Below are 57671 nucleotides of genomic sequence, written 5' to 3'. Positions count from 1 at the left end.
CCCCCGAGAAGCGCTGGAGCATGCCAAGACCAAGGTCCTGATGGGCCATTTCACGTCCGCGGAAACGCAACGTAACCTTGACCTTATCGCCACCGCCAAGAAACTTCTGCGCAGCACGCAGTTTGACGTTGTAGTCGTGGATATCGATGTTCGGACGGAGTTTGATCTCCTTGACCTCGATAACCTTCTGTTTCTTTTTGGCTTCGTTCTGCTTCTTGCTTTGTTCGTACTTGAACTTTCCGTAGTCGATCAGCTTGCACACTGGCGGCTCGGCATTCGGAGCGACTTCGACAAGATCGAGTCCGATTTCCGCTGCCATTTCAATGCCTTCACGCACCGTTATCGGGTCGGACATATTGCCTTCAGCGTCAACAACACAGATGGAACGGGCTTTGATATCCTCATTGACGCGCGGACCTTCCTTGGTCGGCTGCATCGGTTTGCGTGGTCGTGCTATGGATAATCTCCTATGGTAATCAAACAAATCGGTCAGAAACAGAAACAAGGAAAAACGCACTGCTTCAAACAGTGATTTCCTTGCGACCTCACCTAGCATATCCGTGTGCGTTCAGAAAGCAATGTTTTTAGGCAATTACGCGGGGCGCAAAGCGCCAATTTCCGCGCCTTTGTCCCAAAGCCCCGAGACAGGGCTTAACTTGGATTTTCTAATCGGTCAGATCCAGTCGCCGACGAACTTCATCCATCACCCGATTCACGGTCAACTGACGCAAATCACCTTCGCGCACAATGCTTACCGCATTTTTTCCAAGGCCACGCGGCGCGCTGAGCTTGGGATCCGATTCGCGTGAGAACAAAACAATGGACGGCGCACCGGCAGCCGCTGCGATATGCATAGGCCCGGTATCGTTACCGATTGCCAGAACCGAACGCGCAGCAAGGGCTGCGATATCGAGAAACCCGGTTCTGCCCATCAAATTGCGCGCCTTCGGGCACATTTGATCGATCTTGCTTAGAACATCGGCTTCGCTTTCTGTGCCAATCAGCACGGGGGTCAGGCGATAGTCCGCAAGTTTTTTGGCCAACAGCCCGAACCGTTCCGCCGTCCAGCGCTTTGCCGGGCGATGCGGCGCCCCCCCTGGACATATCAAGACAAACGGGCTTCGAATACCAAACCGTTCCAGATCAATGTCGGGTCCACTCAGGGACGGCAACGGAACATTGGCAATACCTGCATCCGCTAGCTGTTCTGCCATTCGATCAATCGAATGCATGCTATCACGTTGCGGGTTGGCATGCGGGTGTGAACAACCTCTGGCTATGCCGGACCATTCCGGCTTTGGCCCCGGCCAGAACAGTTTGTAATAAAATCCACTGCGATCTGATGTCTGCAGATCATAGACACGGTTGAACTTGCCATTGCGCAGAAAACGGCGAAGGGCCAGAATTTCGCGAGGCTGGCTTAGCTTTGGGCGACGATCAATGGCAATAGAATCAAAAAAACCGCTGGCCCGAATCAGATCGATATAAGGCCGTGTGGTCAGGACCGTAATATGGGCATCGGGATGCGCGTCACGAATCGCAGCAAATGGTCCCATCGCCAAAACAACATCGCCAAGGGCAGAAAGCTTGATGACGAGAATTCGTTCGCGCTCGGAGTCGGCAGGGTCGGAAAGATTATTTTTGACAGTTTCCGAGATTTGAAAATCCGATCCGGTTTCACTTTTTTGGGTGCTCATGCAGCGTTCCTGTTTATCCGCTTGAGCGCCTTGGCATAGACATTCAGCGTACGTACGGCCATCTGTTCCAATGAGTACTCGTCAATTACGTGCTTGCGTCCCTTTGCCGCCAACTTCGCACGTTTTTCGGGCGTCAGGCTCAACACCTGAATAAGGGCACGAGACAGTTGTTCAACTTCATTCGGGCTGACGAGCCAACCGGTTTCCCCCGGAAGAACCGTTTCCATCGCCCCGCCATGCGCGGTTGAAATTACAGGACGCCCCATTGCTTGCGCCTCAGATGGAATCCGCCCAAAAGCTTCGGGCTGGATTGACGGGCATGCAACAACATCCGCCAGCATGTAGGCTGCGGGCATGTCATTGCAGTGATCAACAATATGGACGACATCTTCCAGTCCCAGCCTGCGGGTAATCTGCAAAACCTCTTCACGATATCCGGTGCGACCCTGATCCGATCCGACGATGAGGCAACGTACTTTTCGATGTCCCAATTTTTCAAGAACCGCTGGCAACGCACGAATAAGAAAACCATGCCCTTTCCAGCGCGTGATGCGACCTGGCAACATGATGACGTATTCTTCGCCATTCAAACGCCACTGGGTTGACAGCGTGATCAAACGTTCCTGACTGACATTTTCCGGATTGAAAAGATCAACATTGGTACCGCGCGGAACAATGTTCAGGCGGTCAGGCTCGACCTTGTAATATTTATCGATGTGATTGGCGATATGCTTGGAAATTGCGATCACCTGATCACCCATGGTCATGATCGCGTTATAGCGACGCTTGAATGGGTTGGTATATCCTGAATAGGTGCCGTGGAACGTTGTAACGAACGGAATACCGGTTTTGCGCGCGGCGAAATAAGCACTCCAGGCCGGCGCACGCGAGCGCGCATGAATGATATCCACACCTTCGTCGTGAATCAGCTTCACAAGCGCATCGATATTCCGACGCATGATCAGAATATTTTTCGATTTGAGCGGCAGATTGATGTGCTGTGCGCCAAAGCGATCCAGTTCACGCTCAAGCCGCCCACCTTGCGATGCGACGAGTGCCTTACCGCCCCCATCAACGATGGCGCGGGCGATATCAACGGTGCCACGTTCGACACCACCGGCGTCAAGTTCTGGCAATACCTGTAAAATGACGGCAGGTCGATAGTCCCCGCCTTGCGCTTGGGGCTCTGATCGATAGACTGTTTCTGTCATTATTTCTGACGTGCTCATGCAACTCCAACCACAAACACCCAAGGACTTATGCCCCGGATGACACATGACCTGCCAACGCAACTGCCCAATAAGCCCACATATCTCAACCGGCCGGACGGCTTAAAAATCGCATACCATCACGTGCCGGGCAAGCGATCTAAGGCACAGGCCCCTGATATTCCGGGCGTCATGTTCCTTGGCGGTTTCATGTCGGACATGACCGGCACAAAAGCAACCCACCTTGAGGAACACTGCATTCGGCAGGGGGTGGCTTATACCCGCTTTGATTATTCCGGTCACGGACAATCGTCGGGTAAATTCGCCGACGGCACGATCGGACACTGGGCAAGCGATGCCGTTGCCATTCTTGATGAAATTGCCACTGGCCCGCAGATTCTTGTTGGATCTTCCATGGGCGGCTGGATCATGCTTTTGGCGGCCCTTGCACGCACGGAACGTGTTGCGGGTCTGATAGGCATTGCCGCCGCACCTGATTTCACCGAAGACCTGATGTGGACGCAGTTCAGTGAAGAACAGAAAAAAATCATCATGGAACAAGGCGCCTTGATTGAGCCAACCGAATATGGCGACGATCCCTATACCATCACGCGCGCGCTGATCGAAGACGGTCGCAAACAGCTTTTGTTGCGCAAACCCATTGAACTTGGCTGTCCGGTCCGGTTGGTTCAGGGAATGAAAGATCCGGATGTGCCATGGCAAACCGCCATCCGCCTGACAGAAGCATTGGCCACAGATGATGTCCGTGTGGATTTGATCAAAACGGGTGACCACCGCCTGTCAGAGCCTGATCAGTTGGATGTGATCACCAAGCATATTGATGAGCTCATTTCAAAGACAGTGGCATAGACCGCTGTCTTTGACGGGCATTTTCGAGTAAAGGACGATCAGGCCAAAATGACCTGATCGTCCTTTACTTTGACAGCCACCGGTTCAAGCATGTCACCTGTACATGGGCCAGAAACGCATTCACCATCCTCGATGCGAAAACGTGCACCATGGGTGGAGCAAATGATTTCATCGCCAAAGTCACTAATGAATTCGTCAGGCTCCATATCCAGTGGCACGCCGATATGCGGACAACTGTTGACGTAGCCAAAAACATCCTCACCGCTACGCACGATAAAAATGCCAGTCCCACCAAGATTAAGCCCCTTGGCGCCGGTCGCATCAAGATCGCTTAGCGCACAAAGGACTGTGCCTGCTGCTGGAAGGTCGCTCATGGATCAACCCCACCTATCTCGCAGATTGCCGCCCATGACGCATCGTCAATCGGCATGACTGACAAGCGCGATTGTTTTAGCAAAGACAGGTCCGAAAACCGTGGGTCAGCCTTGATATCGGCAAGCGTAACCGGCGAGATCAAGGGTTTGACCGTCTTGAAATCAACCTGAACAAACTTGCCTTTTTCATCGGTCGGATCGGGATAATATTCCCGCACCACTTCAACAATGCCGACAATGCGTTTTTCATTCACCGAATGATAAAAGAACGCCTTGTCACCGATCTTCATGGTGCGAAGATTCTTCGCTGCCTGATGGTTGCGTACACCATCCCAGCCCTCGACCCCCTTCTTGACCTGATCGTCCCACGACCAGCTTCCCGGTTCGGTTTTGACCAGCCAGTATGCCATGGATCAGAAGACCTTCTTGAACGGGCGAATAACGACGGACTCAAACAGACCGGCCTTGGCATAGGGGTCATTGGCCGCAAATTCGCGGGCATCTTCGATTGCATCAAATTCGATGATGAAAACCGATCCGTTCATACCTTCCATATCGGGATCAAGAGTCGGGCCCGCCGCAACAATACGGTCGGTAAAGTCACCCTTGATATAGGCCAGATGGTCGTCACGGTTGGCTTTGCGGACATGAAGGTGACCGGGCTTGTCAACACAGCGGATGTAGAAATGCATGAACTGTTTCCTGCTTCTTTATGAGATCAATATTCATAAAGTGACAGAAGGGCAGCCCATTCTCAAGCCGAACCCGTTTGCAAATTGCAGCGAAGGCTGACCTCAGTTGGCGTTTTCAAGTTCATCGCGGAATGGTCGCTGTAACAACGCATTGATGCTACCGCGCAGATCAGCCCCATGGTTGGCAACCTGATCAACGGCCGAACAGATCGGCATCTCAATTCCGTATCTTTCGGCAACTGCCGTGATTGAGGCCGCTGTATGAACGCCTTCTGTCACCGAGCGACGCTCGCCAAGGATATCTTCAGATTTCCGTCCTTCGCCCAAGGCAACGCCAAAGGTGTAATTACGTGAAAGTGTCCCGGTGCAGGTCAGGGTCAGATCACCAAGTCCGGCTAACCCCATCATCGTTTCAACCCGTCCGCCCATGGCAACCGCCAAACGCGACATTTCGGCAATACCGCGCGTAATCAGGGCCGCACGCGCATTATCGCCAAGCTTCAAACCCGCAACCACCCCACTTGCAATCGCCAAAACGTTCTTGATCGCACCAGCGACCTCAACACCAGCCACATCGGTGCTGAAATAGGGCCGGAATTCCGGCGTGCCGATCAACTCCACCAGACGCTTACCCAAAACGCGGTCTTCGCAGGCCAGGGTGATCGCGGCCGGTAATCCGACAGCAACCTCCTGCGCAAATGTTGGCCCTGACAGAACTGCAACCGGCACATCACCAAGGGTTTCCGTAACCACCTGCGCCATCAGCGCACCTGTTTTCTTCTCGATACCCTTACAGCAAATCACGGCTGGAAGTGTATTTGGCCAATGCGCGGCAAGCTTGGTCAGTGTTTCACGCAGGTGCTGGGCCGGTGTCACCAGAAGGACCGCATCAGAGTCACGCAACCCCTCGTAATGGATGGTTGCCCTTAGGGCACCGGGCAGATCGACACCCGGCAGATAAAGATCATTTTGACCATTTACGTTAATCCGGTCCGCAAGGTCAGCGTTGCGCAAGATGAGCTCAACATCTTCCCCGGCCCGGACGGCCTGCAAGGCCAGAGCCGTCCCCCAGGCACCACCGCCAACAACTGTAATGCGCTTTCTCATAATTCTATTCCGGCAAAAATGAAGTCGTTTCGGATATCAGGCACGCCAAAACAGGGAACAATTACGCCTTAACCCCGGCCCCCGGACGTTTGGGTGCTTCGGGATCAAGCGGCCAACGTGGACGTGGCTTGAAATCAAGGTCATCACGTTCGCCCAATCGGAACCGTTCCAGACCCGCCCATGCAATCATCGCGGCGTTATCCGTACAAAGCTCAAGCGGCGGCGCAACAAGTTGCATGCCCGCCTGATCGGTGAGTTCCACCAACCGTCCGCGCAGATACTTGTTTGCAGCAACCCCTCCGGCAAGCACAAGCGTCTTGCCCTGTGGATAGTCGCGCATGAATTCAAACACCGCATTGCGCGCCCGATCAATCAGAGTATCGCCCACCGCCCGCTGGAAAGAGGCCGCCAGATCAGCTTTGACCTCTTCAGTCTGTTGTTCGACAGGGAAGCCATCCATATAGGTCCGAACAGCGGTCTTGAGCCCCGAAAAAGAAAAGTCACAACCCGGCCGCCCGCGCAACGGGCGCGGCAAGCCAAACCGGTTCGGATCGCCCTTGGCCGCAATCTTTTCAAGGGCCGGTCCACCGGGGTAGCCCAGCCCCATCATCTTGGCAGTTTTATCAAATGCCTCGCCGACCGCGTCATCAATGGTGGTGCCGATACGCTTGTATTTGCCGACACCCTCGACAATCAGCACCTGACAGTGCCCGCCAGACACCAGCAACAACAAATAGGGGAATGCAACGTCGTCGGTCAGCCGAACAGTCAGTGCGTGACCTTCAAGATGATTGACGGCAAGAAAGGGTTTTTGCGCGGCAAAGGCAATCGCCTTGGCAGTCATGGTGCCAACCATCACACCGCCAATCAGCCCCGGCCCCCCAGTGCAGGCAACAGCATCAAGGTCATCAAAATCAACACCGGCATCATCCATGGCCTCGGCCACCAGACGATCAAGATGTTCAAGATGGGCGCGCGCGGCAATTTCCGGTACGACCCCGCCATACGGACGATGATCATCAAGCTGGGACAAAACACGGTTTGCCAGAATTTCGCGCTTGTCATTAACGACAGCGGCGGCGGTTTCATCACAGCTGGTTTCGATACCCAGAACGATCATAATTTTGATCCGCTTAAGCAGGTCAGGAGAAAGACCCGACAATCCGTTTTTGATTTCACGTATAGGCTTGGCGATGATGTAGCGGAAACTTTCTGTGCTTTCCACCCCCGACCCACGCATTTGCCATATGCAGTTATCGCGTTTGGGACGACATGCGCCAATTAATACGTCACGACTTAGATCAATGCCGCCATTATCCGACGGCCTAAAATCACTTAAAATTCGTTGCGTTTTTCACGGCGACAAAGGCATGCGCAGACCTTGTTTTTAAAGAGCTTTGAGACTAAGACTTCATTCATGACAGATACAGCAAAACTTCGCATCGGCACCCGTGGTTCCCCCTTGGCCCTGGCTCAGGCGCATGAGGTGCGTGACAAACTGGCAAACGCCCACCCGGAACTTGCAGAAGACGGCGCGATTGCCATCACCGTGATCACCACCACCGGTGACAAGGTTCAGGATCGGGCCCTGTCTGAAATCGGCGGGAAAGGGCTGTTCACAAAGGAAATCGATGACGCGCTGCTGGGTGGCGAGATCGACCTTGCTGTTCACAGCATGAAGGATGTCCCGACCGTTCTGCCGGACGGCATGATTCTGCCAACCATTCTGCCACGTGAAGATGTCCGCGATGCGTTTATTTCCCTGAAATACAAAAGTTTTGCTGAAATGCCTGCCGGATCTGTCATCGGGTCTGCCAGCCTGCGCCGTCAGGCCATGATCCTGAACAAGTTCCCGGACCTCAAAGTCGTAACCTTCCGTGGCAATGTGCAAACGCGCCTGCGCAAACTGCGCGAAGAACAGGTTGATGCCACCTTGCTGGCCATGGCTGGCTTGAACCGTTTGGGCCAACCTGAAATCGCCACCGCACCGATTGCCGAAAACGACATGTTGCCTGCCGTTGCGCAGGGTGCAATTGGCATCACCATCCGCGACGGCGATGTGCAAAGCAAAAACTGGATTTCCGTTCTTCACTGCGAAACATCTGCTGTTCGCGTGGTTGCAGAACGCGCAGCGCTCAAGGCACTTGATGGGTCATGCCGCACCCCGATTGCCGCACTGGCAGAATTTCAGGATGATGGCGATCTGCGCTTGCGCGTGGCGATTGTTCGCCCTGATGGAAGTGAGCGCCTTGATACCGAACGCATGATCAACAATCCCGATATCGCATCCGCGACTGCTGCCGGAACCGATGCCGGGAATGAGCTGAAAGAACGTGGCGGTCCGGATTTCATTACCGACTGATTTGCCAACTGACAGGAACGCAGATGGGATCCTTGGTTTTAAATACCCGGCCCGACACCGACTCTGCCGACCTATTGGCGGAGCTTAACCGGCGCGGTTATCGCCATCTGTCTGCCCCAATGCTGCATATCGTCCTACCGGATCAGAGAATTTCAGTTGATACCTCAAGGTATCAGGCGCTGGTCTTTACCTCGGCAAACGGGGTGCGGGCGTTTGCCAAACTGTCTGATGACCGGACTTTGCCGGCCTTTTGCGTTGGTGATGCAACAGCACGGACGTGCAAGAGCTACGGGTTCAGAGAAATCCTTTCCGCCAACGGCGACATTCAGGACCTTGCGGCACTTATTCGCAAAAAATCTGATCCGAAGGCCGGAACCATATTCCATCCGGCAGCCCGTAAAACAGCCGGGGACCTTGGCCAGATGCTTTTGGTAGACGGCTATCAGGTAGATCGTCAAACCGTTTACGAGGCCAAGGAATGCGACACGTTTCCCAAAGATGTCATGCACGCAATACACCAGCATCATATTGATGCGGTTTTATTTTTCTCTCCCCGCACTGCGGAAACCTTTGGTAAGCTTGTCCATAGCTATAAGCTGGAGAAAGAATTAGCCGGGACGGATGCAATTTGCCTTAGCCAGGCCGTGCAATCGAAGATATCCGACCTTACATGGCATAGAACGCACGTTGCATCTCAGCCGACACAAGAATACCTTCTTTCTTTATTAGATCAGTCCCTATCGTGATGGCTTTCAATCGCCTACCGCCGTTTTGGGAACAACCGCAAACTGCAATGGTTCGATCGTGAAAACACCAGAAACGCCAAAATCCAATGCTTCCGCAAAATCGGCCGACACCAAAAAATCGACCGATACCATTTCCGTTGACAGCAAGGGGAATGCGAACTCGGGCCCGAAAAAGGCTGAGGCCGGCAGTTCTGCCAAATCCAGTGTCCCGAATACCGGAACAGGCACATCAGCCAAGGACAGCGTTGCTTCTGGCAAAGCTGGAAAACCCGGCGCAGGTGCTTCGACAACGGGTACAACAGATCGGTCCAAATCTGGCGACAAACCTGTCGATGACAAAGCATCATCTGGCGCGGCAACATCAGGCACATCGGGCAAGCGCAAAGGCAGCGGCGGCAAGGCCCTGCTGTTGTTTGTGATCATCATCGTTGGTGCCTTGGCCGCCGGTTGGTTAACTCGCGCAATCTGGTGGCGCGATGCGGAACCGGTCCTCACACAATATGTACCCGACGACATTCTGGCTGAAATTGCGCCTGATGGTTATGGGCCGGACACGACCCCGGCTGAGGACATCACCGTTACCAATACGCCAACCCAATCCGAATCCACCAACAGCACCGGCATTCCGGAACCAAGCGAAGACGTTCCCATGGCTGAGATGGATGACGGCGAGGTGGCAACCGAAGACATGTTGCCAAACGTATCTGACGACGCCAACACTGACACCATGACGAATGCAGACCCCCTTCCGGATGGCTCTGTGGTTATGGATCCGGATCTGACAGAACGTCTGTCGCGTTTGGAAGGAACAATCGATGCCCTGCGCGAACGTCTGAATAACGAGCGCGGGGATACGCTTAACAATACAGTTGCGCGCCGCATGGCGGAAATCGAAACCCGCACCGCACCGATTGAAGAACTCGCCCGCGTTGAAAGCGAACTGGCGGGTGTTGCCAATGAAATGCGTGAATTGTCTGCCCGCCTGTCGACCATGGAAGAAGAAGTGCGCGCAACCAGTGGCCTTCGTGTTGAAAGCCGTGGTCAGGCAATTGCCATGGCAGTTACGATCCTGCGCGATGCCCTGCAGCGCGGCGGACCGTTCGTTATTGCCCTTAATCAGCTTGAACGCAGTGCCGGTGATGATGAAGTAATCGCCGAGCAAATCAAAACCCTTAAGCCGCTTGCCGACCAAGGTGCACCGACCATCGAAAAATTGCGTCAGTCCTTCCCGGTCATGGCGCAAGAAGCCGTTGCAGCAGCAACCGACGATCATTCGGGCAGTGTCCTTGACGCAACATGGGCGAACATCAAAAAGCTGGTGCCGGTCCGGCGCGTTGATGCCGCAGGCGAAGAGTCACTCGAAGGTCGTTTGGTTCTGGCTGAAAACGCGCTTGCCCAAGATGACCTTGATGCTGCCGTCGCAGCCCTTCAGGGGATCGAAGGTGATCACGCGGCGGCAGCTGTAAGTGACTGGCTGCGTGCTGCAGAAAACCGTCAGACGCTTAACACCTCGATTGCGACGCTGAGTTCACATGCCATTAGCATTCTGACCGGCACGGAGGGCAGCCAATGATCCGCCTGCTGACGTTTGTCCTTATAACCGCCGCGCTGGTTTTCTGTACCGTATGGTTTGCCAATAATCCCGGCAACATGACGATTGTCTGGCTGGGCTATCGCTTTGATGGCTCAATCGGGATGGTCGCTTTGGGATTACTGGCCCTGACCGCTGTTCTGGTGCTGGTGTGGCGTGGCTGGACGATCATTGCCAATTCACCGGGTTGGCTTGGACGCCTTTTGGGCAGTCGCCGACGCAAAAAAGGCCAGCAGGCCCTGACCATGGGTTTGCTGGAATTGGCGTCAGGTGACGTGCGTCAGGCACTTAAACATACCCGTGCCGTGGACCGCTATCTAGAAGATGACACGCTAACACGTCTTTTGACGGCACAGGCGGCAGAGCTTGACGGCAACAATGAAGCCGCCAAGCGCCAGTTTGAAGCCATGCTGGAAAAACCCGATTCGGCCTTCTTCGGTTTGCGCGGTCTTTTACAACTGGCATTAAAGTCCGATGATCGCGAAGCTGCACTTGAGTATGCTGAACGTGCGCACCGTCTGCGTCCGCGCAACCCGTCGGTGATTGTCACCCTGTTTGACTTATTGTTGACGTCCAAACGCTGGGACCGTGCGCTTGGGCTTTTGGTGGATGCGCAAAAGGCATCTGTATTTGGCGAAAAGGAACTGACGCATCGCCGTGCCCTTCTGATCACGGCCAAGGCAGAAGACGCCATTGCATCGGGTGAGAATGCCGAAGCAATCAAACTTCTGCGCAAGGCATTGAATGCCGAACCGGACTTCACCGGGGCGGCTGTTTTGCTGGCGGGACTTTATCGCGATCTGAAGCAGGACAGCAAGGCGTGCGACGTTGTCATCCAAAGCTGGCGTACAGTCCCGTCTGCCGCACTTGGGTCGATCTTCCGTGAAACATTGACCGGAGATGCGCTGGCACAGGTGAAATCGGTTGAAAAGCTGGTTGCCAACAACCCAGATCACGTCGAAAGCCAGATCGTTTTGGCCGAAGCCGCCCTTGAGGCCGACCTTTGGGGCATGGCACGCAGCAACCTTGAAAAGGCCATGGCGACCAAGGCAGAAGCACGCCATTACCGTCTTATGGCCGATCTTGCGCTGCGCGAACATCAGGATGGAGCCAAGGCCCGTGAGTTGCTGATCAAGGCAAGTCACGCCAACCCGGACCCTGACTGGCGTTGTGGTGCCTGCGGGACAGAAACAGATCGTTGGGTGGTTTCCTGCCCATCCTGCCATTCCTTTGGCAGTGTCGAATGGCGTGCGCCGCTACGCATTCATCAGGATGAAACGGTTCCACCAAAACCCGATGCCGAGAAACCAGCTTCCAAAGAACCCGCTGCTATCAAGCAGGAAGGCACGGTCATCGAACATGACAAGGATGCAGATGCATCCGATGATGTGACGAACCATCCGAAAGCCGCAAGCCAACCGGCTGTCTAGCGGCTTTCCCATCATCAATTAAAAGAAAAACCCCGCAAGGTGACCTTGCGGGGTTTTTCTTTTGGCAGGATGAAAATCCGCCTAGTGGCGGAAGTGACGCATGCCGGTAAAGACCATGGCAATGTTGTTTTCATCGGCAGCAGCAATGACTTCCTCGTCACGCATGGAACCACCCGGCTGGATCACCGCTGTTGCCCCGGCCTTGACCGCGGCCAGAAGACCATCTGCAAACGGGAAGAACGCATCTGACGACACAACAGCACCTTGTGTCCGCAGCTCGGCTTCACCAGCATTTTTGCCTGCTTCTTCGGCCTTCCATGCTGCAATACGCGAGCTGTCAACGCGGCTCATCTGACCAGCACCAACACCGACGGTTTTACCGTCTTTGACATAGACGATGGCGTTTGATTTGACGTGCTTGCCAACGCGGAAGGCAAACAGAAGGTCATCAAGCTCTGCTTCAGACGGCTTGCGCTTGGTGACGACTTTAAGCTCTTCGCGCTTCACACGACCGGCATCGCGATTCTGCAGCAGATACCCACCAGCCAGCGAACGCAGGGTCATGTCTTCGCCCTCTGGTTCGGCCATGCCACCGGTGACCAGAAGACGCAGATTTTTCTTCGCAGCAAGAACTTCCTTGGCGGCATAATCTGCATCCGGGCAAATCACGACTTCAGCAAACAACTTGGCAATTTCCTCGGCGGTTGCTTTATCAAGTGTGCGGTTGACCGCAATGATGCCACCGAATGCCGATACCGGATCACACGACAATGCCTTGTGATAGGCATCAATCAGGCTTTCTCCTTCGGCAACGCCACACGGGTTGGCATGCTTGATGATGGCAACAGCCGGCTTTTCATCGAACTCTGAAACCAGTTCGAACGCAGCATCAGTGTCGTTCAGATTGTTAAACGACAGTTCCTTACCCTGAAGCTGGGTCGCGGTGGCCACACCGGGGCGGTTCTTGCCGTTGGTATAGAAGGCGGCCTGCTGATGGGGGTTTTCACCATAACGAAGCGTCTGTTTCAATTCGGCTGAAACATTCAAGCGCTGCGGGAAGGTTTCACCAAGTTCGCCTGCAAACCAGCTTGAAATTGCCGAGTCATAGGCCCCGGTACGGGCGAACGCCTTGGCAGCGAGAACACGGCGGGTTTCGGCGGTGGTGGCGCCACCATTGTCATTCATCTCGGCAACGACGCGGTCGTAATCAGACGGATCGACAATGACAGTGACCGATTCATGGTTCTTTGCCGCCGAACGGATCATGCTTGGCCCACCGATATCGATATTTTCGATGCAGGTGTCAAAATCGGCACCCTTGGCAACGGTTTCCTCAAACGGATAAAGGTTCACACACACCAGATCGATCGGGGAAATGTCGTTATCTTCCATCGCCTGCATATGGCTGGAAAGAGAACGGCGGCCCAGAAGGCCGCCGTGAATTTTCGGATGAAGAGTCTTGACACGACCGTCCATGATTTCGGGAAAACCGGTGTGGTCGGCAACTTCCTTGACCGGCACGCCAGCGGCTTCAATCGCCTTGGCAGAACCGCCAGTCGAGAGGATTTCAACACCCTGAGCGTGAAGGGATTTGGCAAATTCTACCAGACCGGTCTTGTCGGAAACGGAAATAAGCGCGCGCGCAATACGAGCAGTCATTGGGTTCGCTTTCATGCATCAATGTGATGAAGATTACGGACCCATTGATGATATATCGGCCCACAAAATCAGGAATGCGCATGGCTGCTCGTGCATGCGAAATGACAGTGTTGCGGGCAAACCGGCCTTAACACGCGATCGGAAAACAACGCATCCAATCCGGGCCGACACATGATCAATGAGTCCGAACCATGTTTCGCGCGGAGCTTTAGCATGTGCAGCGCAAAATGTGGACCCCGAATTCTTGCATGGCGGCTTTTACAATCAGGGTAATTGATGCAAAACACGTGACACAGAACAGGGTACCCCTGCGCCCCCCTGTTCCGTCACTGCCGGTTTTCATCAGGCAACTTGCTTGCGAATGCCCAACGCCTGATAAGAAGCTTCGAGGGAGGCGGCCTCAAGCTCTGCATACAGGCTGAGTTCATTGGCGACTTTGGCCCCCAGGCACTTCTCAAACACGTCCTGATTGGCGTGTTCGGAATAGTTTTTCTGTCCGTCACTGCCAAGGTTTGACTGAAAAATGCCCGCAGCACTCACCGGCAGGAAATCTTCATAGATGATTGGCTCGGCCCGCAAATATCCCTGATCCACCAGTTCATCGACAGACGTCGACAGGCCGCCTTTTTGCGCCGCCGCCAGGCCAGCATCCGTCACACGATAGCGAAAGAACGCCAGCTTCTCGACCCGGAGCGTTTCATAATCATCGGGGAAGGCTTTGAAACGCTCCGTCAGTTCGGTGTCATAGTCGCACGCGTTTGATCCATCGGCATTGATCTGCACCGCATGACGTACCGACGACAAAAGCGTGTCGTAAAGCTTGCGGCCTTCTGACGTCAAAGCAATGCCACGTTGCTCAATCTCACCAAAGCGTGCGGTATGGGTGCCGACTGTTTCGCCTGAATGATCACCAGCAAATTCGACCCTTTCCTCAAGCGCCTTGAAGCTGGTCTGTCGCAGAAGGATCGGACAGTTGCGTGTCGGTGGGCCTTCCACAACGGCTTTGGGTGAAATGCCACGTTTTGGCATCTCACGCTGCACGGCATCGATATCAAGGGTACGCGGCGTCAAATGGTTGATGTGGGGGCCCTTAAAGCACACAACATCGGCAATCAGGCGATGGGCATCATGGAGCTTGTTATAGGTTTCAAGCGATACCGTTGCGCTACTATGCCAACGGAATGTTTCAAGTGCCTCAGCCACGAACTGCGCCGCCTGATCACGCGTTAGACCGCCATTATCTTCTGCCACAGAAATCAGCTTGATCGCATTGGCGGTAAAGATTTCGCGTTGGGCCAAAATCTGTTCGGCCTGATCGCGAAGCTCTTTATCCTCAATCAATTCAAGCCGCAGAAGCGAGGTGAAAACCCGAAACGGATTGCGCTTGAGCGCCGCGTCATCAATCGGACGGAAGGCAGTTGAATGGACCGGCACCCCCGCAACGGACAGATCATAATATCCAACCGGATGCATGCCCATCACCGCAAACAGGCGGCGTATGTTAAAAAGTTCCTCGGGCTTGCCCAACCGGATCGCGCCGTGGCGTTCAAGGTCTATCCGTTCCATTTCTCCACGATCAGCAAGGCTTTCTGCCAACGCACTGTCGGCGGTCAATTTATGCTGATTTACCTCGGAAACCAGTTCCATCAGCGTGCCGTATTGCGGCACCTCCGCGCGATACATCTCAGACATTGCGCCGGAAAACATAGAACGGATTTCATCAGGATGGACAAAGGCGTCTGCCGACATGGTGGTCTCCAAAAGACGGGATCCATTTGAACCTGCGGAATGTTCCTGCCGAACAAGATCATTCCAATTCATCACTCTGAAGGCACCATATTTCGCGATTTTTCCAGTGACAAACGACAATTCGGCACAACTTCATTCCATGAAAGAATGAAGTTTCACTGCAATTTTCAATTGTGGGATTTCCGACGAAAATGGTGCTTACGCGGAGCCGCCAGCAGCTTTATCCAAATCCGTTACCACAGCACTGCCGGGGGCATCCGTTGCCCCATCTGCAAAGATTGATTTTACGCCAATCTCGGGCGGCTGGAATTCCGGCACCAATTGACTGATCAAATCAAGGGTCTTGTGCGTGTCGCGACCAGAGGCACTTTCATCAAGGGCCGCGAATACCTGACGGATTTTTTCATAATCCACCACCCGTGGGGCTGCCAGCATCACACCATCGGTATCTGTGGGAACGGGTGGCTCGGAATCGTGGAACAACTCTTCATAAAGTTTCTCGCCCGGACGCAATCCGGTAACCTTGATCTCGACATCCTTGTCCGGCTGAAGACCTGACAGCAGGATCATCTGACGAGCCAGATCAACGATTTTGACCGGCCGTCCCATATCAAGAACAAAGATTTTGCCACCATCCGTCACACCATGCCGCCCGAGTTCTGCTGACTGCAGAACAAGTTCAACCGCTTCGGCAATGGTCATGAAATACCGGGTGATATCCTGATGGGTCACCGTAAGCGGCCCGCCTTCTTCAAGCTGACGCTTAAACAGTGGCACCACCGATCCGGTTGATCCCAGAACGTTGCCAAACCGCACTGTCACGAACCGGGTTGGGCCACGTTGATCGGCAGGCAAGGTTTCCAGTGCCTGACAATAGCATTCTGCCAGACGTTTTGACGCACCCATCACATTTGCCGGGTTCACCGCCTTGTCGGTTGAAATCAGAACCATGGTGCCAACCCCGGCCTCCCGGCAGGCTTCAGCAACATTTCGCGTGCCAAGTGTATTTGTCAGGATGCCTTCATTGGGATTGTGTTCAACCAATGGAACATGTTTGTAGGCCGCGGCATGGAAAACGATTTCCGGGGCATGGCGACCAAACACCTGACCGATCCGGGTACGATCCCGAACATCGCCAAGAATACTGTCGCGCGCGATATCGGGATATTTTTCCGCCATCTCCATATCAATGGCATAAAGCTGGTATTCGCCAGCATCGACCAACGTCAGGCTGAGTGGGCCATAAGATGCGATCTGGCGCACCAATTCCGACCCGATAGACCCCCCGGCACCGGTCACCAGAACCCGCTTACCGGCGATCATCTGACGTACGCGCTCACGATCAAGGCGGGCCTGTGGTCGACCAAGCAAATCTTCAATCGCCACCGGGCGAATTTGCAACGGATCGGCAAGGCCTTCGCGCAGGTCACCCAGTTTCGGCAACCGGGCAAGCGTCATGCCATAACGATCGGCAATTTCCACCCACTTGGCGTTGTCTTCATGGCGCAAGGCATCGCCGCTCAGCACAAGACGACGCGGTAAACCATACCGGCTCTTTTCCAGCTTCTTGATGACATCTTCAAGCTGATCCACCGTGGCGAGCACGTCAACACCGTGCATGTTGCGCCCAACCCGCCCCTGAGTCAGCGATACGATGCCAATAACCCTAAAAGGCGTATCAGCAGACCGTTCTGTTTCACGGATGAAAGCTTCGGCCTCATCCCCCGCCCCAATCAACAGAACCGGCAACCGCGTCGTTCCCTGGCGAACAAGCGCACGGGCAGTCGATTTATCCTTGGCAATCCTGTAGGTCAGTCGCGATCCACCCAACATCGCCATCAACAGGAACCATTGAATGATCGGTGCCGAACGCGGCATCCAGTCAAGACGTGTGGTTAAAAACAACACGATAAACAGAGCAGCAACTGCAACCGAGACCGCCTTGGCAATGCGGATAACGTCATTAAGCGACGCATAGCGCCAGATGCCACGATAAAGCCCGAAGTACCAGAATGATACTGCTGCAATCAGGGTAAAAATCGCTGCCGAGAAGATGATATTATCCAGCGAATAATAGGCCACACCGTCGCCAACCCGCAGATATAACGCCAGCGGGAAGGAAAGGGCAGCCATGAGAATGTCATGGGCAAAGGCAATGTGGCTTCGCTGAATTAATCGCAGCATGCGGTCCCTTACCGGCAGTTTTCTGTTTTTATAAGGATATATCCACTTTGCGAAAGACGGATAGGGCTTTCTTTTCGCCCTCCGCCCCCGTCAAGTCAAGCAAAGCCGATTGATGGGATAGGGATCACGCGTTTGGTGCGCGCCCAACCGGCATACGCACCATCATCCCGACAAGCCCCAGAACAACAAACAGGGCCGCAACAACACGCATCCAATCGGGCGTATCATTCTGGGCAAAACAGATCGCGATCAAAATCATGTTGCTGATCAGGATCATGATCGAAACCCGCGCATGGGAAAATCCGCGCTGGATCGCCAGTTGATAGAAATGCTCGCGATGGGCCTGCCAGATTTTTTCACGTCTCAGGGCGCGTTTGATCAGGGTGAAGCTTGCATCAAACAGATAATAAGACGGCAGGATAAGTGCGATGGCCCACGCCCCTTCTGATGCGACCTTAAGCAACAACCAACCCAAGATAAAGCCAAGCGGAACGGACCCGACATCCCCCAAAAACAGCTTCGCCGGATGCCAGTTCCAGATCAGAAATCCGATCATGATCGCAAGAATGCCAAGCCCAATGTAGCCAAGGCCAATAAATTGCGGCAATGGCACGAAAAGCGCCAAAATGAATATGCCAAGCCCGATGGACCCGGCTTCTACCCCGGAAATGCCGTCAATTCCATCCATGAAATTGAACAGATTGATGAACCAGACCCAAGCGATCACCACCAGAACATGATCCAGCCAGATCGGCACAATTCCGCCCAAAACGGGTTTATCCAGGGCAAGCACGCCGATCATCACAGCAACAAATTGCAGGGCAAAACGTTTGGCTGCAGGCAGGTCATGACGATCATCAAGCCAGCTTAACAAACCAAGCCCGCCTGCAGCCGCCAACATCAACCAGGGACCGATAGAGGTCACACCGGTAAAGGCAAAAACAACTGCGATCAGCACAATCAAAAGCGGTGTAATCGCAAGACCACCCCCGCGCGGGGTTGGTACGGCATGGCTGGAACGATGATTGGGCGTATCAAGGATCGCCTTGCGCCGCAGATAATTCAGCACACCCCAAGTCAGCAACATCGAGCTGACAAGAAAGATGCTTGCAAAGGTCGCAAGTCCGGCAAAAGTCATCGTTGGGTTGTCCCTGTCACCTGCCCCGGTCAAATCTGGACTGTCTGGATTAGCCGGGTGACAACACTATCGCAAGGCTTTTCAACCTGTGAAAAACGTACTTTCACCCCATAGATCGCCTCACAAACAAGGCAGCCATGCCATTGAAACAAACGCTTGATGCTTTACAGTTTGATGTGCTGCGCTTAACTACAGCACATAACTCGAAACTGGAGATACCCTTTTGACAGAACGTCGGTCCCGTCCGCAGCAACGCAATGCTCCCCGCAAACAGCAGGTAGAAGCACCCGATCCGCGTATGCTGGCGCTGAAAACGTTGCAGGAATTGCGCGGTGGTGAAGTGACGCTGGATGAACTTCTGTCAAAGCATGGCTATGGTCTGCCGTCTTTGGATCGCAACTTTCTGCGCCAGTTGCTTGGCACCACGCTTCGCCATCTGGGCGAAATCGATGCGGTCCTTGCCCCGCGATATCAACCGCCACAGGATCGGGTTGCCGCGCGCCTGACCAACATCATTCGTCTGGGTGTCGCACAATTGTTTTTCATGGACACGTCAGATTACGGTGCGGTTGACAGCACCGTGAACCTGACCCGTGATGCCGGGCTTCATAAATATGTGAAGCTTGTGAACGCGGTGCTGCGTGGCTTGCAACGCGACGGCTTTGAATGGCCCGAAGGTGTCGAAGACTGGCAGCTTAACATTCCGGCATGGCTGCGTGGATCGTGGAAAAAGGCCTATGGCGCTGAAATCGCCCAAGGCATTGCCGAAGCCAGCCTTGGACACGCTATGCTGGATCTGTCGATCAAGGGTCGCAATCAGGCTGCCGACTGGTCAGAAAAGATGGATGGTCTTGTCCTGCCGACCGGATCGGTCCGGCTTGAACCAGGCCGTCGTATCCGTGATCTTCCAGGATACAAGGATGGCGACTGGTGGGTACAGGATGCGGCTGCGGCCATTCCGGCAACGCTGTTTTCGAACTACAAAGACAAAACCATCTATGACCTTTGTGCCGCGCCGGGCGGCAAAACAATGCAACTGGCCGCCCTTGGCGCCAGTGCAATTGCCGTCGACAAATCCGAAGGCCGTCTGAAACGCGTTTTTGAAAATCTTGAACGTGTGTCACTTGGTGCAGCTGTTGTTACCGGCGATGCCACCGATCTGGCCCCCGACACCCCGCGTGCCGATGCGGTCCTGCTTGATGCGCCCTGTTCAGCCACAGGCACCATTCGCCGTCATCCCGACATCCTGCTGCGTCAGAATGACAAGCTGATGCGGTCGCTTCTGCCGATCCAGACCAAGCTGCTTAATCAAGCAGACAAGCTTTTGAATGTTGGTGGCGAGCTGATCTATTGCACCTGTTCGCTGCAACCCGAAGAGGGCGAACATCAGGTCAAATCGTTCCTTGCCAATCATCCAAACTACGAACGCAAAGCCATCACCGCCGATGAACTTGGCGGCTGGAGCGAGGCGATCAATGATGCAGGTGAATTGCGCATTCTGCCGATCCATATGGAAGAATACGGTGGAATGGATGGCTTTTTCTGCGCCCGGCTTGTCAAAACGTCCTGATTACGCACACACTACCGTACATCGTTAACGCAACAAGGCTGCCATGCTGCCCATCCGGGTGACAGGGTGGGCATTTTGCGCTATGAGAGCTGCAAATTTCCCGTATCCCGCATTGCTTCAGGACCGATGAGCATGACCACGTCGAACATTAAAATCGCACCTTCGATCCTTTCGGCCGATTTCGCCCAGCTTGGCGTTGATGTCCGCGCTGTTGACGCAGCCGGCGCTGACTATATCCACATTGATGTGATGGACGGCCATTATGTACCCAACATCACCATCGGCCCGGATGTGGTAAAGGCGCTCCGCCCGCATAGCGACAAGGTGTTTGACGTCCATCTGATGATTGCGCCCGTCGATCCTTATATCGAGGCCTTTGCCAATGCCGGTTCGGATATCATCACCATCCATGCCGAAGCTGGTCCGCACCTGCATCGCTCGTTGCAACTGATCAAGTCGCTTGGCAAAAAGGCTGGCGTGTCGCTGAACCCATCAACCCCGGAAAGTGTCATTGAATATGTCATGGACATGGTCGATCTGGTTCTGGTCATGACCGTGAACCCGGGCTTTGGTGGCCAGAAATTCATTCCAAGCCAGCTTGAGAAAATCAAACGTATCCGCAAAATGATCGACGCTACGGGGCGCGATATCGATCTTGAAGTCGATGGCGGCGTAAACCCGGAAATCGCCCCGCAGGTGATCGAAGCCGGTGCCAATGTTCTGGTTGCCGGTTCCGCCACCTTCAAAGGCGGTCCGGGCGAATATGCCAACAACATCAAGGCCATTCGCGGCGCATAATCTGCTTTCAAAGTAGCATCAAAGATTTATCGGGGTCGGAACCATCACACGGTTCCGACCCCGATTGCATTTTGAACACATTCAAACCATTGCCGGAACTGTTTGATAAATTTTTTCTATCGCCTCATTAGGTATGCATACTTGACCTAATTTCGGTTCTGGCAAATAGATGCCTGCATGAACAAACATTTCATCGGAAAAAAATCGTCAGCCGCCGGTGGCTGGGGTGCGCTGAAAAGTTGCGGCAAACAATTGCTGCAAAGCGGCAGCCCCCTGAGCGGTGCACGTACGATGCTTAAGGCAAACCAGCCTGACGGTTTTGACTGCCCGGGTTGCGCATGGGGCGATCCCGAGCACGGATCATCATTCGAATTCTGTGAAAACGGCGTCAAAGCCGTTTCCTGGGAAGCGACCGAAAAACGTGCGACCCCCGCCTTTTTCGCCAATAACACCGTCGACGAACTTGCCAAGCTTAGCGATTACGAGCTGGAATTGAACGGCCGCATCACCCATCCGATGCGCTATGACCGGCAAAGCGACACCTATCAGCCGGTTGCGTGGGAAGATGCTTTTGCCGAAATCGGTAACATCCTTGCGGGGCTAAATACCCCCGACGAGGCCGAATTTTATACATCGGGCCGCGCCAGCAACGAGGCCGCCTACCTTTATCAGTTGTTTGTCCGTATTTTTGGCACGAACAATTTCCCTGATTGTTCAAACATGTGCCACGAAGCCAGTGGCGTTGGTCTGCGACAGTCCATCGGTGTTGGCAAGGGTACGGTTCTACTGGAAGATTTCGAAAAGGCCGATGCCATTTTCGTCCTGGGGCAGAACCCGGGCACCAACCATCCCCGGATGCTGGGTGATTTGCGCCGCGCGGCACTTCGAGGTGCCAAAATCGTTGTCTTCAACCCGGTCAAGGAACGCGGGCTTGAACGTTTTTCCGATCCCCAGGAAAAACTTGAAATGCTGCAAGGCGGATCCACCGAAATCGCCAGCCACTATTTCCAGCCTTGCCTGGGCGGCGATATGGCCGCCATCCGCGGCATGAGCAAAGTGGTCTTTGCCGCCGATGACGCGGCACTGTCCAATGGGCAGCCATCGGTTCTTGACCATGACTTCCTTGAAAAACATTGCGATGGACTGACCCAATACCGCGCCGTGGTCGATGCCACCAGCTGGTCGGAAATTGAAGACCAGTCCGGCCTAACCCGACAGGAAATCGAACAGGCCGCAAATGTCTATTTGTCTGCCGAACGTGTCATTTGTACGTGGGCGATGGGCATTACCCAGCATCTTCATTCTGTACCGACCATCCGCGAAATCGCCAATTTCATGTTCCTGCGCGGCAATATCGGGCGACCCGGTGCCGGTTTGTGCCCGGTACGCGGACATTCCAATGTGCAGGGCGATCGCACCGTCGGGATTAATGAACAACCGTCCAAAGCTTTCCTTGATGCTTTGGAAAAGGAATTCGGCTTCACGGCCCCGCGCAAGCCAGGCCACAATGTTCTGGGCGCAATCGGGGCGATGCTTGATGGCAGTGCCAAGGCCTTTATCGGACTGGGCGGCAATTTCGCCCGTGCAACGCCCGATAGCGCACTTGTCGAAAAGGCAATGAAGAACCTTAAGCTGACAGTTCACATCGCGACCAAGCCCAACCATTCGCACCTTATGCCCGGTGAAACGGCCTTTATCCTGCCTTGTCTCGGCCGGACCGAGATTGACCTTAATTCCCACGGACAGTCACAAGTGGTCAGCGTAGAAGATTCCATGAGCATGGTGCACGGATCGGCTGGCATCAACCGCCCGGCATCGCCGCATCTTTTATCCGAAGTCGGTATCATTGCCGGAATTGCCGACGCCACGGTCGGCAGTGATATCGTTTCCTGGGCCGCCCTTGCAGATGATTACGAACTGATCCGCAATCATATCGAAGCGACCGTTCCGGGCTTTGCCAATTATAATACCCGTCTGCGCAAGCCGCGTGGCTTCCATCTGCGCAACGACGCCGCACATCGGGAATGGAATACACTGTCCGGCAAGGCGACATTTTCCGACGCGCCCCTTCCAAAACAAACGGTGCATCAACAGGCACGCCAGAACCAATCCACATCCGGCACACACTCCCGGTTTGCCTTGCAGACATTCCGATCACACGATCAGTACAACACAACCGTTTACGGTCTTGATGATCGCTATCGCGGGGTTTACGGCGAACGAAAGGTCATTTTCATTCACCCCGATGATCTTGCGACCCTTGGAGCGAAGGCGGGGGATCGCGTGGATGTTATTTGCGAATATGATGACGGGATCGAACGGATTGCTAATGAATTCCGCTTCGTCTCCTATGATATTCCGCGTGGCAGTGTGGCTGGCTATTATCCGGAACTTAATGTTCTGGTGCCGCTTGGCAGTGCCGGCGAGCAAAGCGATACACCGACATCTAAATCGGTAATGGTTTCGTTCCGCCAGGAAAACCGGGTTTGAACAACAATCCCCAAAATCGCAAGACTGACGATCTTTCGCCAGATGCATCAACATTTCTGCATCTGGTGGACCGCCTGATGGTGATCCACCCGGAACTCACCGCGGTTCAAGCAGGTATTATTGTCGCTGCAGATCAAAATATTGCCCGTGACAGCCGCACATTTTCCCGGCATTTCGGGATGGCGCACGCAATTGTCTTGCGGGAACTTAATGCGCTTTTGCAATCAACCGATCTGTTGACCCTCACCCAGCGCGATGCGCGCACGTTGCGCACCCACTACGTACCCGGGGACAAAAATCTGAATATTGGCAAGGCAGAACGCCTGCCCCACCGTCGCGCCGATTAAAAGTTGCATCAAAAATCGATGCAACGGCCCTTGTTTTCCCAATCGCCAAAACGGGTCGGTTCCGGGCCTTTGGGGCCGCCGATTTCACGTGCTTTGGCTGCTGCTTCCTTTGCGGCCTTGGCTTCGTTCAGCGCATTGATCGCATCCTGAGACAGCTTGGGCGCGGCATCGGCACCTGCAACCTCGTCAGATGCCCCATTTGCATCGGTTTGCGGTTCTGCCTTTTCCTTGGGGACTTCGTGAATGACGGTCTCGCGGAACTTTCCAGCCATCTTTGCCTATCCTGCAATACTTCGGAGTTTGGAGTTTAACGCAGCCAATTTGTTCTGCACACCATACGGCAGCTTTTTCACAATAGACTTCCTGAGCTTAAAAAGCGGCGGGGCAATATCGGGAATTTTCGCATCGCTTGCAACCTTGGTTGCCTGAATGGTGTCTGGCAACTGATCGGCAGCAGTTTTCCTCACGTATAGAATGACATTGTAGCGATACCAGAATGAAACATCGTGATAATCTCGCAATTTTGAGCGAACGCAATCATAGGCCTCGTAGCCCTGCTCCGCAAAAAATGCGCGCCATTCATCATATTCACGCTCGTTCATATGAAACTCGCCGCCCTGCCCCGGAGGAGCCGCCGAAAAAATCACAAAGTCGGAATGCCGCGTCAATGATTGTACAAATTCTCGCGAACTTTCAGGGCACAGGTGTTCAGCAACCTCAAGACTGCAGGCAACATCAAACGTCCGGCCCAAATCGACCGGTGTATCGAGGTTGCGCGCAAAAAAGCGATCTTTGGGAATGTGAAGAGCATCTGTATTGACATAAGCCCCATCAATACCGACCACGTCGTCAACGCCATTTTCAATCCAGCACTTTAGCCAGACACCCTCCGCGCAGCCAAAATCAGCAACGCTGCGACAAAATGGGAGTATCTCCTTGAACACCGGCACAACCTTTTGAGCCGACTTCCAGGAAATCCCCGACGTGTAGGCGAAGAAATCATCGTCATATACGTTTTTGTAGTTCTCAGCGCCGGACATTAACTTCACCTGATTGTCGCCTATATGCGTTGCCACAGAAATAGCGCCATAGCACAAAATCGGCAAGCCCCGTGCTGAAGGGCTTTACACAGACAAACATGTTGGTTTTCAGCCCCTTGGAATCAAAGATGAAATTCAAATCAGCATGACGATTGATTTTTTAGAAAAACTGGCCCTTTCCGATTGCGCGTAAAGCCGCTATTTCAGGCAGACGAGCAAAACAAGGAGAAACCATGCGTCCAATTCCCCAGCGTATCGCCGAAGAACTTTCGGTTCGTCCGGAACAGGTCATTGCCACCATTGAGATGCTTAATGAAGGCTCCACCGTTCCGTTCATCGCCCGTTACCGCAAAGAGAAAACCGGTGGGCTTGATGACACGCAACTTCGTACGCTGGAAGAACGCCTGCGCTATCTGACCGAGCTTGAAGAGCGCCGCACATCGGTCCTTGAAAGCATCCGCGAACAGGAAAAGCTCACCGCGGAACTTGAAGCCGCAATCAACGAGGCAGACACCAAAACTCGCCTGGAAGATTTGTACCTTCCCTATAAGAAAAAGCGCCGCACCAAGGCCCAGATTGCCCGCGAAGCCGGGCTGGAGCCGCTGGCAGATAGCCTGTTTAACGACCCGACGCTTGATCCGGAAACCGAGGCCACCAAATTTGTCGATACCGAAAAAGGTATCGAAGACACCAAAGCTGCCCTTGATGGCGCACGCCAGATTCTGATGGAACGCTTTGCCGAGGATGCCGATCTTGTTGCCAAGCTGCGTGATCATTTATGGAACGAAGGCGAAATCACCGCATCCGTGATCGAAGGCAAGCAGGCCGAAGGTGCGAAATTCTCGGATTATTTCGAGCATTCCGAAAAAATCAAATCCTGCCCGTCACACCGTGCGCTGGCCCTTTTCCGTGGCCGCAACGAAGACATCCTGCAACTGAAACTGACACTTGGCAAAGAAGATGAAGACCGTCCGCGTAGCCAGCCGGGCCGGGCCGAAATCATGATTGCCGCCCATGTCGGTATATCTGACAAGGGCCGCGCTGCCGATAAATGGCTGCTTGATACCGTGCGCTGGACTTGGCGGGTCAAATTGTCGCTGTCGATTGAGCTTGATCTGTTTGGCACACTGCGTGATTCCGCCGAAGAAGGCGCTATCCAGGTCTTTGCCGATAACATCAAGGACCTTCTGCTCGCTGCACCGGCAGGACAAAAGGCCACCATGGGGCTTGATCCGGGGGTACGCACGGGCGTGAAGGTCGCAGTTGTCGATGCGACTGGCAAGCTGGTCGATACCGCGACGGTTTACCCCTTCCAACCGCGCAATGACGTCGAAGGTGCGATCAACACCATGGCCGCCCTTGCATCGCGCCATAACATCGAACTGATCGCGATCGGTAACGGGACCTTTTCACGTGAAACCGACGAATTGGCTGGTCAGATGCTTAAACGCTTCCCGGCACTCAAGGCCACCAAGGTCATCGTCAATGAGGCGGGCGCATCGGTTTATTCCGCATCGCAATTTGCCGCCGAAGAATTCCCTGACCTTGATGTGTCACTGCGTGGGGCTGCATCGATTGCGCGCCGTTTGCAGGACCCGTTGGCGGAATTGGTCAAGATCGAACCGAAATCCATCGGTGTCGGGCAGTATCAGCACGATGTATCGGAAACCAAGCTGGCCCGATCCCTTGATGCCGTGGTCGAGGATTGCGTGAACGGGGTCGGGGTGGATCTTAATACCGCATCGATCCCGCTTCTGACCCGTGTGGCCGGCCTGACCGAAACGCTGGCACGTAATATTGTCGGCTATCGCGACTCCAACGGTGCGTTTCAGTCACGTGCCGATCTGAAAAAGGTCGAACGTCTGGGACCAAAGGCGTTTGAACAATGTGCGGGATTCTTGCGTATTCGCGGGGCGACCAACCCGCTTGATGCATCAGCCGTTCACCCCGAAGCCTATCCGCTGGTCGAAAAGATCAGTGCCAAGGCCGCCAAGCCGCTGGCAGATTTGATTGGCGATTCGGCCTTTATCAAAACGCTTCGGGCCGAAGATTTCGCCGATGAGAAATTTGGCGTTCCCACGATCCGCGACATCATCGCCGAACTTGATAAGCCCGGCCGTGACCCGCGCCCGGAATTCAAGACCGCCAAGTTCACCGAAGGTGTCAACGAGATCAAGGACCTGCGCACCGGCATGAAGCTTGAGGGTACGGTCACCAACGTGACCAATTTCGGCGCATTTGTGGATATCGGCGTGCATCAGGATGGCCTTGTCCATATTTCCCAACTGGCTGACAAGTTCGTCGAGGACCCCCGTCAGGTGGTCAAGGCCGGTCAGATTGTCTCGGTCACGGTGATGGAAGTCGATGCCCCGCGCAAGCGCATCGGACTTTCGATGAAATCAGCACCAGATTACGAAGGCACGCGCGAAAAGCGTGCGGACAATCGCGGCGCCGCGCCACGCGGTGGCAACCGTGCGCAGCATTCATCAGGCAGCCGTCCGCAGGGTGGTGGGCGTGCGAATGCGGGCGGCAATTCCGGCGGTGATGGTGGCACCATGGCCGCTGCCCTTAAGGCCGCGATGGAGCGGCGCAAGTAACGACACCACAAAACACAAACAAAACGGCGGGATTGGCAAACACAATCGCGCCGTTTTTATTTTGCGCAGTCATTGCAACCGGATGAATTGACAGAAGGCGCTTTAAAACCCATGTTGAGGCCTCACCAAGGGGAGCCCCGACAGGGGGCTGAGAAACTGCCGTGTGAAAGCAGCGCAGTGACCCGTTGAACCTGATCCAGTTCATACTGGCGTAGGGACGGTGCGAACGCTGATCACAACGTTCTCCATCTTTCCGACTTCGAACTGGGTCTCCAACCGCACGCACATCAAATGCATTGGAGCCTCGATATGACGAACGATATTTCCCAAACCATCACAGACCTTTTCGAGCGTATGCGCACCACCAATCCGCTGGTGCAATGCATCACCAATTATGTGGCGATGAATTATGCCGCCAACGTTTTGTTAGCAGCAGGCGCATCGCCCGCCATGGTTCATACCCCCGAAGAATCCGGTGAATTTGCCGCGATTGCCGGGGCATTGACGGTCAATATCGGAACACTGTCGCCCAACTGGGTTGATGGCATGATTGCGGCGGCCAAATCGGCCAATAATGCCGGAAAACCTTGGGTACTTGATCCCGTCGCCCATTTTGCCACCGGCTATCGCCGCGACACCGTGGCAGAACTTTTGACGCTCAAACCAACTGTCATTCGCGGCAACGCATCGGAAATCATTGCTCTTGGTGGCGGTCAAAGTGCCGGTCAAGGGGTTGATAGTGGCGACCCGGTCGAACAGGCCGAAGAAGCCGCACGCACGCTTGCCAATGCACAAAACGCAGTCGTTGCCGTTACTGGCGAGGTTGATTTCGTCACCGATGGCAAACGATCGGTGCGTATTGCCGGTGGTTCTGAACTGATGGCAAAAGTCACCGCAACAGGCTGTTCGCTAACTGCACTCGTTGGGGCCTATGTTGCCATTGCCCCGGATCAGGTGTTTGAGGCAACGGTTGCCGCCCTTGCCAATTTCTCGGTTGCAGGCGAATTCGCGGCAAAATCTGCCAACGGCCCGGCGTCCTTCATGACGGCCTTTGTCGATGGTCTGCATAACCTTGACGGTACAACCTTTGCCAAGAACCTTCGGATTAGCTCCCAATGAAGTCCTTTGATCTGTCGCTTTATCTGGTTCTTGACCCCGGCCTGTGCCGCACCCATTCCATGGTTGAAACCACCATGGCGGCCATTGCCGGTGGGGCAACCATCGTGCAATTGCGTGACAAGCGGGCGGGCACCGAAGGCCTGATCCGCATTGGCCGCGAATTGATGGATGTGATGGCCGGTACCGGGGTGCCATTGATTGTAAATGATGATATCGACGCGGCAATTGCCATCGGGGCCCATGGCCTGCATGTGGGGCAGGATGACCTGCCCTCACAGGCTGCGCGCGAACGTCTGGGGCGTGACAAGATCATCGGCCTGTCGATTGAAGACAAGGCCGTCGCTGCCAAAGTCGATCCCGCCATTGTTGACTATGTCGGCATCGGCCCGATCTTTGCCACACCAACAAAACCCGATCATAAGCCCGCGATCGGCTTTGATGGCCTTGCGGATTTGGTAGGTATGGTCGAGGTACCATCGGTTGCGATTGGCGGTCTCAAACACGAACATGTCACACCGGTTTTTCGCGCAGGTGCAAACGGGATTGCCGTTGTCTCGGCAATCTGCGGACAACCCGATCCGGAAGCCGCCAGCCGCAAACTTTCAGACGCCATTGCCTTGGTAAAATAACAACGCCTCGATCATTCAATTTGCATCAATGTGTCCTACCCACGTAAGTGACTGGCAAGACAGGATGATTTACGGCGCGCATGGCTGCCCCGCGCAAAGCGGCGCAAACAGCACGGAAATGCCGCAATTGCGCCGCGAATTCTCCGGCTTCAGAGAGCATCTTGGTTTCATGACTAAGATGCTCACAAGCGCGAGGGATATCATGTTGAAATCTATGCGCAGCAAGCCGATTGCCATTGCCCTGATCTGTATCCTGACCGGAACGACAGCCGCCGTGGCCGCGATCAGAATCGCCCCGAAGCCAACCACAGACAGTGTCACGATCCGGTCTGAAAAAGCGACTGGTGAAGTGATCCTGACCTATCAGGATGGGACAATTGCGCTTAACCGTGATTGCCGGACCTTCCCGTGCAAACTTGATCTTTCCGCCCTGCCAAAGGGCGAATATGACGTCATGATCCGCAGCGGGACCGACATCAAGCACATGAGCGGGCTTTACAAGGAATAGCCTTGCACACCCCCTTCTTCCCCGAGGCAGGAAACGCATTTCCGGTCAAAAACTTCGCGGTTTTTCTGGAACGTTTTCATCTTTGGGAAGTTCTTCAAGTGTGTTTGGGCAATAAAGCATTGCCAAACGACGCATTGCATAATTGCGCCTCTGACCTAGATTAAGGCCCAGAGGCATCCTTCCCGGTCGCGGATTGTGACCCTGCAACAAAGGTTTCCAACAGGTTGCACGGGATTTTCACTTTCACCAAAGCGGCAAAAAGGGATATGTTGCGTTACCGCACAGACCAATAATGAAAGTCGAGGAACTGTATCATGGCATTTGAACTCCCAGCACTTCCGTATGCATATGACGCACTTGCACCGGTCATGTCGTCTGAAACCCTTGAGTTTCACCATGACAAGCACCACAACGCATACGTTGTGAACGGCAACAAGCTGCTCGAAGGTTCGGGCCTTGAAGGCAAGTCGCTCGAAGAAGTCGTTGTTGCTTCCTATGGTGACCCGGCCAAAGCCGGCCTGTTCAACAACGCTGCCCAGCACTGGAACCACATCGAGTTCTGGCAGATGATGAAGGGCAATGGCGGTGGCGCCATCCCGGGTGAACTTGAAAAGAAAATCGTTGAAGATTTCGGCTCTGTCGATGCCTTCAAGGAAGCCTTCGTTCAGGCAGGTGTAACCCAGTTCGGTTCGGGCTGGTGCTGGCTTGCTATGGACAAATCCGGCAAACTGGTCGTCACCAAGACCCCGAACGCGGAAAACCCGCTTGTTCACGGTCAGACCCCGCTGCTCGGTTGCGATGTTTGGGAACACTCCTACTACATCGACTACCGCAACGCGCGCCCGGACTATGTCAAAGCCTTCCTCGACAGCCTGGTAAACTGGGAATATGTCGCAGAACGCTTCTCCAAAGCTGGCTAATCAAGCCCAAGCTTTGAGATGAAATTCAAGAAAACGGCTCCTTCGGGGGCCGTTTTTTTGGCATGTTCGTTGGACACCATTTTTTGCAAAATGCCTGTCAAACATTTCCATGACATCTTCATGCGAAATCAACTTAGCACTGCCATCGGAGATGCGCCGTAAACGTCCCGCAATCAGCTGCTCAAACCATTTCAGACCCTTCCCGTTCGTACCTGGCGAGAATTTGTTTTTGTCCACTGCGTTACCCCATTTTTTTCATGGCAAAAGAAAATTCTACCGCAGCCTCAGGAAATCACAAAAAACCCCGCCAGCGAACCGGCGGGGTTTGGCATTGAACCTGATCGGACGAGAGATCAGATATCGAATTTAATGCCCTGAGCCAATGGCAGCTCGCGGGAGTAGTTGATGGTATTGGTCGCGCGGCGCATGTAGCCTTTCCAAGCGTCCGAACCGGATTCACGACCGCCACCGGTTTCTTTTTCACCACCAAACGCACCACCGATTTCTGCGCCGGACGGGCCGATATTGACGTTGGCAATCCCGCAATCGGAGCCAACCGACGACAGGAACAGTTCGGTTTCGCGCAGATCGGTCGAGAAGATGCAGGACGACAGACCCTGCGGAACGTCATTTTGGAGCGCGATGGCCTCTTCAAGCGTCTCGTAGGTCATGACATACAGGATCGGCGCGAAGGTTTCGTGCTTTACCGTGTCGGTCTGACCGGGCATTTCAACCACCGACGGGGTGACATAGAACGCGTTTGGATATTCCGATTCCAGGGTGCGTTCGCCACCATGCACGGTGCCACCGTCTTTCTTGGCATTGGCAAGGGCCGTTTGCATGTTGGTGAAGGCTTCTTCATCAATCAGTGGGCCGACAAGAACACCATCTTCAAGCGGATCACCGATCTTGACCGACTTGTAAGCGGCGATGATTTTCGGCAGCAGCTGATCCTTGACGTCCTTGTGAACGATCAGGCGACGCAAGGATGTGCACCGCTGACCACAGGTCCCAACAGCCGAGAACACAACCGCCCGCACGGTCATATCAAGATCGGCCGACGGAGTAACGATCATGGCGTTGTTGCCGCCAAGTTCCAGAATGGTGCGGCCAAAGCGCTGGGCCACACGCGGGGCAACTTCACGGCCCATACGGGTCGAACCGGTGGCCGAAATCAGGGCGACGTCACGGCTGTCGGTCATGATTTCACCGATTTCACGATCCCCCACAACGACCTGATGCAAGTTGGCCGGGGCATCACCGAATTTGGCAATCGCCTTTTCAAGGATCTTTTGGCATGCCATTGCCGTGACCGGGGTTTTTTCCGACGGTTTCCAGATCACGGCATTGCCGCAAGCCAGTGCAAGGGCAGTATTCCATGCCCACGGTGCCACCGGGAAGTTAAATGCGGTGATCAACCCCGCAACACCCAGCGGATGCCAGTTTTCCATCATTTTGTGGCCCGGACGTTCGGACGCGATGGTCAGACCATACAGCTGGCGCGACAGGCCAAGGGCAAAGTCGCAGATATCGATCATTTCCTGAACTTCGCCCAGACCTTCCTGATAGATCTTGCCGCATTCAAGCGACACCAAACGGCCCAGCGGTTCTTTTGCCGCACGTAGTTCTTCACCCAACAGACGCACCAGTTCGCCACGACGCGGACCGGGAACCTGACGCCATGCGCCAAAGGCCTTTTTGGCATTGCCGATGACATCGGTCATCTCGGCCGGGGTGGTTTCGGTAACACTTGCAAATTCCGAACCGTCAACCGGCGTCTGGACACTCAGCGTGCCATTGGTAATCTCTGCGTCAGACAGACCAAGTTCGGTCAGAATGGATTTATAGCTCACAGTCAAACTCCCTTCGTTTTAACGTTCCGGCGCGCACCACCGGCAAATTCGATCTCAGTTACGGTTCTTGTGTTTCGGCCACCTTGGGCAGCAGCTTGGCGATGATGGCAAAGGCCTCATCGACCTGATCAAACGGAATGGTCAAAGGTGCCAGCAGGCGCACGACATTGGCGTGTTCACCACTTGGCATTAACAATAGCCCGGCATTCCGGGCCAGTTGCAACAAGGTTTGCAGACGTTTGGGCGACGGTTTGCCGTCATCTGCAATCAATTCAAAAGCACGCATCGCCCCGATCCCGCGCATCCTGCCGATCACATGCCCGCCGGGCAGATCGCGCAGCCATGCGATATGGGTGGCGTATTTTTCGCCAAGTTGGTTGGCACGACCCAAAACCCCATCAGTCTCAAGGACTTCAAACACCCCGGTTGCTGCCGCACAGGCCACAGGGTTACCGGAATAAGTCCCACCAAGACCACCGGGCGCCAACGCATTCATGACATCTTCGGCCCCCGTAATGGCGGCCAATGGAAACCCACCGCCAATGCCCTTGCCCATAACAAGGATATCGGGTGCAACCCCAGCATGTTCGATGGCAAACATTTTGCCCGTCCGACCAAAGCCTGACTGAATTTCATCGGCAATCAAGACCATACCGTTTTCATCACAGAGCTGCCGCAAGGCATGGATGAACTCCCCGTCGCAGGCACGAAAACCACCTTCGCCCTGAATGGGTTCAATCACCACCGCCCCGATCGATGCGGGATCGGCAGATACGGCAAACAGCTTGGCGATGGCATCCATCGCTTCATCGGTTGATACACCTGTTTCCGGGCAAGGATATGGCAGATGCCACACGGGCCCCGGCAACGGCCCAAGCCCGGCTTTATAAGGTTTGGTTTTCCCCGTGAGCGCCAGGGTCGCAAGGGTTCGGCCATGAAATGCGCCTTCAAAGGCAATCACGCCCGTGCGCCCGGTAAAGGCACGCGCCAGTTTCAGGGCGTTTTCCATCGCCTCCGCCCCAGAATTGGTCAGCATCGATTTTGCCGGACCTTCGATCGGGCAGTTTGCAGCCAGCCAGTCGGTTACCGCAATATAGGGTTCATGGGGCAACGCGTTATAACAGCTATGGGTAAAGCGTTCGCACTGTGCACTGACGCGTTCCATCACCACTGGATTGCGATGCCCGACAGTCAAAACCCCGATCCCGCCAATGAAATCGATGTAGCGCGTACCATCCACATCCCATGCCTGGGCATTCAAGGCCCGGTCCAGATAAACCGGATGCAAACTGCGCACCCCGGCAGACACTGAAACACCCGCACGATCACGAATCATGGTGCTGTCTTGGGCGGGTTTGGTATTTTCGTCACGGGGCATTGGGGCCTGCTCCGGCAATGGGTTAAAACGGGTCTTAAGCATCTGATTTCGCGATATCGTTACGAAACCGCATTAAATTACATTCAGTTCAAAAACCGGTGCCTGATCACGGATGCGTTCATAACCAAATACCGACAGATCAAGGGTTTCATATCCGCCGGTGGTCACCAGTTCGGCAATTCCGCGCCCGACAGCCGGGCTTTGCTGCAGGCCATGACCAGAAAACCCGTTGGCAAAGATGAAGTTGGAAACATCGCTATGACGACCAAGGATCGCGTTCTGATCAAGCAGGTTATAGGCATAATGCCCCGCCCAGGCGTTCACCACCTTGATGGCTTCGAACCGTTCGCAGCGCTCGTACAGCCCCGGCCAGATGATGTCGTCAAACAGGCTGTGATCAACATCGAAATCCCAGCATTCCGTGTCGCGCTCTTTGGGCGGGGCGATGCCGGTGATGAAAAACTCGCCTTCGGGGCGGACATAAAGACCACTTGGGTCAATTAGCATCGGGCAGGATGCGTTGATGTCGTCGGCATCGCGGCAATTAAACACAAAAATACACCGTTTGCGCGGCTCAACCGGGATTTCCAGCCCCGCCATTCTCGCGATCTTGGATCCACCCGTGCCTGCGGCATTCACAAGCTGACCACAACCGAAACGACGGCCGTCTTTAAGCACCACACCGCTTACCTGATCGCCATCGCGCAGGACTTCGATCACTTCGCCATCAATGTAATCCGCACCGCGGCGGCGCGCCTGTTTGCGAAATGACTGCATTAGACAATAGGCATCAAACCAGCCTTCTCCCGTACGGCCCCAACATCCGGCTGCAAGATCGGATGTGTTCATCCACGGATATTTGGCCGCCAGTTCGTCGGGCTCCATCCAGATGATATCGCCACCAAATTCGGTTTGCGTCGCATGGTTCTGACGCAGGATATCGCGCCCCTGATCGGTCGCAAGAATCAGATAGCCCTTTTCATGCAGGGCAATATCAACTTCCGGGTCCAGGTCACGTTTCAGGTTGCGCAGGAAATCAATGCCATAGGCCGACATTTCAATATTGATCGGGGTTGAGAACTGCTGACGGATCGATGCGGCTGAAAGCGCTGTCGAACAGAATTCATAACTGGAATCCTTTTCGATTACCAAAACCCGGCCCTTGAAATCATCCCGCCCGGTCAAATGCCATGCGATGGAGCTGCCAATCACGGCACCCCCGACAATGATCACATCATAATTTGCGTCAACTGAAGCCATGCTTGCCTTCTACCCGATACAGTCTTTCAGCCTTTTTGATTGTCTTCATCTGACATTTTTTATCTTTGCACGCGGCGCCGTTACCTGCATATCGGGAAGACATCCTTCCAAAACATTACAAAGTATCGACATGCCAACGCGGTTGGTTTTCGGCCCAAGCTGTTTGTGCGGTGGCACGATGGGACTGGAACCAGTTAAAATCCTATGCCTTGGATGAAAAGCAAACAAACGATATATTCGCACCACATCATTCCGTTTTGTTATGAACTGGATTTTTCATGCGTCGCGTCTTGCCGTCCCTGACTGCTCTACAGTTTTTTGAAAGCTCAGCACGTCACTTGTCTTTCACCCGCGCGGCAGAGGAACTTAATGTCACGCAAAGCGCGATCAGCCGTCAGATCAGGTCGCTTGAAGAATATCTGGGTCGCGATCTGTTTCGCCGCGTAAAAAAGCGCCTGAAACTAACCGCCGCCGGTGAAGCCTATGCCGCACAGGTACGAGATCTTCTGGATCGGGCGGAGGCCGCAACACTTCAGGTGATGGCCTATTCCGATGCGGGCGGGATGCTTAATGTCGGGACCTTACCGACATTTGGTGCACGCTGGCTTGTCCCGCGCCTTGGCGATTTCAAGGCGACCTGGCCTGACATTCAGCTAAATCTTATTACCCAGACGCGTGAATTTAATTTCGACCGCGAAGGCATCGATATTGCCATTCACTTTGGCGAAGACAACCTGCCGGGCTGTGTGACGCACCGTTTGATGGGGGAAACCCTGATTGCGGTTTGTGCGCCCAAGCTGCTGAAGGAAAATGACGATCTGCCGATTGCCCGTGAACGGGTACGCAACTGCACCCTTTTGCAGCATTCCACCCGCCCACGCGCCTGGCAGGACTGGCTGGCGGCAACCGGTGTTGCCGTGGTGGATGAATTGGCCGGGCCCCGGTTTGAACATTTCCACATGGTGATTCAGGCTGCTGTGGCTGGGCTTGGGCTGGCACTTTTGCCGGAATTTCTGGTGCGTGAAGAACTTGAAAGCGGGCGTTTGGTCGCACCGTTTGATGTTTCCATTCCCAATCAGCACGCCTATTACGTGGTGTATCCCAAGGAAAAGGAAAACAACTTTGCCGTCCGTGCCTTTCGCGACTGGCTGATCACGACATGCCGAACCGAACAGGAAGACCGCACCACCCCGTCACCCACGCCAGACTAACCGGCATCAACCACCGTGACTGACCAGCACAAAACCACCCGCAGGGTCATCAATGGCACGGATCGGGCTTTTGAATACTGATGACAGCAACCCCGGCTCCATAATGTCTGATACCGGGCCTTGGGCAACGATTTCGCCCGCAGACAGAACCGCCACGCGATCGGCATAGGCCGTGACCTGATTGAAATCATGCAGGATCATCATCACCCCGACATTGTTTTGATGTGCCTCGCGCCGGGCGACGGCAAGCAATGCGTGCTGATGGGAAACATCCAGCCCCGCTGTCGGCTCATCAAGCAGCAGAAAACGCTCCTTGCCATCCCGCTCATGATCCAAACGGCCCGTCGTTTCCGGATTGTTCATCCCCCAAACCTGAACCAAAGCACGGGCAAGATGGACGCGCTGCTTTTCCCCGCCTGAAAGCGCGGGATAGGCACGATCTGCGAGATGGTCGATATCGGCCAGCCTGATCGCATGGTCGACCAGTTTCTGATCAAACTGCCGTGTCGAATTTCTGCGAAATGGCGCACGTCCCAGCGCAACCACATCGCGGACAGCAAACGGAAAGGTCATTGATGCGGCCTGCGGCATGACGGCACGTGTTTGCGCCAACGCCAAAGCCGCCACTTGCGAAACATCCTGCCCATTCTGATGAATGGTACCTGATGTCGCCTGATATTCCCCGGCCATCACCCGAAGAAGGGTTGATTTCCCGGCACCGTTTGGGCCCAAAACGGCAAGCACTTCACCCGGTTTGACAGCAACCGTCACATCACGAAGCAAATGCCGCCCGCGGACGACAAAGCCCGCCTTGTTTGCGACCAAACTCATAGCCGACGCCTTTTCTTTTCGCGCATCAACAATCCAAGGAAAAACGGCCCGCCAATAATCCCGGTCACCAGACCAATCGGCAGTTCTGCCGGAAGAACAATGATCCGCGCCACGGCATCAGCCCCGGTCAGCATGATCGCCCCGCAAATTGCCGAAGCTGGCAGTACATAACGATTATCCGGCCCGGTCACCAACCGCACCAGATGCGGGGCCACAAGTCCGACAAAACCAATGATCCCCGACACCGCCACAGCCGCCCCGACCACCAGTGCTGTGGCAACCGTTGCCCGACGCTTGAGGTGTTCAACTTCAACACCAAGATGGCGTGCTTCGGCCTCCCCCAGCAAAAACAGGTTAAGCGGCGATCCCAAACTCATGAGATAGGCAATGCCTAGCACCATAATGATCAGGGCCGGGGTATCAGTCGGCCCATTTCCTGCCAGGGCCCCCATCTGCCAGAATGTCAGACTGCGTAACTGGGCATCATCGGCCATATAGGTAAAGACACCAACACCGGCAAAGGCCATCGCATTGATCGCCACCCCGATCAACAACATGATGGCAGCATCGGTTTGGCCATCCTGACGCGATAATATGCGAATGAACGCCGTTGCAATTACAGCACCGGCAAAAGCCGCCACCGGAACACCATATGGCCCGATTGTCGGATAAAAACTACCCAGAATGATGTGGCCTGAAACAATCATCGCCACAGCACCAAATGCAGCACTGGCCGATACGCCGATGATGCCCGGATCGGCAATCGGATTGCGAAACAGGCTTTGCATCACCGCCCCGGCAAGGCCAAGCCCACCGCCAATCACGATTGCCCGAAGGATCCGCGGCAGGCGCAAGGTATCAAGAATGCGCCCGTCAAAGGCATCAATCCCGCTTCCGGAAAGACCGATGCGCTGGGCGATATGCACAATAACATCCCCCAAAGCAATATGTGCACCCCCCGTCCCCAGCGACATCACGGTCACCAAAACCAGTACCAGCAGCAAAAGGACAAGAGACCAAACACGACGATTGATCTGCCCAAATTGCCGAAGCGATGTTGCCACCTGCTTCACGGTCTTCACTTACCTTGTTCTTGCTGATGAAGGGAGGCCGCCACATCACGGATTTCAGACGCCGATTGCGGCCCGAATCCAAGGATAGTGGAAGACGAAACCGTCAGGACCTTGCCCTTGGCCACGGCCTTGTTCAACCCCAGTATCGGGTCAGTTTTCAGGCCTTCCAACCCGCCATAATGATCAACGGTCGACTGAGATACCAAAACGTAATCGGACTGATCCGCCGCGATGATTTCCGGTGAAACCGGCTTGAACCCGTCAAAGGTTGCCATCGGGTTCCTCCCACCGATCAGCTCGATGATCTCGGCTGCCGTTGTATGGCTTCCGGCCGAAAGCGGCCTGCCATGACCAACCGCCATCAAAAAGATGATGCTCGGACTGCCGGCCTCGGCCAATGTCCCCAATCGGGCAATGTCATCACGGACCTTTTGTGCAAGTGCATCAGCCTCTTTGGTCCGCCCCAGGGCCTCACCAACAAGTGCAATCGCATCGGGCAAATTTGCCATCCTTGCAAGGGATGGCAGCGTAACAATCGGAATGCCAAGGTCCGCAAGTTCCTTTAACACAACATCCGGCCCGGATTTTTCCACAGCAATGATCAGGTCCGGTTTCAGGCTGATGATGCCTTCGGATGCCAGATTTCGCATATAGCCAACCTTTGGCAGCGAGGGCACCGGTTCGGGCCGGGTGCTGGTTGTATCGGTCGCAATCACGTTGTGCCCTGCACCAAGCGCAAAGACGATCTCGGTCGCCGGTGCACCGACCGTCACAACACGCTTGGGATACCCATCGGCAAAGGCGGGCATGCACAACCCGATAAAACCGATAACTGCAAAGACAAACCCAATAAAATAGCGCATGTGTTACTCCGCAACCGCTTGTACTGCGGCCCCAAGACGCGGCAAGCTTTCTGCCAGCTTCTGCCAGTCGGGGTTTTCCGGATCCTTGCGTTTGCGTTCTCCGCAGAAGATCGCAAAATTGTTCAGATCAGCGTCATAAAGCTCAACCGTGGTAACAACACCTTCACGGATCGGTTTACGTACAATCCATGCTTCGGCAATCTGATCCATACGTAAATGCAGCGTGAAAGTGGGATCCATGATGTTGATCCAGTTACCCATTTCACGAATGGTTTCGATGGGTCCGGTATGAATCTGGATGGCGCCGCTGTTGCCGACAAACACCATGATGGAAATATCGCGTTGGGATGCTTTTCCCAGAAGAATTTTCAGCGCATCAATATCAAGTCGCTCGGCAAATTCCGGCCCGGCAAGGCGCATGCCCTGCTGGCGGGTGACGTTAAAGTCCTTCAGCAAGCCGTGGTATTGATGCACATCTGTCATTCGGCGCCAATGCGCACGCAGACTTTCAACGTCGACCTGATCATCGGCAACGGTGACGGCCTTTGGCAGTGGCGGCAACACCTCAATCCCCGGTGACTGGTTATCGGCACGGAAATCATTGATCAAACGGTCATAACCAGCTTCATCGGATTGATCGGTCAGGAAAATTTTGTGTATGGCCCGACCGTCATGATCAAAGATCTGGAAACTACGACGACGGCCTGCATGTGGATTGTGGGTTTCAACCGCAAAACAATGCCCCCAACGACCAAGGAACAGACGCAAGTCAACATCGTGGTTTAACACCAGACCCATTTCGCCATTGATGCTGACCTTGCCGAAAGTACCGATTTTTTCATGCACGACACTTGGATTGCGCGTCAGGATCTTAACCTGGCCCAGTTCTTCCAGACGGGGAATAAAATCATTCCAGTCGGCATCAAGGCGCACCACATTGGTTCCGATCCCCGCCGCAACCAGTTCCCCTTCGGTCAGGGACAGTTCGGCGGCGATATCAACGGCATATCCTTTGGCATTGCCTGCGGCAAAGGCGATCCATGCTTCAGTGGCATTTTTGAAATTGTTTTCATTCATGGCGTTTTATACCTCCTGTAAGATCAGACGATGCAGGTGCTGCATCGTCTGATCCCGTGACATTAGAATTTCATGCTTGCGGAAATTTTGAAATTGCGACCCGGCTCATAGATGATCGCATCGCTGGTGCGGTAGGTCTGGTCGAGCAGATTGTCGATGCCAAAGTTGACATCAAGACCTTCGACATATTCGTCTGCATCCCAACGGGCGAACAGATCAATCCGGTTATAGCCACCGCGCTTTGCCGTATCGTCGGGAACCCGGTCCTGACCGGCAACCATGGTGGCACGCCCGCCCAGTTCAAGACCGTAATCCATCAGACGATATCCGCCCGACAGGCTCAGTTTATCGCCCTGAATGTTCGACAGGTTTTCGCCGGTTTCGCTATTTTCACCACGCAGGATCGACCCCGCCACCCCGGCAAAGACCACACCTGTGTCGTAATTGATGTCCGCCTCAAAACCCTTGATTTCGGCTTCTGGCAGATTGCTGCTGGTCGTGGTTCCAGAGAAACCACCGGTGACACTTTGTTCGATGTAATCAGTGATTTCGTTTTGGAAGATCGCGACTTTCGCCCGCAGACTATCGCGGTTGGTAAAGAGCTGATCAGCCTTGAAGTTCGTACCAAATTCCCATGTCTTGGCTTTTTCCGCGTCAAGGTTGGGGTTCGGCACGAAGTTGTTGGCGCCAAAATGAATGCCGTCATTGTAAAGTTGGGTCAGTGACGGCGCGTTGAACGCTTCGGCATAGCTGACATACGGTTGCATCCAGGATGTCACGCGGTAACTTGCAGAGAACCGCGGCGACAGCGCCTCGTCTGTGCGGTTTTGCCCACCGCTTGATGACAGATCAAAACTGTCATAACGAACACCTGCCGTCAGTTGAAGCGCATCGGTAACATCAAACTGATTGTCGATATAAAAGCCCGAGATCAGCATATCGGCATCCGGATACAACCCCGGGGTCGGCGCCCCGTCACGACGTCCTTCCTGACTGTCTTTGAAAACTTCACCGCCAAAAGTAACGGCAAGATCACTTTCGCCGAGCGCAAAATGGGCGGTATTGCTACCGTCCACACCCAACGTCAGAAGATCACGTTCATCGAAACGCGCCGCACTAAGCCGACTTTCACGCAGGTTCGTGTTCATGCCATAGACATTGACATTGGCATCAATCAGATCGGAACTGTCGGAATAGTAGTCAAAACCAAGCACACCGGTGGTTTGTCTGGTTTTACGCTTTACGATCACTGTCGTCGAACCGATCGCACTATCAGGCGAGGTGGGCAGGATGTGGTGGTCAGCATAACGCTGCAGGGACAGATGAATATTACCGGTATCACCAACATCAACCGACCCCTTGAACAGGCCATTGATGTAGTTGTCGTCAGTGTATTCTTCTTTCAGGCCATCGCCGGTTTCATAGTTACCGCTGTTTTTATGTGACAGCGATACCAGAACATCCGATCCATCCGTCGGCTTGGCATAGGCCATAGAGTTCAATGTCAAAGCGCTGTCAACTGATGCATAACCGCTTTTGACCCGCGCACCGACGCGCGCACCATCTTCGAGCATGTCTTCAGCCGTAACTGTTTCAAGCACCAGCACACCGCCAAGTGCCCCCGTACCCTGCATGGTCGATGCCGGCCCGCGAAATACTTCAACCTGTTTGAGAACTTCCGGATCGAGAAACAGACCGCCCTTATGACCAGAGTTGAAGTTTGCACGGGCACCATCAACACGAATCACCACACGGTCGTCCGTCAAACCACGAATGGTTGGCACCTGGGCTGTGCTGCGCGGACCACCAGATGTATCGACACCCGGAAGGCCGCGTAAAATATCCCCAAGGTTCTCAGGCTGATAACGATCCAGCTCTTCATCATCGACAATGGAAATAGAGGCCGGCGCATCAATGACCGAGGTTTCGACTTTGCTTGCTGTCACCGTGATGGCATCAAGAACAGCAGCCGTTTCAAGCACGTTTGTTTCGGAAGTTTCGGCGGCTTCGATACCGCTTTCCGGTTGTGATGACGTATCCTGGGCATGTGCCGCAGCACCAAGCGCGAGTGTGGAAACTGTCGCCAGAAGAAGGCGCACAGAAGTGTTTCGAACCATAATGATTCCCCTGTAAGGCAGCTTTTTTGACCGATTTCGGCTGGCTGGCTGGCTTGTGCAGGGCACTGGCGCGCTGGCTGGCAACGGATTGATTTGTGAGACAGGCGTTCAAACGCCCTATTTGGTCAGGATCAGTTTGTTGTTTGAGGTCAGACGCAGTCGATATTCTTCCCCTTGATGAATAATGATGACTTCGCGGTCATTCCCCATCAGATCCTGCAAATGTATCTGTTTGACCGGATCGAACTTCCCCGACGAGTCCGGCTTTGGTGCGATGTCATGCATCGCAAACTCCTTGCTGGATGATTGTTATTAATAATGATTTGCATTCCTATAGTTTTGTTAAGAATGCAAGTCAAGCGCAGAGTTTCCGGAAATATTCCTGAAAGACCCGATCACCCGCTGTTTATGATGTCTCGCGCATGTTGCTTTACGTCAGTTATGACGTGACGCCAGTGCCTCAAAACAAAGGTGATTCTAAGTACGAACGGGTTGGGCCCTGACCGTGAATCGCATGCACCGGATTTCACGCTAAATGACTGATGACGATCAAATACTATTCTTGAGGGCTGGGAATTTTATTGCCGATTGAAACACACAACCCTAAAGTTCCCGTATTCGGATTTTTGCCAAATGACGGTACATAATCCCCAAATAGAAAAATAACTGTGAATACGCATATTCGGGAGTTGCCTGACACCCGTGTCAGGTTCTGGGAAAAGGAAAGTCAGGCTGTGTCGTTACTTGAAGATCGGTTGGAGCGCTACGGCGTCCTGCCCGCTACTTTTGGCCTTCTGCGCAAGGCTTCAAAAGACATCCATGATGGGGCTGCCAACCGTGCCAGCACCTTTTATCAGATCATTTCCCAAAATCCCGATGCCGATCAACCGCCCATTCCCGGCGATACGCTGGATGCACTGACAGCCGCCCTGCATCAGCACTGGCAAAAACTGTTTGATGGCAAGATTGACGAAGATTTTGTTCATCAATCGCGCGCCATTGGTCAAAAACACGAAGAATTGGGCATCACGCCCAAACTGTACATTGCGACTTATAACGCGGTGACAGATGCACTGATTGAAACCATCATCGTAAAGTTCCGCTGGCGCGCAGGTGAAGCTGCCAAGATCGTCACGGCCCTGACATCTGTCATGCTGCTTGATATCGAATTGACACTGACCGCCTATTGCGATGCCAGTGCGGACAAACGTCACACTGCATCCGAGAATGCATTTGCTGATCAGCAACTTGATCGCACCATGGACCTGTCGGTTGCGATCAATGAAAGTGCGATTTCCAACGCCCGGATGATGAATGTGATCGAGGACGTCGATCGCAAGGCACAGTCGATCTCGGCAGCCGTCGACCAGATGGTATCAGGCATCAGTCACATTGCCGAAAACGGTCGTGTGGCCGCTGATAATGCCGAAGACGCGATTAATGTTACCCGCACCGGGCAGGAAACCGTCAATGGCGCTGTTAACAGCATGGATGAGATCGCCAATGCTGTAAGCGATGCGTCAAAACGGGTCGATATTTTGGCCGACGCATCGGAGAAAATCGGCGAAATTGTTGAATCGATCGAAGCCATTGCCTCGGAAACCAATCTTTTGGCGCTAAACGCCACTATTGAGGCTGCTCGTGCCGGGGACGCAGGCAAAGGTTTTGCCGTAGTCGCCAACGAGGTCAAGGCACTCAGTCAGCAAACCGCCCGCGCAACCGAGGAAATCCGATCCCGTATCGCCAATCTTCAGAGCGAAACACAGGGCATTGTCGATGCCATGAATTCCGGAACCGATGCCGTTTCACGCGGACAGGAAGTGATGGGGGAAGTGGCCCGTGAAATTGGTACAATCGGCAACAAGATGGAAGACACCACCCAGCGCATTGCCGACATTTCCAACATCCTTGATGAGCAAAACCGCGCAACCGATGCCGTGCGCGAGGGCATCACCGGCATTGCCGATCAAACCAGTGGTCAGGTCAACGCAATCAAATCAGCAATCGGCACAGTGACCGAGGTTGAAGCATTGATAGATCAGCAGGTTTCCGAATTGGTCCGCTATGACATTCCCAATCGCACGATCCGAAGTGCGCGCGCAGAACATGCAGTCTATTTCAAATCCGTAGCCGAAGTTCTTGCAGGTTTAACCGATGCGTCAACAATAGAGATGGGCGCGGCGAACGCCTGCCGGTTTGGCAAATGGTATGACAGCGATGCAAGCGCACCGTTCCGAAATCTGCCGGGTTTTGGTGCCGTCCACACACCGCACCAAGACCAACATACCGCAGGCCACAAGGCCCTTGCAGCCTATGCAAACAATGATATGCCCGGTGCCGAAGCCGCCTTCGCCGATATGGAAAAGGCAACCATCGATCTTTTGGCAGCCCTCAAACAACTTGCCGAAGAAGCCCGCACCTGACGTAATCGCCTAAGGGTGTGGCGCGGGCAACTGGTGGGTCAAATGCAATTGGCGAACGCTATACGGTGCCGATCTTTTCTGCTGACCCGGCCCGCATCGCGGCAACGAGTTGCACCACAACCACTGCAAACAGGAAGTAAAGCGCAACCTGCCAGTCGCCCAACAGGTCATGAAGCGCGCCAAACAGCACCGGCCCAATGGCGGCAAACAGATAGCCAACCGATTGCGCCATACCTGACAGGCGGGCCGATGTTTGCGGATCAGCGCCGCGCATCCCCACCAGTGTCAGGGCAATACTAATCATGCTGCCCTGCCCAAGTCCCATGCACACGGCCCAAACATACGGCAGTTCGGTTGTGGCAAAGACAAAGCCCGGAATGGCGATAATCAACGGCACATGCAGCACCAGCATTGCCAGTTTCTTGTTGGCGATTTTTGAATAAATCAGCGGTGCGCCAAAGGCTGCCGGAATACCAAACACATTAAAAAGGGTCAGAAGAGTTGCTGCTTCGGCCTCGCTGATACCATGGTCAATGAAGACTTTGGCAACCCATGCGGTGCCGGTATAGAACATCAATGACTGACAGCCGAAAAACAGCGCCAGCCACCAGGCTTCAACATTTTTCCACAAGGATATTTTGGTAACCGGCGCAGGCGCGACACCCCTGTGGCGATAACGCAGCATCGGCAACCAACACACAAAGGCTATTGCCGCAAACACGGCCCAAACCCCCAATGACCAGCGCCAGTCACCATCTGCGGCATTCCGGATCGGAATGGAAACGAAGGCTGCAATCGTTGCCCCGCTGGACATGGTAAAGGTGTAAAGGGCGGTCACCAGTGCCACATGGGTCGGAAAACTGCGCCGCACCAGCGATGGTGTCAGAACATTCAAAATAGCAATGGCTGCGCCGAGAATGATCGTGCCAACCACCATGATGTCATAGGCCCCACTGGCACGGAGCCCCTGCCCGACAGCGATAAACAGCAACATCACCAGCAAGGTTGCCTCAAGCCCAAACTTCTGGCCCAGACGCGGTGCAAAAATCGACAAAACCCCAAAGCTCAACACCGGCAATGTCGTTAGCAATCCAAGCTGAGTGCCCGAAAGCGACAGATCAGTGCCAATGATCTCGGCCAGCGGGCCAAGCCCGACAATGCTGCCGCGCATGTTTGCCGCCAACAGCAAGATTGCCAGCAAAAATCCGATATGCGCGCCTAGGCGGTTAAAACCGCGACCGGCTTCTTGGGGGGAAGTAGATTGGGGCGAATGCGCTTTTGGCGCAGAATTGTCAGTCATCGGATGGCTCCGTCTGAATCAGACTGGATAGGAAAGACCCAGGATGATCCGTGTTATTTCGCGATGGTGGCGCGAAGAAAATATTGACTAAGGCACGAAAAGTTCAGGGCCGCGATCCGTTATATCGCAACCAATCCCCACAGGACACGCAGGGCGATCAAAACAAACAGGATGGCAACACAGCGTTCAATCCACGCGGAATGTTCCCGCAACCAGGGCAGTACCGCCCCGTGCGACAAACCAATGGCAACAAGGCAATACCATAGTGCATCAATCACCGCAGCGGTGAAGGCCAACAAGAATTTGCCCGACCATTCGAATTCGGGCGAAACAAATTGACTAAACAGCGCCAGAAAGAACAGTGCAATCTTGGGATTGAGAAACGCGATCATGAACCCGTCGCGTGCTGCCTGTAAAACGGAACCGGAAACCTTGCCCGCGCCACTGGCATCAAACTTTGCACCAGATGCCGCAGCGCGCCAGGCCTTGATCGCAAGCCAGATCAGATAAAGCGCGCCAAGAATGCTGACCGCATTGTGAAATGTCGGCACCGTTTGAAACAGGATACCAAGGCCGGTCATGGTGATCACGGCGTAAAAACCGATCCCAAGACCATGGGCCAGCGCACAGGCAAAACCGGCTTGGCGCGATTGCCCGACAGAATAGCGCAGCACGACTGCCAGACTGGGGCCTGGCGTCATCGCACCAAGCATGCAAATGGTTGCAACCGACAACCAGGCAGCAAAGCTCATGACGTTTCCTTATGGTGGCACAGGTTCAAACCTGTATTGATTGGGTCCCAAGCTATCTGCTTGCCCGAACCGTTTCAACGGAAATGACGTGACGCGATATGCGCGCAAGGCGCCCCGATGCGACACCACTGAATAATCTCCCAAGCCACGGTTTTAAAATGTTTTTGCGGGTTATAATGCCACTGTCTTCACCCCGGATCGGTTGGTAGCAATGATTGATTGCAGCAGCATATTTGGGGCTAAACTCGTCGCAAAACTTGGCTCTTTCCCCGGGAAAAAGAGCTTAAAGGCCACCTCACTGGGGTGTTTGTGCCCTTTTTTCGTCATATCTGCCCGAAATTACCCCCAATACGGCCAAACCGCGCACCTATTCGTCATTCAACCTTTTGATCCAGACACAGGCAACCAGCGACCTGTGCCCAAAAACAATGGAAAGGACACGAGAGATGCGACAGACAGCCATGATCCTGGCGGTTGCAAGCGCATTGGGACTTTCGGCTTGTAGCGGACTGAACGACCGAAATCAGAAAATGCTGAGCGGTGGCGCGATTGGCGCGGGTGTCGGTGCTGTTGGCACCGTGATCACCGGCGGCTGCGTGACCTGTGGTGCGGTGATTGGTGGTGCTGTTGGTACCGGTGCCGGCTACATCATGCATGAGAACGAGAAGGCCCGCGAATGATGAAAAGATTCATCCTCGCAGCCGTGGCAATGAACTTTGCCCTGCCAGTCGGCCTTCCGACATCAGCGACCGCCGAACCACCGTCATGGGCGCCAGCCCACGGGTATCGCGCCAAGCAAGACCATAAGGGAAACAGACACAAAAATCGCACCCGCAGCAATGAAGTGTTTGTCTCCAACGGCGATTTCCTTCGGTGTAATCGCGACGTTGTTGGCGCGATTCTTGGCGGTGGCACAGGTGCGTTACTCGGCTCGACCGTCGGAAAAGGGGATGGCCGGGATGCGGCAATGATTGGTGGTGCGATTCTCGGGATGCTTGGGGGCTACGCCTTTGGCCAGTCTCTTGATCAAAGTGATCAGGCCTGCACGGGCTATGCCCTTGATCGGGTTCCTGATGGCCAATCTGTTCGTTGGCAAAACCCGGATTCGGGCCGCAGCTATAATGTTGTTCCGACGGATAGCTGGCAAAATGCACAAGGCCGATATTGCCGCGAGTATAGCGCAACAGCCAACATTGGCGGAAAACTGCAAAAAACCTATGGCACAGCTTGCCGTCGGGCAGACGGGTCATGGCAACTTGTTTCATAGGCAGGCATTCACTGTTGTCATCTGAATTTGAGATATCTCTCACAAAAAGCTCGGTGTTGCCGGGCTTTTTTTATGCCGTTTTGCTGGCGTTCGATAGGTTGAACTCATTTTAATTCAATGTCTTAATAGTATGTCATTTTTCGTATTCGTTATTTGTTTTACGTTAACGTCACATTGTATTACAGTCGGGTCATAACCATAACAAGAATACCTGCTGATTGAGGGAGGCGTTCGTGGATAACATCCTCGAAACCGTAAAAGAAAAACTACCGCAATTGCGCGGCCTGAATGCTGTTGTCGCATTTGATTGCGGCGACGATGGACATATTGTTGTCGATGCCACCGGGGATGAACCGGAAATCAGCGATGATGATCTGTCCGATGCGGATTGCATTCTTAAAATCAAGAAAGCCAACCTCGAAAAACTGATCGCCGGAAAACTTGACCCGATGCTTGCCTTCACAATGGGCAAACTGAAAATCAAGGGTTCCATGGGCGTGGCGGCAAAATTGTCCTCCATGCTCGACTGAGACCATCAGAATGATCTGTTCTACGAGGGGAAAATGCGCAATCGCGTTGCAAACCGCGCCATATCGGTACTGATTGCTGGGTTTCTAATCCAAGCTGCCACGGTCTCGTTGGCTTTTGGGTCTGAAATGCTGAATTTCCGTGTCCTCAAGGACGGGGAACCAATCGGCTATGAGACAGTTGAAATCACACCAACAGCAACAGGTCATAACGTCAGGGTAGAAACCCTGACAGACGTTCGCGTGCTGTTTTTGCAATTTCACTATGACCATCAGCGCACCGAACAATGGCAGGGTGACACGCTGATTGCCGTGGATACCACCACCAATGATGACGGCACACACTACACCTATCAGGCAAGCTTCGAAGACGATTGCTACGCACTTGCCGGAAAGGGTGTCGGGAAACGCGATGGCTGTGACAATGCCTGGCCACTGACCCTGTGGCATGAAGGCGTCACCGCCAAAACAAATCTCTTTAGCGTCATCAATGCCGAACCTTATAGCGTGACAACACGCAAGGTCGGCGAAGAAACCGTAATGGTCGAAAGCCGGGAAACACCGGCGGTCCATTACCAAATGTCAGGCGATGTCGAACGTGACCTTTGGTACGGCACGGACGGAAAATTGCTTAAAACAAGTTTCAAAAGAAAGGGTTACGACATCGACTTTATCCGGGTCGATGCGATTGCCCTTCAGGAATAAAGCGGGCGTTTTAAATCAATGATTTGAAGCGTTTCAAGATTAAGGGAGAAACAAATGTCAAAGTTCAAGAAAGGCTGCTTGTGGGGAGCAGCTTCGGGTACGGCACTTTTGTGTGCACTGGCCAGCGTCAGCACCGCACAAGCGTCGGGCTTTCAGGTTCGTGAAACCAGTGGCACGCTGCAAGGGTCAAGCTTTGCCGGTATGGCGACGCTTTCAACTGATGCCTCAACAATGTCCTACAACCCGGGCACAGTTGGTCAGTATGATGAAACGACCTATAGCGCCGGTGTAACGATTATTCGTCCGGTCGCAAAAGCAACGAATATTGTTGCTAGTGATGGGAACCTAACCACAATTGAACAAACCGGTGGCGGTTATAAAGACATGGCCCAAGATGCTGCAGTTCCAAATGCTCACGCTGTTTGGAAACTCAACGAACAAGTCAACTTGGGAGTATCTATAACCTCGCCGTGGGGACTTGTGACAGACAATGATTCCGACTTTGCCGGCCGCTTCTTTGGCACAACATCCAAAATTAAGACTATTAATATCAAACCTGTAGTCGCTTATCGATTTGATAACGGCCTTAGCATCGGTGTTGGACCACAAATTCAACAACTTGAGGCATCTCTGAGCAAAGCTGTACCGCGCGTTGGTGCTCCAAAAGCCGAGGGCAATGCGGAGATAAGTGGTGACGCGATTGATTTTGGTTGGACAGCTGGCCTGAACTGGGAAGTGGTTGAAGGTACTCATCTTGGCCTTTCATACAACTCGCAAGTCAAACATAACCTCGACGGAAAAATCGACTTCGATACCGCTGCAGAAGCAATTAACTACGTTGACCGCAATGCAACAGCCAAAGTTGCCACGCCTGAAGCAATCGCATTTGGCATCTCACATAATCTGAACAATCAGTGGACAGTGATGGCCGACGCCCAGTGGACGAACTGGAACTCAATCGGCACATTGCGGTTCCTTTATGACGGGGAGACCAATAGCGCCGTTGGCGCCGCCTCTGCCTCAACCATTGAAGCTTATAATTGGGGCAGCTCATGGTTTGGCGCTTTGGGTGCACGCTATGCCTACGATGATAATTTGTCGTTTACAGGCGGTGTAGCATACGATGAGACCCCGATCAAAACCCGCAATCGTAACGTGCGACTGCCTGACTCCAACCGTTATTGGGCTTCGCTAGGCGCTTCTTACAAGGTCAAAGAATGGGTAGATGTTACCTTCGGCTATACTCACATCTTTGCCGATGAAGCACGTGTCGACCACGGAAGCACAAACCTCGGCAACTTTTCTGCCGATTACGAAGCGAGCGTGGATATCCTAGCACTGCAGGCGAAATTCAAGTTCTGATCTGCTATAATGTTCGGTGCGGGGTGGCAGAAGCCATCCCCACCGGGCCGCTTTTTTTTGCCCGTAAAGTGACGTTAACGTAATGGAGTTAACGCAAGTGAACAAAGTAAACGTTCAAGAATCCCCGACCCTGCGAGACGGCGTTGATATCAGCTCGCCTGTGAAAACGCGTCCGGTCCACGAGATTTTCGATAATGCTGCCGCACGTTTTCCGTTGCGACCATGCCTGGATTTCATGGGGCGGATTTACGACTATAAAACCATTGGTGCACAAATTGACCGTGCTGCTGAAGGTTTCAAACAGCTTGGCATACGCAAGGGCGACAAGGTCGGTCTTTGCCTGCCCAACACACCCTATTATGTGGTTTGCTATTACGCGATTCTGAAATGCGGTGGCGTGGTGGTGAATTTCAACCCGCTTTATGCCAAGCGCGAGATCGCCTATCAGATCGAGGATTCCGGCTGTCGCCTGATGGTGACGCTTAACCTTAAACAGATCTATCCAAAGGTCGCGGCCTGTCTGGATGAAACTTGCCTGAAACGCATTGTTGTTTGCGAAATGAGCAGCATCCTGCCACCGGTCAAAAGCGTTCTGTTTTCGCTGTTTAAACGCAGTGAACTGGCCGACGTCCCGACCGATCTGCGCCACATCCCCTATTCACGCGTTCTGGACTGCAAACCGATTGATACGGCAAGCAATGTGGACGTCAATGATCTGGCTGTTCTGCAATATACCGGCGGCACAACCGGGCGTCCCAAGGGGGCAATGCTGACACATGCCAATCTTAGCGCCAATGTCGATCAACTGACCCGATGGATGCCTGACGCCAATCCGGGCCATGAAGTCACCCTGTGTGTTCTGCCGTTCTTCCATGTCTTTGCGATGACCGTGGCACTGAACACATCGATCAACATGGGGGCAGAACTGGTGTTGCAACCCCGCTTTGAGCTGGCTTCCCTGATCAAGGCGCTTGATAAGAAAAAGGCAACCATCTTCCCCGGTGTGCCGACGATCTATACAGCGATCAACAATTCGCCGGAAACGTTGAAATACGATCTGTCGAACGTTCGCTGCTGTATTTCTGGCGGTGCGCCGCTGCCAGTCGAAGTCAAACACCGCTTTGAAGAAATCACGGGATCCAAAGTGGTTGAAGGCTATGGTCTTTCCGAAGCCAGCCCGGTCTGCACTTGTAACCCGGTCAAGGGCGTCAACAAAGAAGGCTCGATTGGTCGGCCAATGCCCGGCACCGAAATTGAAATCAGGTCACTCGAACGCCCCGAACAAACGGTTGCCCTTGGCGAAAAGGGCGAAGTCTGCATTCGCGGCCCGCAAGTGATGCCGGGATATTGGCAAAATGAGGCGGCAACAAAAGAAACATTCGTTGATGGATGGCTCAAGACTGGCGACGTCGGGTTTCAGGATGAAGAAGGCTACACCTTCCTTGTTGATCGCCTGAAAGACGTCATTCTGTGCAGCGGTTATAATGTGTATCCCCGCGCGATCGAAGAAGCACTTTATCTGCACGAACAGATTGCCGAAGTCACCTGCATCGGTGTTCCCGATCAATATCGCGGTCAGGCCCCCAAGGCATTTGTCCGCTTAAAGGATGGCGTGACAGACGTCACCGCCGAAGATCTGCGGGCGTTTCTTGACGACAAGATTTCACGAATCGAAATGCCGCGCGAAATCGAAATTCGCGAAGAACTTCCCAAAACCATGGTTGGCAAATTGTCCAAAAAGGAACTGGTCGAAGAAGAACGCAAAAAGCGTGAAAAAAATACTGCCTGACTACAGTGCGTTAACGTCACATCACACACACCAAAAAAATCTATGTGACGTTAACGTAAACTAATTGACGTATACTGAAAAATAGATACGATTGAGGGCGAACAATGACCAAAACTGACGAACGGTTTTATACCGTTCCCGAACTGGCCGACGATCTTGGCATCACGCCACGCACCATCCGCTTTTACGAGCAAAAGGGGCTTTTGAACCCGCAGCGTGCTGGTACCACCCGGGTCTATACCCGACAGGATCGCGCCAAACTGCTCCTTATTTTGCGGGGCAAGCGACTGGGATTCAGCCTGAAAGAGATCGCAGATTATCTCGATCTTTATGGGGCGGACCCCACCCAGACAGAGCAGATCAAAATGCTGCTCGATCGCGTTCGGGAACGGATTTCGGACCTGGAAGAACAACGCCAGGCACTGGACGTCACTTTGGACGAACTGCGCGATATCGAACAGCAATCGGTTGATGCGCTTGAAGAAAAAGGAATCGATTCGGTCGCGTAAAACGCTTCCGGATTAGAGGACAGCTCAGGAAGGAAGACAAAGCCATGACCAACGCCGTAATTGCCGGGTATGTCCGGTCCCCCTTTACCCCGGCCCGCAAAGGGGCCCTTGCCAAGGTCCGTCCTGACGACCTTGCGGCACAGGTCGTCAAAGGTCTGGTCGAAAAGACCGGTATTGATCCCAAAGCCATCGAGGACCTTATCCTTGGCTGCGCCTTTCCCGAAGGTGAACAGGGCTTCAACGTTGCCCGCCTGATCACTTTTCTTGCTGACCTTCCGCGCTCTGTCGGTGGTGTGACGGTCAACCGTTTCTGCGGATCATCAATGCAGTCAATTCATCAGGCTGCTGGCGCAATTGCCATTGGGGCCGGGGATGTTTTCATCTGTGCAGGTGTCGAAAGCATGACCCGGGTGCCAATGATGGGCTTTAACCCGCTGCCCAATCCGGAACTATATAAAACCATGCCCGAAGCATATATGGGCATGGGCGACACGGCAGAAAACGTTGCCGCAAAATACAAACTCAGCCGTTCCGACCAGGAATCCTTTGCGGTTGAAAGCCACAAACGTGCCGCGAGCGCACAGGCAGCTGGCAAATTCACCGATGAAATTATCCCGATCCAGACCAAAGACGGCGTTGTTTCCGAAGATGGTTGCATTCGTGCTGAAACTACCGCTGAAAGCCTTGCAGACCTTAAACCGGCCTTCAGGGCCGACGGTATTGTCACTGCGGGTACATCTTCGCCGCTGACCGATGGCGCATCGGCGGTTCTGGTCTGTTCCGAAGAATATGCCGCCAAAAACGGGCTGACCCCGATTGCGCGGATCAAATCGGTTGCGGTTGATGGATGCCTTCCGGAAATCATGGGCATCGGTCCGGTTGGCGCCTCGAAAAAGGCGCTTTCGCGTGCCGGGCTGAGTGCGGGCGATATCGATGTCACCGAACTTAACGAAGCCTTCTCATCCCAAGCCATGGCAAGCATTTCCGACCTTGGTCTGGATGGGGCCAAGGTCAATATTGATGGCGGTGCGCTTGCCCTTGGACATCCGCTTGGGGCGACAGGCGCACGCATTGTCGGCAAGGCTGCAAGCATCCTTAAACGTGATGGCGGCAAATATGCGTTGGCCTCGCAATGCATTGGCGGGGGTCAGGGAATCGCGACCATTCTGGAGGCGATGTAATGCCCAAGGTAGCCAAAGACATCAAACAGGTCGCCGTTATTGGCGCTGGTGTTATGGGGGCCGGGATTGCTGCCCATATCGCCAACTCAGGGACGCCTGTCCTGTTGCTTGATATCGTTCCCGACGGGGCCAAAAACCGCAATGCGGTGGCTGAGGGCGCGGTTGCCAAAATGCTGAAAACCGACCCGGCACCCTTTATGTCCAAACGGGTCGCCAAGCTGATCACATGCGGCAATATCGAGGATGACCTTGATAAAATCGCCAATTGTGAATGGGTGATCGAGGCTGTCATCGAACGCCTTGATATCAAGCAGGATCTCTATCGCAAGATTGATGCGGTCCGTGCCAAGGGATCGGTGGTGTCGTCAAACACATCAACCATTCCGCTCGCCACCCTGATTTACGGGATGGATGAAAGCTTCGCACAGGACTTCATCATCACCCACTTCTTCAACCCGCCGCGCTATATGCGCCTGCTGGAGCTGGTTGGATCGGGTGTTACCCGTGATGGCGTGATTGACATGGTTGCCGACTTTGCCGATCGCAAACTGGGCAAGACCTGTGTCACCTGCCATGACGAACCGGGCTTTATCGCCAACCGTCTGGGTGTTTACTGGATTCAGGCCGCCATGGTTGAGGCCATGGACCGCAACCTGACAGTCGAAGAAGCCGACAGTGTCATTGGCCGCCCGTTTGGTATTCCCAAAACCGGGGTGTTTGGCCTGATGGATCTGGTCGGTCTTGATCTGATGCCCCATGTGCAATCGAGCATGGCGGGGCTTCTGGATAAATCCGATCCGTTCCACGCGATCTACCGTGAAAGCGAGTTGGTTAGCAAACTGATTGCCGATGGTTATACCGGGCGTAAGGGCAAGGGTGGTTTTTACCGCCTGAACCGCAATGGCGGCCAGAAGGTCAAGGAATCGGTTGATCTGCAAACCGGTGAATTTGCCAAATCCGAGAAAGCCCGCCTAAGCAGTGTCCGGGCCGCTGGCAAAGACCCGCGCAAGATGATGGAAGCCTCTGACAAGGGGGGCCAATATGGCCGTGCTGTTATGGGCAAGACCCTTGCCTATGCTGCCTTCATTGCCGAGGCTGCGGCCAATTCCATCGTCGATGTCGATGATGCGATGAAGCTGGGCTATGCGTGGAAAACCGGGCCGTTTGAACTGATCGATGCCATCGGTGTTGATGCCCTGATTTCAATGCTGGAAGAGGACGGTGTTGAAGTCCCGGCCTTGTTGAAAAAGGCGGCTGGCAAATCGTTCTACAAGGTCGAGGATGGTGATCTTTATTATCTTGGCTTTGATGGTGCATATACCAAAGTCACGCGCCCGGATGGCGTCATCCTGCTTGAAGACATCAAACGCAAATCCGAACGGGTGGCCGGCAACCGTGCTGCATCGCTTTGGGATATCGGCGATGGCGTTGCCTGCCTTGAAATCCATACCAAGATGAACGCCCTTGATTCGGATGTTCTAGGCGCGATCAAGACATCCATTCGGACTGTCAAAAAGCAGTTCAAGGCAATGGTCATCTATAACGAAGGCAGCAATTTCTCGGCCGGGGCAAACCTTGGCCTCGCACTGTTTGCTGCCAATATCGCCGCATGGCCGGAAATCGAAAATCTGGTTGAAACCGGTCAGGAAACCTACAAGGCCCTGAAATATTCGCCGTTCCCGGTGGTGGGTGCCCCCAGTGGCCTGGCCCTTGGAGGCGGGTGTGAAGTTCTGCTTCATTGCGATGCGGTTCAGGCGCATGGGGAAACCTATATCGGGCTTGTCGAACCCGGTGTCGGTCTGATCCCGGCCTGGGGCGGGTGTAAGGAAATGATACGTCGCTGGGCGGAAAATTCCAAATTCGTCAAAGGTCCGATGGCCCCAAGTGCCAAGGCGTTCGAGATCATCTCGGTCGCAACGGTTGCCAAATCCGCGATGGAAGCCAAGGAAAACCTGTTCTTCCGCGAGAGTGACGGCATCACCATGAACCGCAACCGTTTGCTGGCCGATGCCAAGGAACGGGCACTATCGATGGTTGATGGTTACGAAGCACCCGAAGAATTCACCTATCGCCTGCCGGGCGAAGCCGCACGGGTTGCCTTTGAAATGGCGGTCGATGGGTTCCACCGTCTTGGCAAGGCCACCGATTACGACCGTGTGGTTGCCGGTGAACTGGCCAAGGTTCTGGCCGGGGGCGATACCGACGTGACCGAGGAACTGTCCGAAGACGACATTCTTGAATTGGAACGCGAAGGCTTCATGCGGCTGGTCCGTAATGAAGGCACCATGGCCCGTGTTGAACACATGCTGCTAACCGGCAAGCCGTTGCGCAACTAACGGTCCAGGAGGAAACAGAAAATGGCTGAATATAAAGCACCCTTGCGCGACATGCGCTTCGTCCTGACCGAGCTGTTTGATTACAACGATATCAATCAGATGCCCGGTTGCGAGGATTTCACCCCGGATGTGGTTGATGCGGTTCTCGAAGAAGCCGCCAAGGTCTGTGAAGAGGTTCTCTATCCGATCAACAGATCGGGTGACGAAGAAGGTTGTACCTGGGACGACGGTGTGGTCACCACCCCGAAAGGTTTCAAGGAAGCCTATAAAACCTTTGCCGAAGGTGGCTGGACGGGCATTGCCTGCGATCCGAAATATGGTGGTCAGGGCGCCCCGAAATCGATCAATGCACTGGTCGAGGAAATGATTTGCTCAACCAACCTGTCGTTTGGCATGTATCCGGGTCTGTCATTTGGCGCTTACGCCGCGCTTCACAGTCACGCATCCGATGAACTCAAAGACAAATTCTTGCCCAAGATGGTCGAAGGCACCTGGTCGGGGACCATGTGTCTGACCGAACCGCATTGCGGCACCGATCTTGGCATCATCAAATCCAGGGCAGAACCGCTGGGTGACGGGTCCTATGCGATTTCCGGCACCAAGATTTTCATCTCGGCCGGGGAACATGACCTGACGGAAAACATCATCCATCTGGTTCTGGCAAAACTGCCCGATGCACCTTCGGGCACCAAGGGCATTTCCCTGTTCCTTGTGCCGAAATTCATGGTCGGGGATGACGGATCACTTGGGGATCGCAATGCGGTCAAATGCGGTTCCATCGAACACAAGATGGGCATCAAGGCATCTTCGACCTGTGTGATGAACTTCGATGGTGCAGTTGGCTATCTGGTGGGCGACCCCCATCAGGGCATGCCCGCGATGTTTACCATGATGAACCAGGAACGTTTGTCGGTCGGCATTCAGGGTCTTGGGCTTGGCGAGGCGGCCTATCAAGGCGCACGTGCCTATGCCAAGGATCGCCTGCAGGGCCGTGCCCTTACGGGGGCAAAATCGCCGAACCAGCCTGCTGAT

At 54.1% G+C, this 57671-nt stretch carries 51 protein-coding genes and 1 riboswitch (2 of these 52 running past the window's edge); of the genes, 26 read left to right on the top strand and 25 right to left on the bottom strand.

Features of this window, described 5'->3' with window-relative positions; genetic code table 11:
* The 3 genes from infC to JF44_RS0118810 all read right to left on the bottom strand — a co-directional run.
* Positions 1-436, bottom strand: the 5' portion of a protein-coding gene (infC, locus tag JF44_RS0118820) for a translation initiation factor IF-3 (RefSeq protein ID WP_033070438.1). It extends 80 nt beyond the left edge of the window; 436 of the gene's 516 nt are visible here — the first part of the coding sequence; its start codon is at positions 434-436; the stop codon falls past the left edge of the window.
* A gap of 229 nt (positions 437-665) precedes the next feature.
* Positions 666-1697 carry a glycosyltransferase family 9 protein gene (locus JF44_RS0118815; RefSeq protein WP_081944505.1) on the bottom strand — a complete coding sequence of 344 codons (1032 nt, stop codon included), beginning with the start codon at positions 1695-1697 and terminating at the stop codon, positions 666-668.
* Positions 1694-2908, bottom strand: coding sequence for a glycosyltransferase family 4 protein (locus JF44_RS0118810; protein ID WP_052066047.1), 1215 nt, complete (start codon positions 2906-2908; stop codon positions 1694-1696). The genes JF44_RS0118815 and JF44_RS0118810 overlap by 4 nt, the downstream gene beginning before the upstream one ends.
* Positions 2909-2965: 57 nt before the next feature.
* Here JF44_RS0118810 and JF44_RS0118805 point away from each other — a divergent pair, with 57 nt between their 5' ends.
* Positions 2966-3775, top strand: coding sequence for an alpha/beta hydrolase (locus JF44_RS0118805; RefSeq protein ID WP_033070436.1), 810 nt, complete (start codon positions 2966-2968; stop codon positions 3773-3775).
* A gap of 38 nt (positions 3776-3813) precedes the next feature.
* On the opposite strand, the gene JF44_RS0118800 is transcribed toward JF44_RS0118805, so the two are convergent.
* The 5 genes from JF44_RS0118800 to tsaD form a co-directional block, all read right to left on the bottom strand.
* The gene (locus tag JF44_RS0118800) at positions 3814-4149 is read right to left on the bottom strand and encodes a Rieske (2Fe-2S) protein (RefSeq protein ID WP_033070435.1); all 336 of its coding nucleotides are present in this window, start codon (positions 4147-4149) and stop codon (positions 3814-3816) included.
* Positions 4146-4559: an EVE domain-containing protein gene (locus JF44_RS0118795; RefSeq protein ID WP_033070434.1), complete on the bottom strand. Its 414-nt coding sequence runs from the start codon at positions 4557-4559 to the stop codon at positions 4146-4148. Before JF44_RS0118795 ends, JF44_RS0118800 begins: the two co-directional genes overlap by 4 nt.
* Positions 4560-4562: 3 nt before the next feature.
* Positions 4563-4841, bottom strand: a complete 279-nt coding sequence (locus JF44_RS0118790; protein WP_033070433.1) for a YciI family protein — start codon at positions 4839-4841, stop codon at positions 4563-4565.
* A 102-nt stretch (positions 4842-4943) separates the two neighbouring features.
* On the bottom strand, positions 4944-5948 hold the full coding sequence (locus tag JF44_RS0118785) for an NAD(P)H-dependent glycerol-3-phosphate dehydrogenase (protein ID WP_033070432.1): 1005 nt from the start codon (positions 5946-5948) through the stop codon (positions 4944-4946).
* Positions 5949-6009: 61 nt separating this feature from the next.
* Positions 6010-7068 (bottom strand): tRNA (adenosine(37)-N6)-threonylcarbamoyltransferase complex transferase subunit TsaD, encoded by a 1059-nt coding sequence (gene tsaD, locus JF44_RS0118780; protein ID WP_033070712.1) that lies wholly within the window; start codon positions 7066-7068, stop codon positions 6010-6012.
* A gap of 297 nt (positions 7069-7365) precedes the next feature.
* Here tsaD and hemC point away from each other — a divergent pair, with 297 nt between their 5' ends.
* The 4 genes from hemC to JF44_RS0118760 are packed head-to-tail and all read left to right on the top strand — an operon-like array spanning position 7366 to position 12077.
* Entirely contained in the window at positions 7366-8310 is a 945-nt protein-coding gene (gene hemC / locus JF44_RS0118775) for a hydroxymethylbilane synthase (RefSeq protein ID WP_033070431.1), read from the top strand.
* 23 nt (positions 8311-8333) lie between these two features.
* The gene (locus tag JF44_RS0118770) at positions 8334-9056 is read left to right on the top strand and encodes a uroporphyrinogen-III synthase (protein WP_033070430.1); all 723 of its coding nucleotides are present in this window, start codon (positions 8334-8336) and stop codon (positions 9054-9056) included.
* Between the two features lie 58 nt (positions 9057-9114).
* Entirely contained in the window at positions 9115-10629 is a 1515-nt protein-coding gene (locus JF44_RS0118765) for a COG4223 family protein (RefSeq protein WP_033070711.1), read from the top strand.
* Positions 10626-12077, top strand: coding sequence for a heme biosynthesis protein HemY (locus JF44_RS0118760; protein ID WP_052066046.1), 1452 nt, complete (start codon positions 10626-10628; stop codon positions 12075-12077). Before JF44_RS0118765 ends, JF44_RS0118760 begins: the two co-directional genes overlap by 4 nt.
* Positions 12078-12158: 81 nt before the next feature.
* Here JF44_RS0118760 and purH read toward each other — a convergent pair whose 3' ends face one another.
* From purH to JF44_RS0118740, 4 genes are all read right to left on the bottom strand, one after another.
* Positions 12159-13736, bottom strand: a complete 1578-nt coding sequence (purH, locus tag JF44_RS0118755; RefSeq protein WP_052066045.1) for a bifunctional phosphoribosylaminoimidazolecarboxamide formyltransferase/IMP cyclohydrolase — start codon at positions 13734-13736, stop codon at positions 12159-12161.
* A gap of 342 nt (positions 13737-14078) precedes the next feature.
* Positions 14079-15485 carry a 2-oxoadipate dioxygenase/decarboxylase HglS gene (gene hglS / locus JF44_RS0118750; RefSeq protein WP_033070709.1) on the bottom strand — a complete coding sequence of 469 codons (1407 nt, stop codon included), beginning with the start codon at positions 15483-15485 and terminating at the stop codon, positions 14079-14081.
* A 198-nt stretch (positions 15486-15683) separates the two neighbouring features.
* Positions 15684-17669: a polysaccharide biosynthesis protein gene (locus JF44_RS0118745; RefSeq protein ID WP_238318505.1), complete on the bottom strand. Its 1986-nt coding sequence runs from the start codon at positions 17667-17669 to the stop codon at positions 15684-15686.
* A 124-nt stretch (positions 17670-17793) separates the two neighbouring features.
* Positions 17794-18807 (bottom strand): MraY family glycosyltransferase, encoded by a 1014-nt coding sequence (locus tag JF44_RS0118740; protein ID WP_033070428.1) that lies wholly within the window; start codon positions 18805-18807, stop codon positions 17794-17796.
* 223 nt (positions 18808-19030) lie between these two features.
* Between JF44_RS0118740 and JF44_RS0118735 the strand changes: the two genes are divergently transcribed.
* The 4 genes from JF44_RS0118735 to JF44_RS20415 all read left to right on the top strand — a co-directional run bounded on the left by JF44_RS0118735 (position 19031) and on the right by JF44_RS20415 (position 24012).
* Complete coding sequence (locus tag JF44_RS0118735) at positions 19031-20377, top strand: RsmB/NOP family class I SAM-dependent RNA methyltransferase (RefSeq protein WP_033070427.1); 1347 nt, start codon at positions 19031-19033, stop codon at positions 20375-20377.
* A 132-nt stretch (positions 20378-20509) separates the two neighbouring features.
* Entirely contained in the window at positions 20510-21175 is a 666-nt protein-coding gene (gene rpe / locus JF44_RS0118730; protein WP_033070707.1) for a ribulose-phosphate 3-epimerase, read from the top strand.
* A 177-nt stretch (positions 21176-21352) separates the two neighbouring features.
* Entirely contained in the window at positions 21353-23665 is a 2313-nt protein-coding gene (locus tag JF44_RS0118725) for an FdhF/YdeP family oxidoreductase (protein WP_033070426.1), read from the top strand.
* Positions 23662-24012, top strand: coding sequence for a hypothetical protein (locus JF44_RS20415; protein WP_156111722.1), 351 nt, complete (start codon positions 23662-23664; stop codon positions 24010-24012). The genes JF44_RS0118725 and JF44_RS20415 overlap by 4 nt, the downstream gene beginning before the upstream one ends.
* A gap of 8 nt (positions 24013-24020) precedes the next feature.
* On the opposite strand, the gene JF44_RS0118715 is transcribed toward JF44_RS20415, so the two are convergent.
* Positions 24021-24284, bottom strand: coding sequence for a DUF1674 domain-containing protein (locus JF44_RS0118715; RefSeq protein WP_033070425.1), 264 nt, complete (start codon positions 24282-24284; stop codon positions 24021-24023).
* Between the two features lie 6 nt (positions 24285-24290).
* Positions 24291-25052 carry a class I SAM-dependent methyltransferase gene (locus JF44_RS0118710; protein ID WP_033070424.1) on the bottom strand — a complete coding sequence of 254 codons (762 nt, stop codon included), beginning with the start codon at positions 25050-25052 and terminating at the stop codon, positions 24291-24293.
* Positions 25053-25285: 233 nt separating this feature from the next.
* Here JF44_RS0118710 and JF44_RS0118705 point away from each other — a divergent pair, with 233 nt between their 5' ends.
* The 5 genes from JF44_RS0118705 to JF44_RS0118685 all read left to right on the top strand — a co-directional run bounded on the left by JF44_RS0118705 (position 25286) and on the right by JF44_RS0118685 (position 30825).
* Positions 25286-27649, top strand: coding sequence for a Tex family protein (locus JF44_RS0118705; RefSeq protein WP_033070423.1), 2364 nt, complete (start codon positions 25286-25288; stop codon positions 27647-27649).
* Positions 27650-27767: 118 nt separating this feature from the next.
* Positions 27768-27884: riboswitch (TPP riboswitch) on the top strand.
* 74 nt (positions 27885-27958) lie between these two features.
* Positions 27959-28768: a hydroxyethylthiazole kinase gene (gene thiM / locus JF44_RS0118700; RefSeq protein WP_033070422.1), complete on the top strand. Its 810-nt coding sequence runs from the start codon at positions 27959-27961 to the stop codon at positions 28766-28768.
* On the top strand, positions 28765-29397 hold the full coding sequence (gene thiE / locus JF44_RS0118695; protein ID WP_033070421.1) for a thiamine phosphate synthase: 633 nt from the start codon (positions 28765-28767) through the stop codon (positions 29395-29397). The genes thiM and thiE overlap by 4 nt, the downstream gene beginning before the upstream one ends.
* Before the next feature lie 202 nt (positions 29398-29599).
* A complete protein-coding gene (locus JF44_RS0118690) occupies positions 29600-29905 on the top strand; it encodes a hypothetical protein (protein ID WP_033070705.1) in 306 nt (101 codons plus the stop codon).
* Between the two features lie 314 nt (positions 29906-30219).
* Complete coding sequence (locus tag JF44_RS0118685; protein WP_033070420.1) at positions 30220-30825, top strand: superoxide dismutase; 606 nt, start codon at positions 30220-30222, stop codon at positions 30823-30825.
* A gap of 353 nt (positions 30826-31178) precedes the next feature.
* Here the strand turns inward: JF44_RS0118685 and amaB are convergent, their stop codons facing one another.
* From amaB to JF44_RS0118670, 3 genes are all read right to left on the bottom strand, one after another.
* Positions 31179-32678, bottom strand: a complete 1500-nt coding sequence (amaB, locus tag JF44_RS0118680) for an L-piperidine-6-carboxylate dehydrogenase (RefSeq protein WP_033070419.1) — start codon at positions 32676-32678, stop codon at positions 31179-31181.
* Between the two features lie 58 nt (positions 32679-32736).
* Positions 32737-34056, bottom strand: coding sequence for an aspartate aminotransferase family protein (locus tag JF44_RS0118675; protein WP_081944522.1), 1320 nt, complete (start codon positions 34054-34056; stop codon positions 32737-32739).
* A 72-nt stretch (positions 34057-34128) separates the two neighbouring features.
* The gene (locus JF44_RS0118670) at positions 34129-35316 is read right to left on the bottom strand and encodes an NAD(P)/FAD-dependent oxidoreductase (protein WP_033070418.1); all 1188 of its coding nucleotides are present in this window, start codon (positions 35314-35316) and stop codon (positions 34129-34131) included.
* Positions 35317-35594: 278 nt separating this feature from the next.
* On the opposite strand from JF44_RS0118670, the gene gcvA reads away from it, so the two are divergent.
* Positions 35595-36527 carry a transcriptional regulator GcvA gene (gene gcvA / locus JF44_RS0118665; RefSeq protein ID WP_033070417.1) on the top strand — a complete coding sequence of 311 codons (933 nt, stop codon included), beginning with the start codon at positions 35595-35597 and terminating at the stop codon, positions 36525-36527.
* Positions 36528-36533: 6 nt separating this feature from the next.
* Here the strand turns inward: gcvA and JF44_RS0118660 are convergent, their stop codons facing one another.
* From JF44_RS0118660 to hemP, 6 genes are all read right to left on the bottom strand, one after another.
* The gene (locus tag JF44_RS0118660; RefSeq protein ID WP_052066044.1) at positions 36534-37358 is read right to left on the bottom strand and encodes a heme ABC transporter ATP-binding protein; all 825 of its coding nucleotides are present in this window, start codon (positions 37356-37358) and stop codon (positions 36534-36536) included.
* Positions 37355-38440 carry a FecCD family ABC transporter permease gene (locus JF44_RS0118655; protein WP_081944504.1) on the bottom strand — a complete coding sequence of 362 codons (1086 nt, stop codon included), beginning with the start codon at positions 38438-38440 and terminating at the stop codon, positions 37355-37357. The genes JF44_RS0118660 and JF44_RS0118655 overlap by 4 nt, the downstream gene beginning before the upstream one ends.
* On the bottom strand, positions 38437-39294 hold the full coding sequence (locus JF44_RS0118650; protein WP_033070416.1) for a heme/hemin ABC transporter substrate-binding protein: 858 nt from the start codon (positions 39292-39294) through the stop codon (positions 38437-38439). Before JF44_RS0118650 ends, JF44_RS0118655 begins: the two co-directional genes overlap by 4 nt.
* 3 nt (positions 39295-39297) lie before the next feature.
* A complete protein-coding gene (locus tag JF44_RS0118645; protein ID WP_033070415.1) occupies positions 39298-40371 on the bottom strand; it encodes a hemin-degrading factor in 1074 nt (357 codons plus the stop codon).
* Between the two features lie 62 nt (positions 40372-40433).
* Positions 40434-42488 (bottom strand): TonB-dependent hemoglobin/transferrin/lactoferrin family receptor, encoded by a 2055-nt coding sequence (locus JF44_RS0118640; RefSeq protein WP_033070414.1) that lies wholly within the window; start codon positions 42486-42488, stop codon positions 40434-40436.
* Positions 42489-42605: 117 nt separating this feature from the next.
* Entirely contained in the window at positions 42606-42773 is a 168-nt protein-coding gene (hemP, locus tag JF44_RS20660) for a hemin uptake protein HemP (RefSeq protein ID WP_081944503.1), read from the bottom strand.
* Positions 42774-43156: 383 nt separating this feature from the next.
* Between hemP and JF44_RS0118635 the strand changes: the two genes are divergently transcribed.
* The gene (locus JF44_RS0118635; protein ID WP_081944502.1) at positions 43157-44911 is read left to right on the top strand and encodes a methyl-accepting chemotaxis protein; all 1755 of its coding nucleotides are present in this window, start codon (positions 43157-43159) and stop codon (positions 44909-44911) included.
* A gap of 58 nt (positions 44912-44969) precedes the next feature.
* Here JF44_RS0118635 and JF44_RS0118630 read toward each other — a convergent pair whose 3' ends face one another.
* Positions 44970-46211, bottom strand: coding sequence for a CynX/NimT family MFS transporter (locus tag JF44_RS0118630; RefSeq protein ID WP_033070413.1), 1242 nt, complete (start codon positions 46209-46211; stop codon positions 44970-44972).
* A 119-nt stretch (positions 46212-46330) separates the two neighbouring features.
* Positions 46331-46963 carry a LysE family translocator gene (locus JF44_RS0118625; RefSeq protein WP_033070412.1) on the bottom strand — a complete coding sequence of 211 codons (633 nt, stop codon included), beginning with the start codon at positions 46961-46963 and terminating at the stop codon, positions 46331-46333.
* Between the two features lie 446 nt (positions 46964-47409).
* On the opposite strand from JF44_RS0118625, the gene JF44_RS0118620 reads away from it, so the two are divergent.
* The 10 genes from JF44_RS0118620 to JF44_RS0118575 all read left to right on the top strand — a co-directional run.
* The gene (locus tag JF44_RS0118620; protein ID WP_033070411.1) at positions 47410-47643 is read left to right on the top strand and encodes a hypothetical protein; all 234 of its coding nucleotides are present in this window, start codon (positions 47410-47412) and stop codon (positions 47641-47643) included.
* Positions 47640-48230 carry an RT0821/Lpp0805 family surface protein gene (locus JF44_RS0118615; protein ID WP_033070410.1) on the top strand — a complete coding sequence of 197 codons (591 nt, stop codon included), beginning with the start codon at positions 47640-47642 and terminating at the stop codon, positions 48228-48230. Before JF44_RS0118620 ends, JF44_RS0118615 begins: the two co-directional genes overlap by 4 nt.
* 233 nt (positions 48231-48463) lie before the next feature.
* On the top strand, positions 48464-48760 hold the full coding sequence (locus JF44_RS0118610; RefSeq protein ID WP_033070409.1) for an SCP2 sterol-binding domain-containing protein: 297 nt from the start codon (positions 48464-48466) through the stop codon (positions 48758-48760).
* Between the two features lie 33 nt (positions 48761-48793).
* Positions 48794-49462, top strand: a complete 669-nt coding sequence (locus tag JF44_RS0118605; RefSeq protein ID WP_033070408.1) for a DUF6134 family protein — start codon at positions 48794-48796, stop codon at positions 49460-49462.
* 54 nt (positions 49463-49516) lie between these two features.
* Complete coding sequence (locus JF44_RS0118600) at positions 49517-50824, top strand: OmpP1/FadL family transporter (protein WP_033070407.1); 1308 nt, start codon at positions 49517-49519, stop codon at positions 50822-50824.
* Between the two features lie 97 nt (positions 50825-50921).
* Positions 50922-52613, top strand: a complete 1692-nt coding sequence (locus JF44_RS0118595; protein WP_033070700.1) for a long-chain-fatty-acid--CoA ligase — start codon at positions 50922-50924, stop codon at positions 52611-52613.
* 104 nt (positions 52614-52717) lie between these two features.
* On the top strand, positions 52718-53122 hold the full coding sequence (locus JF44_RS0118590; RefSeq protein ID WP_033070406.1) for a MerR family transcriptional regulator: 405 nt from the start codon (positions 52718-52720) through the stop codon (positions 53120-53122).
* 44 nt (positions 53123-53166) lie between these two features.
* Positions 53167-54303, top strand: coding sequence for a thiolase family protein (locus tag JF44_RS0118585; RefSeq protein ID WP_033070405.1), 1137 nt, complete (start codon positions 53167-53169; stop codon positions 54301-54303).
* Positions 54303-56639 (top strand): 3-hydroxyacyl-CoA dehydrogenase/enoyl-CoA hydratase family protein, encoded by a 2337-nt coding sequence (locus tag JF44_RS0118580; protein WP_033070404.1) that lies wholly within the window; start codon positions 54303-54305, stop codon positions 56637-56639. The genes JF44_RS0118585 and JF44_RS0118580 overlap by 1 nt, the downstream gene beginning before the upstream one ends.
* A gap of 21 nt (positions 56640-56660) precedes the next feature.
* Positions 56661-57671 carry the 5' portion of an acyl-CoA dehydrogenase C-terminal domain-containing protein gene (locus JF44_RS0118575; RefSeq protein WP_033070403.1) on the top strand. The gene runs 774 nt beyond the window's last position, so only the first 1011 of its 1785 coding nucleotides appear in the window; it begins with the start codon at positions 56661-56663; its stop codon lies off the right edge, out of view.

Source organism: Thalassospira australica (genome assembly GCF_000763295.1).
GTDB lineage: Bacteria > Pseudomonadota > Alphaproteobacteria > Rhodospirillales > Thalassospiraceae > Thalassospira > Thalassospira australica.
Note: the sequence above shows the minus strand (reverse complement) of the source record. Positions and strands in the feature narration are given on the sequence as shown.

Coding starts and splice junctions, on each gene's coding strand:
- JF44_RS0118640 (WP_033070414.1), bottom strand. CDS start 42,488: ATGGTTCGAAACACTTCTGTGCGCCTTCTTCTGGCGACAGTTTCCACA.
- JF44_RS0118580 (WP_033070404.1), top strand. CDS start 54,303: ATGCCCAAGGTAGCCAAAGACATCAAACAGGTCGCCGTTATTGGCGCT.
- purH (WP_052066045.1), bottom strand. CDS start 13,736: ATGACTGCTCGTATTGCGCGCGCGCTTATTTCCGTTTCCGACAAGACC.
- JF44_RS0118585 (WP_033070405.1), top strand. CDS start 53,167: ATGACCAACGCCGTAATTGCCGGGTATGTCCGGTCCCCCTTTACCCCG.
- JF44_RS0118670 (WP_033070418.1), bottom strand. CDS start 35,316: ATGGCTTCAGTTGACGCAAATTATGATGTGATCATTGTCGGGGGTGCC.
- JF44_RS0118645 (WP_033070415.1), bottom strand. CDS start 40,371: ATGAATGAAAACAATTTCAAAAATGCCACTGAAGCATGGATCGCCTTT.
- JF44_RS0118650 (WP_033070416.1), bottom strand. CDS start 39,294: ATGCGCTATTTTATTGGGTTTGTCTTTGCAGTTATCGGTTTTATCGGG.
- JF44_RS0118615 (WP_033070410.1), top strand. CDS start 47,640: ATGATGAAAAGATTCATCCTCGCAGCCGTGGCAATGAACTTTGCCCTG.
- JF44_RS0118590 (WP_033070406.1), top strand. CDS start 52,718: ATGACCAAAACTGACGAACGGTTTTATACCGTTCCCGAACTGGCCGAC.
- JF44_RS0118685 (WP_033070420.1), top strand. CDS start 30,220: ATGGCATTTGAACTCCCAGCACTTCCGTATGCATATGACGCACTTGCA.
- JF44_RS0118815 (WP_081944505.1), bottom strand. CDS start 1,697: ATGAGCACCCAAAAAAGTGAAACCGGATCGGATTTTCAAATCTCGGAA.
- JF44_RS0118605 (WP_033070408.1), top strand. CDS start 48,794: ATGCGCAATCGCGTTGCAAACCGCGCCATATCGGTACTGATTGCTGGG.
- JF44_RS0118745 (WP_238318505.1), bottom strand. CDS start 17,669: ATGCTGCGATTAATTCAGCGAAGCCACATTGCCTTTGCCCATGACATT.
- JF44_RS0118690 (WP_033070705.1), top strand. CDS start 29,600: ATGTTGAAATCTATGCGCAGCAAGCCGATTGCCATTGCCCTGATCTGT.
- JF44_RS0118715 (WP_033070425.1), bottom strand. CDS start 24,284: ATGGCTGGAAAGTTCCGCGAGACCGTCATTCACGAAGTCCCCAAGGAA.
- hglS (WP_033070709.1), bottom strand. CDS start 15,485: ATGTCGGCAGACGCCTTTGTCCATCCTGATGAAATCCGTTCTATGTTT.
- JF44_RS0118795 (WP_033070434.1), bottom strand. CDS start 4,559: ATGGCATACTGGCTGGTCAAAACCGAACCGGGAAGCTGGTCGTGGGAC.
- JF44_RS0118800 (WP_033070435.1), bottom strand. CDS start 4,149: ATGAGCGACCTTCCAGCAGCAGGCACAGTCCTTTGTGCGCTAAGCGAT.
- JF44_RS0118740 (WP_033070428.1), bottom strand. CDS start 18,807: ATGACTTTTGCCGGACTTGCGACCTTTGCAAGCATCTTTCTTGTCAGC.
- thiE (WP_033070421.1), top strand. CDS start 28,765: ATGAAGTCCTTTGATCTGTCGCTTTATCTGGTTCTTGACCCCGGCCTG.
- JF44_RS0118710 (WP_033070424.1), bottom strand. CDS start 25,052: ATGTCCGGCGCTGAGAACTACAAAAACGTATATGACGATGATTTCTTC.
- JF44_RS0118760 (WP_052066046.1), top strand. CDS start 10,626: ATGATCCGCCTGCTGACGTTTGTCCTTATAACCGCCGCGCTGGTTTTC.
- JF44_RS0118790 (WP_033070433.1), bottom strand. CDS start 4,841: ATGCATTTCTACATCCGCTGTGTTGACAAGCCCGGTCACCTTCATGTC.
- JF44_RS0118660 (WP_052066044.1), bottom strand. CDS start 37,358: ATGAGTTTGGTCGCAAACAAGGCGGGCTTTGTCGTCCGCGGGCGGCAT.
- JF44_RS0118675 (WP_081944522.1), bottom strand. CDS start 34,056: ATGCCCCGTGACGAAAATACCAAACCCGCCCAAGACAGCACCATGATT.
- JF44_RS0118600 (WP_033070407.1), top strand. CDS start 49,517: ATGTCAAAGTTCAAGAAAGGCTGCTTGTGGGGAGCAGCTTCGGGTACG.
- JF44_RS0118805 (WP_033070436.1), top strand. CDS start 2,966: ATGACACATGACCTGCCAACGCAACTGCCCAATAAGCCCACATATCTC.
- gcvA (WP_033070417.1), top strand. CDS start 35,595: ATGCGTCGCGTCTTGCCGTCCCTGACTGCTCTACAGTTTTTTGAAAGC.
- JF44_RS0118705 (WP_033070423.1), top strand. CDS start 25,286: ATGCGTCCAATTCCCCAGCGTATCGCCGAAGAACTTTCGGTTCGTCCG.
- rpe (WP_033070707.1), top strand. CDS start 20,510: ATGACCACGTCGAACATTAAAATCGCACCTTCGATCCTTTCGGCCGAT.
- JF44_RS0118725 (WP_033070426.1), top strand. CDS start 21,353: ATGAACAAACATTTCATCGGAAAAAAATCGTCAGCCGCCGGTGGCTGG.
- thiM (WP_033070422.1), top strand. CDS start 27,959: ATGACGAACGATATTTCCCAAACCATCACAGACCTTTTCGAGCGTATG.
- JF44_RS0118620 (WP_033070411.1), top strand. CDS start 47,410: ATGCGACAGACAGCCATGATCCTGGCGGTTGCAAGCGCATTGGGACTT.
- JF44_RS0118770 (WP_033070430.1), top strand. CDS start 8,334: ATGGGATCCTTGGTTTTAAATACCCGGCCCGACACCGACTCTGCCGAC.
- JF44_RS0118810 (WP_052066047.1), bottom strand. CDS start 2,908: ATGACAGAAACAGTCTATCGATCAGAGCCCCAAGCGCAAGGCGGGGAC.
- JF44_RS0118625 (WP_033070412.1), bottom strand. CDS start 46,963: ATGAGCTTTGCTGCCTGGTTGTCGGTTGCAACCATTTGCATGCTTGGT.
- JF44_RS0118630 (WP_033070413.1), bottom strand. CDS start 46,211: ATGACTGACAATTCTGCGCCAAAAGCGCATTCGCCCCAATCTACTTCC.
- JF44_RS0118785 (WP_033070432.1), bottom strand. CDS start 5,948: ATGAGAAAGCGCATTACAGTTGTTGGCGGTGGTGCCTGGGGGACGGCT.
- tsaD (WP_033070712.1), bottom strand. CDS start 7,068: ATGATCGTTCTGGGTATCGAAACCAGCTGTGATGAAACCGCCGCCGCT.
- hemC (WP_033070431.1), top strand. CDS start 7,366: ATGACAGATACAGCAAAACTTCGCATCGGCACCCGTGGTTCCCCCTTG.
- hemP (WP_081944503.1), bottom strand. CDS start 42,773: ATGCATGACATCGCACCAAAGCCGGACTCGTCGGGGAAGTTCGATCCG.